Annotated in this window: 46 protein-coding genes and 1 pseudogene; 32 read left to right on the forward strand and 15 right to left on the reverse strand. The window is 41.2% G+C overall.

Translation table 11 applies throughout. From position 1 onward, the window contains the following. Window positions 1-352: pseudogene (locus tag QZZ55_RS02865) on the forward strand (hypothetical protein); the annotation flags it as partial. Window positions 353-419: 67 nt separating this feature from the next. Here QZZ55_RS02865 and QZZ55_RS02870 read toward each other — a convergent pair. Both QZZ55_RS02870 and QZZ55_RS02875 read right to left on the reverse strand, forming a co-directional pair. Further along, window positions 420-1076, reverse strand: coding sequence for a 3-oxoacid CoA-transferase subunit B (locus QZZ55_RS02870; RefSeq protein ID WP_028470864.1), 657 nt, complete (start codon window positions 1074-1076; stop codon window positions 420-422). 13 nt (window positions 1077-1089) lie between these two features. Continuing rightward, a complete protein-coding gene (locus tag QZZ55_RS02875; protein ID WP_293265109.1) occupies window positions 1090-1788 on the reverse strand; it encodes a CoA transferase subunit A in 699 nt (232 codons plus the stop codon). A 396-nt stretch (window positions 1789-2184) separates the two neighbouring features. On the opposite strand from QZZ55_RS02875, the gene QZZ55_RS02880 reads away from it, so the two are divergent. Continuing rightward, window positions 2185-2454 (forward strand): YiaA/YiaB family inner membrane protein, encoded by a 270-nt coding sequence (locus tag QZZ55_RS02880; RefSeq protein ID WP_293265111.1) that lies wholly within the window; start codon window positions 2185-2187, stop codon window positions 2452-2454. 12 nt (window positions 2455-2466) lie between these two features. Beyond that, window positions 2467-3171, forward strand: coding sequence for a PspA/IM30 family protein (locus tag QZZ55_RS02885; RefSeq protein ID WP_293265113.1), 705 nt, complete (start codon window positions 2467-2469; stop codon window positions 3169-3171). Window positions 3172-3361: 190 nt separating this feature from the next. Here QZZ55_RS02885 and QZZ55_RS02890 read toward each other — a convergent pair whose 3' ends face one another. Beyond that, entirely contained in the window at window positions 3362-4429 is a 1068-nt protein-coding gene (locus QZZ55_RS02890; RefSeq protein ID WP_293265115.1) for a sensor domain-containing diguanylate cyclase, read from the reverse strand. A gap of 675 nt (window positions 4430-5104) precedes the next feature. On the opposite strand from QZZ55_RS02890, the gene QZZ55_RS02895 reads away from it, so the two are divergent. Then, window positions 5105-5383 carry a peptidylprolyl isomerase gene (locus QZZ55_RS02895; RefSeq protein WP_293265117.1) on the forward strand — a complete coding sequence of 93 codons (279 nt, stop codon included), beginning with the start codon at window positions 5105-5107 and terminating at the stop codon, window positions 5381-5383. Between the two features lie 62 nt (window positions 5384-5445). On the opposite strand, the gene QZZ55_RS02900 is transcribed toward QZZ55_RS02895, so the two are convergent. Beyond that, window positions 5446-5943 (reverse strand): DUF523 domain-containing protein, encoded by a 498-nt coding sequence (locus tag QZZ55_RS02900; protein ID WP_293265119.1) that lies wholly within the window; start codon window positions 5941-5943, stop codon window positions 5446-5448. Between the two features lie 394 nt (window positions 5944-6337). Between QZZ55_RS02900 and QZZ55_RS02905 the strand changes: the two genes are divergently transcribed. Genes QZZ55_RS02905 through QZZ55_RS02925 form a run of 5 tightly spaced genes read left to right on the forward strand, consistent with a single transcriptional unit; the run spans window position 6338 to window position 10866 of the window. After that, the gene (locus QZZ55_RS02905; RefSeq protein WP_293265121.1) at window positions 6338-7483 is read left to right on the forward strand and encodes a CaiB/BaiF CoA-transferase family protein; all 1146 of its coding nucleotides are present in this window, start codon (window positions 6338-6340) and stop codon (window positions 7481-7483) included. Between the two features lie 54 nt (window positions 7484-7537). Beyond that, window positions 7538-9166 carry an AMP-binding protein gene (locus QZZ55_RS02910; protein WP_293265123.1) on the forward strand — a complete coding sequence of 543 codons (1629 nt, stop codon included), beginning with the start codon at window positions 7538-7540 and terminating at the stop codon, window positions 9164-9166. Window positions 9167-9199: 33 nt separating this feature from the next. Then, window positions 9200-9634, forward strand: coding sequence for a PaaI family thioesterase (locus QZZ55_RS02915; protein ID WP_293265125.1), 435 nt, complete (start codon window positions 9200-9202; stop codon window positions 9632-9634). A 16-nt stretch (window positions 9635-9650) separates the two neighbouring features. Beyond that, window positions 9651-10070, forward strand: coding sequence for a PaaI family thioesterase (locus QZZ55_RS02920; RefSeq protein ID WP_293265127.1), 420 nt, complete (start codon window positions 9651-9653; stop codon window positions 10068-10070). A gap of 1 nt (window position 10071) precedes the next feature. Continuing rightward, window positions 10072-10866 (forward strand): alpha/beta hydrolase, encoded by a 795-nt coding sequence (locus QZZ55_RS02925; RefSeq protein ID WP_293265129.1) that lies wholly within the window; start codon window positions 10072-10074, stop codon window positions 10864-10866. Window positions 10867-10891: 25 nt separating this feature from the next. On the opposite strand, the gene QZZ55_RS02930 is transcribed toward QZZ55_RS02925, so the two are convergent. Both QZZ55_RS02930 and QZZ55_RS02935 read right to left on the reverse strand, forming a co-directional pair. Then, on the reverse strand, window positions 10892-11506 hold the full coding sequence (locus QZZ55_RS02930) for a response regulator (protein ID WP_293265131.1): 615 nt from the start codon (window positions 11504-11506) through the stop codon (window positions 10892-10894). Then, window positions 11506-13026, reverse strand: coding sequence for a PAS domain-containing sensor histidine kinase (locus QZZ55_RS02935; RefSeq protein ID WP_293265133.1), 1521 nt, complete (start codon window positions 13024-13026; stop codon window positions 11506-11508). The genes QZZ55_RS02930 and QZZ55_RS02935 overlap by 1 nt, the downstream gene beginning before the upstream one ends. 193 nt (window positions 13027-13219) lie before the next feature. On the opposite strand from QZZ55_RS02935, the gene QZZ55_RS02940 reads away from it, so the two are divergent. Then, window positions 13220-14854: an acyl-CoA synthetase gene (locus QZZ55_RS02940; RefSeq protein ID WP_293265135.1), complete on the forward strand. Its 1635-nt coding sequence runs from the start codon at window positions 13220-13222 to the stop codon at window positions 14852-14854. A 150-nt stretch (window positions 14855-15004) separates the two neighbouring features. Next, a complete protein-coding gene (locus tag QZZ55_RS02945) occupies window positions 15005-16969 on the forward strand; it encodes a bifunctional diguanylate cyclase/phosphodiesterase (RefSeq protein WP_293265137.1) in 1965 nt (654 codons plus the stop codon). A gap of 3 nt (window positions 16970-16972) precedes the next feature. Here QZZ55_RS02945 and QZZ55_RS02950 read toward each other — a convergent pair whose 3' ends face one another. Further along, window positions 16973-17407 (reverse strand): MaoC family dehydratase, encoded by a 435-nt coding sequence (locus QZZ55_RS02950; protein WP_293265139.1) that lies wholly within the window; start codon window positions 17405-17407, stop codon window positions 16973-16975. Between the two features lie 172 nt (window positions 17408-17579). On the opposite strand from QZZ55_RS02950, the gene QZZ55_RS02955 reads away from it, so the two are divergent. The 4 genes from QZZ55_RS02955 to QZZ55_RS02970 all read left to right on the forward strand — a co-directional run bounded on the left by QZZ55_RS02955 (window position 17580) and on the right by QZZ55_RS02970 (window position 23551). Continuing rightward, window positions 17580-19373: an acyl-CoA dehydrogenase gene (locus QZZ55_RS02955; protein ID WP_293265141.1), complete on the forward strand. Its 1794-nt coding sequence runs from the start codon at window positions 17580-17582 to the stop codon at window positions 19371-19373. A 128-nt stretch (window positions 19374-19501) separates the two neighbouring features. Next, window positions 19502-20695: an enoyl-ACP reductase FabV gene (fabV, locus tag QZZ55_RS02960; protein WP_293265143.1), complete on the forward strand. Its 1194-nt coding sequence runs from the start codon at window positions 19502-19504 to the stop codon at window positions 20693-20695. Between the two features lie 108 nt (window positions 20696-20803). Then, the gene (locus tag QZZ55_RS02965) at window positions 20804-21241 is read left to right on the forward strand and encodes an META domain-containing protein (protein WP_293265145.1); all 438 of its coding nucleotides are present in this window, start codon (window positions 20804-20806) and stop codon (window positions 21239-21241) included. 87 nt (window positions 21242-21328) lie between these two features. Beyond that, window positions 21329-23551 (forward strand): YgiQ family radical SAM protein, encoded by a 2223-nt coding sequence (locus QZZ55_RS02970; protein ID WP_293265147.1) that lies wholly within the window; start codon window positions 21329-21331, stop codon window positions 23549-23551. A gap of 119 nt (window positions 23552-23670) precedes the next feature. Here the strand turns inward: QZZ55_RS02970 and QZZ55_RS02975 are convergent, their stop codons facing one another. Next, entirely contained in the window at window positions 23671-23955 is a 285-nt protein-coding gene (locus tag QZZ55_RS02975) for an HlyU family transcriptional regulator (protein ID WP_293265149.1), read from the reverse strand. A 152-nt stretch (window positions 23956-24107) separates the two neighbouring features. Between QZZ55_RS02975 and QZZ55_RS02980 the strand changes: the two genes are divergently transcribed. After that, window positions 24108-25814: a GGDEF domain-containing protein gene (locus QZZ55_RS02980; protein ID WP_293265151.1), complete on the forward strand. Its 1707-nt coding sequence runs from the start codon at window positions 24108-24110 to the stop codon at window positions 25812-25814. Here the strand turns inward: QZZ55_RS02980 and QZZ55_RS02985 are convergent. After that, window positions 25804-26259 (reverse strand): Lrp/AsnC family transcriptional regulator, encoded by a 456-nt coding sequence (locus QZZ55_RS02985; protein WP_293265153.1) that lies wholly within the window; start codon window positions 26257-26259, stop codon window positions 25804-25806. The two genes, QZZ55_RS02980 and QZZ55_RS02985, sit on opposite strands and share 11 nt — an antisense overlap. A gap of 134 nt (window positions 26260-26393) precedes the next feature. Here QZZ55_RS02985 and QZZ55_RS02990 point away from each other — a divergent pair, with 134 nt between their 5' ends. Next, window positions 26394-27317: a DMT family transporter gene (locus tag QZZ55_RS02990; RefSeq protein WP_293265155.1), complete on the forward strand. Its 924-nt coding sequence runs from the start codon at window positions 26394-26396 to the stop codon at window positions 27315-27317. A 67-nt stretch (window positions 27318-27384) separates the two neighbouring features. On the opposite strand, the gene QZZ55_RS02995 is transcribed toward QZZ55_RS02990, so the two are convergent. Next, window positions 27385-27753, reverse strand: coding sequence for a hypothetical protein (locus QZZ55_RS02995; protein WP_028468969.1), 369 nt, complete (start codon window positions 27751-27753; stop codon window positions 27385-27387). A 96-nt stretch (window positions 27754-27849) separates the two neighbouring features. Further along, a complete protein-coding gene (locus tag QZZ55_RS03000) occupies window positions 27850-28329 on the reverse strand; it encodes a MarR family winged helix-turn-helix transcriptional regulator (RefSeq protein WP_084629030.1) in 480 nt (159 codons plus the stop codon). A gap of 208 nt (window positions 28330-28537) precedes the next feature. Between QZZ55_RS03000 and QZZ55_RS03005 the strand changes: the two genes are divergently transcribed. Together QZZ55_RS03005 and fahA are read left to right on the forward strand one after the other, a co-directional pair. After that, window positions 28538-29080: a VOC family protein gene (locus QZZ55_RS03005; RefSeq protein ID WP_028468970.1), complete on the forward strand. Its 543-nt coding sequence runs from the start codon at window positions 28538-28540 to the stop codon at window positions 29078-29080. A 99-nt stretch (window positions 29081-29179) separates the two neighbouring features. After that, window positions 29180-30499, forward strand: a complete 1320-nt coding sequence (gene fahA / locus QZZ55_RS03010; RefSeq protein ID WP_293265164.1) for a fumarylacetoacetase — start codon at window positions 29180-29182, stop codon at window positions 30497-30499. A gap of 91 nt (window positions 30500-30590) precedes the next feature. Here the strand turns inward: fahA and QZZ55_RS03015 are convergent, their stop codons facing one another. Further along, window positions 30591-31025 carry a DUF3010 family protein gene (locus QZZ55_RS03015; protein WP_028468972.1) on the reverse strand — a complete coding sequence of 145 codons (435 nt, stop codon included), beginning with the start codon at window positions 31023-31025 and terminating at the stop codon, window positions 30591-30593. A 269-nt stretch (window positions 31026-31294) separates the two neighbouring features. On the opposite strand from QZZ55_RS03015, the gene QZZ55_RS03020 reads away from it, so the two are divergent. Both QZZ55_RS03020 and QZZ55_RS03025 read left to right on the forward strand, forming a co-directional pair. Beyond that, complete coding sequence (locus tag QZZ55_RS03020; protein WP_293265167.1) at window positions 31295-32032, forward strand: spermidine synthase; 738 nt, start codon at window positions 31295-31297, stop codon at window positions 32030-32032. Window positions 32033-32049: 17 nt separating this feature from the next. Then, window positions 32050-32736 (forward strand): DUF3047 domain-containing protein, encoded by a 687-nt coding sequence (locus QZZ55_RS03025; protein WP_293265169.1) that lies wholly within the window; start codon window positions 32050-32052, stop codon window positions 32734-32736. Window positions 32737-32804: 68 nt separating this feature from the next. On the opposite strand, the gene QZZ55_RS03030 is transcribed toward QZZ55_RS03025, so the two are convergent. Beyond that, window positions 32805-33224 carry a hypothetical protein gene (locus QZZ55_RS03030; RefSeq protein ID WP_293265171.1) on the reverse strand — a complete coding sequence of 140 codons (420 nt, stop codon included), beginning with the start codon at window positions 33222-33224 and terminating at the stop codon, window positions 32805-32807. Window positions 33225-33310: 86 nt separating this feature from the next. Further along, window positions 33311-34165, reverse strand: a complete 855-nt coding sequence (locus QZZ55_RS03035) for an SDR family oxidoreductase (RefSeq protein ID WP_293265230.1) — start codon at window positions 34163-34165, stop codon at window positions 33311-33313. Window positions 34166-34354: 189 nt separating this feature from the next. Here QZZ55_RS03035 and QZZ55_RS03040 point away from each other — a divergent pair, with 189 nt between their 5' ends. Genes QZZ55_RS03040 through QZZ55_RS03050 form a run of 3 tightly spaced genes read left to right on the forward strand, consistent with a single transcriptional unit; the run spans window position 34355 to window position 39475 of the window. After that, complete coding sequence (locus QZZ55_RS03040; RefSeq protein WP_293265173.1) at window positions 34355-35200, forward strand: hypothetical protein; 846 nt, start codon at window positions 34355-34357, stop codon at window positions 35198-35200. 45 nt (window positions 35201-35245) lie between these two features. Next, window positions 35246-36397, forward strand: coding sequence for an exonuclease SbcCD subunit D (locus QZZ55_RS03045; protein WP_293265175.1), 1152 nt, complete (start codon window positions 35246-35248; stop codon window positions 36395-36397). Window positions 36398-36400: 3 nt separating this feature from the next. Continuing rightward, on the forward strand, window positions 36401-39475 hold the full coding sequence (locus tag QZZ55_RS03050) for an SMC family ATPase (RefSeq protein WP_293265177.1): 3075 nt from the start codon (window positions 36401-36403) through the stop codon (window positions 39473-39475). Between the two features lie 20 nt (window positions 39476-39495). On the opposite strand, the gene gap is transcribed toward QZZ55_RS03050, so the two are convergent. Then, the gene (gene gap, locus QZZ55_RS03055) at window positions 39496-40500 is read right to left on the reverse strand and encodes a type I glyceraldehyde-3-phosphate dehydrogenase (protein WP_293265179.1); all 1005 of its coding nucleotides are present in this window, start codon (window positions 40498-40500) and stop codon (window positions 39496-39498) included. A gap of 157 nt (window positions 40501-40657) precedes the next feature. Between gap and QZZ55_RS03060 the strand changes: the two genes are divergently transcribed. The 8 genes from QZZ55_RS03060 to hpaH form a co-directional block, all read left to right on the forward strand. Then, entirely contained in the window at window positions 40658-41287 is a 630-nt protein-coding gene (locus tag QZZ55_RS03060) for a 3'-5' exonuclease (RefSeq protein ID WP_293265181.1), read from the forward strand. 77 nt (window positions 41288-41364) lie between these two features. Further along, window positions 41365-42177, forward strand: coding sequence for a DNA-binding protein (locus tag QZZ55_RS03065; RefSeq protein WP_293265183.1), 813 nt, complete (start codon window positions 41365-41367; stop codon window positions 42175-42177). Window positions 42178-42230: 53 nt separating this feature from the next. Beyond that, complete coding sequence (locus QZZ55_RS03070) at window positions 42231-42677, forward strand: hypothetical protein (RefSeq protein WP_293265185.1); 447 nt, start codon at window positions 42231-42233, stop codon at window positions 42675-42677. 76 nt (window positions 42678-42753) lie between these two features. Continuing rightward, on the forward strand, window positions 42754-43419 hold the full coding sequence (locus QZZ55_RS03075; RefSeq protein WP_293265187.1) for a response regulator transcription factor: 666 nt from the start codon (window positions 42754-42756) through the stop codon (window positions 43417-43419). Further along, window positions 43416-43694: a hypothetical protein gene (locus QZZ55_RS03080; RefSeq protein WP_293265216.1), complete on the forward strand. Its 279-nt coding sequence runs from the start codon at window positions 43416-43418 to the stop codon at window positions 43692-43694. Before QZZ55_RS03075 ends, QZZ55_RS03080 begins: the two co-directional genes overlap by 4 nt. A 51-nt stretch (window positions 43695-43745) precedes the next feature. After that, window positions 43746-44357 (forward strand): glutathione S-transferase family protein, encoded by a 612-nt coding sequence (locus tag QZZ55_RS03085; RefSeq protein ID WP_293265218.1) that lies wholly within the window; start codon window positions 43746-43748, stop codon window positions 44355-44357. A 258-nt stretch (window positions 44358-44615) separates the two neighbouring features. Then, window positions 44616-45899, forward strand: a complete 1284-nt coding sequence (locus tag QZZ55_RS03090) for an HD domain-containing phosphohydrolase (protein ID WP_293265220.1) — start codon at window positions 44616-44618, stop codon at window positions 45897-45899. Window positions 45900-46110: 211 nt separating this feature from the next. Further along, window positions 46111-46743, forward strand: a 633-nt coding sequence (gene hpaH / locus QZZ55_RS03095; protein WP_293265222.1) for a 2-oxo-hept-4-ene-1,7-dioate hydratase, incomplete at its 3' end; no start/stop codon positions are given.

The following is a 46743-nucleotide window of genomic DNA, read 5'->3' on the forward strand; positions in this document are numbered from 1 at the left end:
GGCTATGCTGGTTGGAGCTGAAGTCAAAGCAAGCCTTGATAAATGGGCTGAAGCATGGGCTAATCAAGATATTGCCGCGTATTTAGATTTTTATGTTCCCGGTTATAAATCTAAATATGACAATCATAAACAATGGGCTAAACAAAGAACGCGTCGTATAAAGAACGCAAAGCAGATACAAATAGTGCTTGATAATATAGAAGTTATTTCTAATGACGTCATTTATGTGCAAGTGAATTTCAGACAAAAATACAGCGCTTCAAATTACAGCGATATAAGCAATAAGTACATGGAGTTGGTTAAGGTTAAAGGTGGCTGGAAAATCATTAAAGAGATGAGTAAAGTTCTCTAAAAAAGCCCGAACTTGGCACATGCGAAGTTCGGGCAAAGCGCTATATCAGTAATTTAGGGCAGCGCTCTTAGAAAACCATTTCAGGGACATGATCAGGCACAATCATTTTCCCTTCAGTTTTTGAAACAATCTCTTCTACAGAAACACCAGGTGCTCTTTCTTTCAAGATAAAAGCACCGTCTTCAATTTCTATGTAAGCAAGATCGGTTAACACTTTCTTAATGCATCCTGCACCCGTTAAAGGTAGAGAGCACTTAGTTAAAAGTTTAGACTCCCCATGCTTTGATGCATGCGTCATGGTTACAATAATATTGTCAGCACCGGCGACTAAATCCATTGCTCCGCCCATGCCTTTAATGAGCTTACCCGGAATCATGTATGAGGCGATGTTGCCTGAAGTATCCACTTCAAATGCACCTAATACGGTTAAATCTACGTGCCCGCCACGGATCATGGCAAAAGACTCTGCTGAAGAAAATATTGATGCACCAGTAACAGTCGTGACTGTTTGTTTACCGGCATTGATCATATCGGCATCAATTTCGTCTTCTGTTGGGAATTGGCCCATTCCAAGGAGACCATTCTCAGACTGCAGCATAACTTCCATCCCCTCAGGAACGTAATTTGCTACGAGAGTAGGAATGCCTATACCCAAGTTTACATAAAAGCCGTCCTGCAGTTCGCGGGCGACACGGATTGCAATTTGTTCACGTGTTAATGCCATCTTTAAAACCCTCTTACGTACGGACAGTGCGTTGTTCAATGCGTTTTTCGAAAGTGCCTACTATGAGACGATCAACATAGATGCCCGGTGTGTGGATATGAGCAGGGTCTAATTCACCTGGCTCTACAATTTCTTCCACTTCCACTACAGTGATTTTCCCGGCAGTTGCGGCCATTGGGTTAAAGTTTTGGGCGGTATGGCGATAGACGACATTGCCGAATTTGTCTGCCTTCCAGCCTTTAACAATAGCGAAATCGCCGGTAATCGATTCTTCAAGAATATAGTTACGTCCGTTGAATTCACGAACATCTTTACCCTCAGCAACAGGTGTTCCATATCCAGTAGCGGTATAAAAAGCAGGGATACCAGCTCCACCAGCACGCATTTTTTCAGCGAGGGTACCTTGTGGTGTTAGTTCAACTTCTAACTCACCTGCTAATAACTGCTTCATGAATAAGGCATTTTCGCCAACGTAAGAGGAAACCATTTTTTTAACCTGACGATCTTCTAATAAGACTCCAAGGCCAAAGCCATCAACACCGCAGTTGTTGGAAACAATAGTTAAGTCTTTAGTGCCCATCTTTTTTACTTGAGCAATCAAGTTTTCAGGAATACCGCAAAGACCAAAACCACCAGCGATGACTGTCATGCCATCCTTGAGTCCTGCCATTGCTTCTTCGTAGCTGTTTACTACCTTATTAAAACCCGACATTGAACATCTCCATGCCTTGTAGCTTTTTGTTATTCGGCCTGTCTAATAGGTCGCCCTAGGGCAAAGACAGAAATTTAGTCTGTTGAGTGTCTAATACTACGTTATATAAATCCAATGAATTTAATGGAAGGATTGATGAAGATTTTTTATTAATAAGGTATTTTCTCTTTTGGAGATGTAGATAAGCGATGGAAGAAGAGTGTAAAAATAGTCATGCGAAAAATGTTGAAATGGCTAGCTGCCTAATATTAGGTATGGCGTAAATAAAAATTCTTACATTAGGTTTATCTATCTACCCCAAAGGTATTGCCTAATACACCTTTTCGGTTTCACCTTCTCGTTTAAAAGCAATTCGTTAATGCTTGGTGTTCTTATTTAATACACGGAGTTGTAACAATGAAAGATCATGAAATTCAAAGCATATCTGATGGCTGGTTGTTTTATGTAAAAGCCAGTTTTGCCATTGCTATTGTGGCTGTTGTTGCGGGTATCGTTTTAGTGCCCGGTAGCTTTTTAATTAAAGGCTATTTTGCATTAAGTTCATTATTTCTTATCAGCTCAACAATCACATTATCTAAAACGATGCGTGACCAGCACGAAGCTAAGCGACTTATTAATAAGGTTAGCGAAGCCAGAACTACCAAAATGATTAACGAAATGACGTAGTAAGGGAGCATCATGGGAATATTTAATAAATTGGCTACCCTGGCTAGGGGTGCTGCAAGAGAATCTGCCGAAGTATTACTCGACGCAAATGCAGTTCGTGTTTTTGAGCAAGAAATAGTTGATGTAGAGCAGTCAATTCTACAGCGTAAGCAAGCGATGAGTGAAGTTATAGTGGCTCATAGCCAAATTAATAGAGAAATAGAATCACTTAACAAGATTATTCTAAAGCGAGAAGATCAGGCTAAAGTATTGCTTGAGGATAATGCCGATAATGATTTACTAGATGAAATTGCGTCTGATATTCTCCAGTATGAAGAGATGTATAGTCATCTTGAAGAGCAGCGCAAGGGCATGGATAAACGTATCCAGATAATGAAAACTGCTTTGCGAAAAGCATTAAGTGAAGTAACTCAGTACCGTAGGGATTTACGTCTTGCGAAAGCGCAGCAAATTAGCCTTAGTGGTTTAGCTAAGGCAAATAATTTGCCGAAGCAACTCAGTGAACTAGAGTGTACTCGGCGACATGTTATGTCGCTACAGGTTGGCGATGACGACCAAGAAAATGCTTGGGTTGAGATGGAAAACTGTCTGGACCCTCATGGTCAAAATCAGCGATATCAAAAGCTCAATAAGGCAGACCATGATAGAAAGAAGGCATTGATATTACGTCGACTTGGAGGTAAAGAAAAAACACACGTAAAGCAACCATCAAGTTAATCTATACTCATCATTGTATTGATTTACACTTAATCTAGCAGATGCGCATTTTTGAAAGGTGTCTGCTGGTTTTATTTTAGATGCACAGTCTAGAATTAATTAAGCGTAATATCTAACGTTACCACCAATTAACAATCCTGCGAAAACACTAGCATTAGGCTTATGAGAAACTCCTTCATAGGGGGATGATTCAACATTGGTAGATAGTGCGGTTTTTACCGAGTTTTTTTGCTTCGTATAATGCTACGTCAGCTCGACTAAATATAGCTTGGGCATCATCACCCATTTTGTACTCTGTGACACCAATGCTTACAGTCACCAGAGTGTCTGTAGCCGAAAAAATATGCTTGTACACCTTTTCTCTTATTCGGTCTGCAAGATTAATCGCGCTTGTGTAGTCGGTAGAGGGTAAAATAAGGGCGAACTCATCGCCGCCATAGCGATAAGCGGAGTCATTTATACGAAGGCAATCTATTATCAATTTGCCGAATATAGCCAAGATACTGTTCCCTATTAAATGACCATGTGTGTCATTTAAAATTTTGAAGTTATCAAGATCAAGGAAGCAAAGTGAGAAGCTGTGGGAGTATCGTTTTGAGTTTTCTAAGGCCTCTTCAATTTTGTCTGCAAAGTGTCGAGAGTTTTTTAACCCAGTTAGCGCGTCAGTAATGCTTAGTTGTTGGTAGATGCGTTCTCGTTCTATCAGCTCTAATTCAGCTTTTTTACGTGCACTGATATTAGTCAGTGTTTCAATTGCTCCGATAATATTGCCTTTGCTATTAAGAAGGCTTGCTGCAGTAAAGTGCAACCATTCTCCCTGCTCGCCGCATTCAGGAAAAAAATCTTCTGCTTCATATGATTCGGGAATAAGCCCAGATGCCTTGTATTTTCCTCTATAGTGACGTTCGATTGCCTCATCATGACCACCTTCGACAATAAGGTCCGCTAGGCAGGGACGAGAGGTGCTGTAAAAAGGTTTCCATTGTTTAGTAGTACCAATCATATCTTCTCGCTTTAAACCAGACAAAGATTCAAGCGCTTTATTCCAGAACAAAATGATATGATCATTACTAATAACAAAGGTAGGAAATGCTATTCTATCTAAGACTTGTGCCAGAATCGTTGGGTCAATGTCGACAGCCCACTCGATAGGCTGTTTGCTGTTTAGTTCTTTGGCTTTTTGTTTTGGGAAACGTAAGATTTTTCGTAACCTAGATACTGCGCGATAAATATAAATAGTAAGTAATGGCTTTCCCATTCAGTAACTCCTCGATTATATTTTTTCTACTAAAAAGATAGCAAGATTGAAACTCTGGCATTATCTCGTTCGTCATTTTTTCATATTCGCACATAGTTAAAATTTCCTTGTTTTATCAGTGTGTAGGTATACAAAAAACACGTAGACCTTTTTAAAATATTCATTATGCAAGCGTATTTCTGCAAACCATCCTTAGGAAGTTACCATTGTGCAACCAGTAACTGCTTTGTAATATTGTCGACAATTAATTGGTTATTTGAAATTATATGCCAAAATATCCCTGTGTATACACTACTATTGTATATTATTGTTGACAGTTTAAGGGATGTCTTTTGTTGAATTCTATTTGCTCGCTGTGTCTCATTGACTTAATATTCCTTTTGTCCATTGCTTGTAGTCGTGAGTTCTAGCTTCAGGGAAGGGTAAGGTCATGATTTTTACTGTTAGATTTAGCGTTGATAGGTGAGCTTCACTTAATTAACAGTTAAAGGTTAGTGTTATGGAAGGTTAACTATCATAAATAAGAATGTTCTATCAAAATTAGTATTCAGGTAAGTAACTGGGAAGGAAAGAAGACCTGAGTGTATTTAATTTATTATAATGATTAAGATTTATAGAAATTTATTGTTATAAAAGTACAAAATATATTTTTTAGTAAGTTTTGGGAAAATAACAATGGCAAGAGCAGGCGCGCGTCATATTTTAGTGAAAACTAAAGAAGAAGCTGAGTTGTTAAAAAAAAAATTGGCTAAAGGGGCAGATTTTGCTTCTCTTGCGAAAAAGCACTCGATATGCAATTCAGCAAAAAAAGGAGGGGATTTGGGGGAGTTTTCACCTGGGGCTATGTTAAAAGCGTTTGATAATGTCGTGTTTAAGAAAGCGTTGTTAACAGTTCATGGCCCCTTGAAAACCAAATTTGGGTTTCATTTAATCGAAACAATTTATCGTGACTAGGGTGGTGTTTTGAGTGTTTAGACAAAAAGGCTAATAGTAGTACTGTTAGCCTTTAACGGGTTTTAGCGTTCTTCTGGGTGGATTTCTTCAGGATCATCTTGCATTTCAATAAACTGAATGAGCTGATCTATTTCTCGTTCATTAAAAACAGGAATACCATGACGCTGGAGTTCAAAGGCGGTAACGCCGCTGCCTGGGGTGATGGTTCCATTAAACTCCCCATTATAGATTTCTCGGTTTCCACACGATGGGCTTCGGCTTTTAAGTAAAGCGCAACATACGCCTTCTTCTTTCGCTTTATCTACTGCTAGTTCTGCACCATGCAAAAATTGAGGTGTGACATCTTCACCCTTTATATCAACCACCATAACGGGGTGTCGTGATGTTATTTCCGCGGGTAAGCGTGGGGTAGGTAAACCTCCGGCCATTTCTGGGCAAAAATGAACAATACGTCCTTCATTAAGCCATTCAGTGAGCTGCGGGTGTTCGAGCAAGCTGTGTTGGCCATCGTATCTAACTTTATGACCTAAAAAGCAGGCACTCACGAGTATTTTTTTCATTCTTATAAGTTCTCGAGTTTGTCTGCGCGCATTCTAACGACTCTAGCTTAGAGATCAACGTTATAAGTGTATTAAACTGCGCTTTATCAAAGAAAAGTATAATTCTCTATATTCTTTAGTATTAACAAGAATATATTTTACGCATGCCTCTGTTTTAAAAGGTTTTTATTATTTTCTTTACGTATACGTAAGGGAAAGTGTGAATAGTTCTTTACGTTTATATGATTTGACGATATAAAATTAGGGGTTAACACTTAAAGGAAGGTACTCATAATGCCTTACATTAGTGTAATTGACGTGGATATATATGCTGTTTACATCCATAAAAATAATAATGAATAGCCACGGATTCTTCTCGTGAGGTATTCACTGTCTTAGGATAGGGATTAGTTTGATGCAACCACTTGAAGGTTTAAAAGTACTCGATTTTTCAACGTTATTACCCGGGCCTTATGCCACGATGCTCATCGCTGATATGGGTGCTGATGTTCTCCGTGTTGAATCACCATCGCGTCCTGATTTAGTTCGGTTAATGGAGCCTCAAATTGGAGGGCAATCAGCCGCTTTTGAATACCTCAACAGAGGAAAACGTTCACTAGCGATTAACCTTAAAAAACCTGAAAGTTTGGATATCATTCATTCATTATTAGAAAATTATGACATTGTCGTTGAACAATTCCGTCCTGGTGTAATGTCCCGTTTAGGTTTGGGTTATGAAAGTCTTTCTAAAATAAACCCTCGTGTTATTTATTGTTCCATCACAGGGTATGGACAGTCAGGTCCCTACAAAGATCGAGCAGGGCATGACATTAATTATCTTGCACTGAGTGGTATTTCAGCATCTTCAGGTAAAAAGGACAGTGGACCGTTGTTGTCTGGTGTTCAAATTGCAGATGTGGCAGCAGGATCTCAGCCCGCTGTCATGGCAATTCTTGCAGCAGTCATTCAGCGCTCCTACAGTGGCAAGGGGCAATATATTGATATTGCTATGAGTGACCAGTGCATGGCACTACAGCCACTCATGATGCCGAGTGTAGTCAATGGAGATGCCCCCATAAATGCAGAAGGGCATTTTCTAAACGGTGCCGGCTTATACGATTACTATTTAACGTCGGATGATCGTTACATGGCTGTTGGTAGTTTAGAACCGCAATTTAGAAAAGTGCTGCTTGAGGTGGTAGGGCATCCGGAGTGGATGAAGGATGATGATGCTTACTTAAAAACACGCCTTGCTGAACTCTTCGCTAAAAAAACTCAATCTTATTGGAGTGAGTGTTTTATCAATGTTGATGCTTGTGTTGAACCTGTTTTAGCAATGGATGAAGCGATTGTGCACCCGCATGCTGTTGCACGAAAGCTTATTGTGAAAAATCCTTCAGGTGTTAAACAAATTAAGCCAACACCTCTGTTATCAGGAATGGTTACTGACGACGTTGAATCGGCTCCTTTATGCGGACAAAATAACGAAGAAATTCTTGAAAATTTAGGTTATAGCCGTGAGGAAATATCAGACTTTTCCGCTGCAGGACTATTTTCATGAACAGGTATTAGATACGCAAATACTCTTCAAAAGAACGATAATAAGAGAAGAATAATGAGAAGCAAAGACTACCAGTCTTTTTATGACAGCTTTACTCCAGCATTCATCGAAGAGAAGCTAATAGGCAATCTTGGAGATGGTTTTAATGTATGTGAAGAAGTATGTGACCGCTGGGCAGCTTCTGACCGTGTTGGGTTATTCTATGAAGGTCTAAATTCCTCTTCGAGCCAACATACGTATGAAGAGTTACAATCTGAATCAGCTAAGTTTGCTAACTTCTTACACGCTCAGGGTATTAGAAAAGGTGACCGAGTTGCTGCTCTGTTATCGAGAACGCCCGATTTAATGATCGTGATTCTGGGTACTTTACGCGCAGGCGCTGTGTACCAGCCTCTTTTTACAGAGTTTACCTCAGGTGCTATCGCTTATCGCCTAAGCACGGCGGATACCAAACTAATTGTTACCGATGCTAACAATCGAAGTAAATTAGATTCAGTCAAACATTGCCCTACAATTTTAATGACGGGAGCGGCAAGAGAAGGAGATATGTCATTTTCTGCTGAGCTTTCAAGGCAATCAGACATATTTGAGCCGGTGCGCATTAGTGCTCATGAGCCATTCTTACAAATGTTTACATCCGGAACTGTAGGTAAAGCTAAGGGCGTGGCCGTTCCTGCTCGCGCGATTCTATCTTTCTACGTGTATATGAAATATGCCATTGGCTTACGCTCCGACGATGCATATTGGAATGTGGCGGACCCTGGTTGGGCCTATGGATTGTATTATTCGGTTATTGGCCCATTGTTGCTCGGTAATGGTACTCATTTTAATGAAAACTTTGTTACCCCTGAATCTACTTTTAAAATGATCCGTAAATACGGGATTACAAATTTTTCTGCTTCCCCCACTATTTATCGAATGCTCATGGCTAATGACAGGACATTGGCTGAGCATGGGTGTTTAGAGCTTCGTGTAGCGAGTAGTGCGGGTGAGCCTCTTAATCCCGCATTGAATGCTTGGTCTAAGCGTCGTTTGGGATGTTCTGTAATGGATCACTATGGTCAGACCGAAACGGGTATGTCGTGTTGTAATTATATTGATATTAAGCAGCCTTGTTTTCGCACTGGATCAATGGGGTTCTCTTTGCCAGGGCACAGGATGGTAGTGTTAGATACGCATTATGAAGAAGTTAATAAGCATGAGTTTGGGCAGCTCGCAGTGGATGTTAAACAGTCTCCACTGTTCTTTTTCCAAGGGTATACATGGAATGAAAAACAGCCCTTTAAAGGGCGTTATTATTTGACGGGAGATGTTGCTGTTAGTCACGGAGATGGAAGCTACTCTTTCGTTGGGCGAGATGACGATATCATTACAACCGCTGGCTATCGTGTAGGGCCTACTAATATAGAAAGTTCATTGTTAGAGCATGAAGCGGTGGCCGAATCGGGTGTTATCGGCAAGCCAAATACTTCTTATGGTGCAATTATCAAGGCTTATGTCGTGCTTAAGCAACATTTTAAACCTTCCCTCGAATTGGAAAGAGACTTAAAGCAGATAGTTTGCGAGTGCTTATCATCTCACCACTTGCCCTGTGAAATTGAGTTTTTTAGCGAACTTCCTAAAACGGCAAGTGGAAAAATTCAGCGTTTCATACTGCGTAATCATGCACGCGATGAGATTTAATGTGAACTGTTGGTTACAAGTTAGGAGAACAGTATGAGTCCTTCATTTATTGAAGCCAAGCGAGTTTTTGACAGCGCCCCTTTCATCACATCATTGGGATGCCATCTAGATAAGTTAGATAAGGGCGTTTGTCACAGCCACATAGGACTAAATAAGATGCATCAGCAGCAGGATGGCTACGTGCATGCAGGAGTACAAGCAACATTAGCAGATCACACAGCAGGAACTGCCGCCGTTACTTTAATAGAAGAAGGGCAGCGAGTACTAACAGCTGAATTCAAAATAAATTTATTACGTGCAGCTCAGGGAGGGCAGCTAATTTGTCGTAGTAGTGTACTGAAGCCGGGAAGAATGTTGATTATTGCTGAGTCTGAAATATACACAAAGAAAGTAGGTAGTGGAGATGATGATAGCTCTCTAGTTTTAGTAGCCAAAGCTACAGTCACATTAGCTGTTACCAATAAATAAACAGCGGGGCCCTTTAATGACACAAGTAATGAATTTTGATGAGATGCAAGCCTTCTTAGCTGAACAGTTCCCACAAGGTGATCAGTATGGAGTACTGGAAAACTTAGGTGATGGTTGGGCAGAAATGCGCCTACCTATTGATGAGCAACACTTGCGTCCTGGAGGAACCGTGTCAGGTCCTGCAATGATGGCGTTAGCTGATGTGGCTATGTATGCCGCATTACTCAGTCGAATAGGGCCTGTTGCATTAGCCGTTACTATCAATTTGAATATTAATTTTCTACGTCGCCCAAAAGCTGACATGGACATTATAGCAAGAGCTGAAACATTAAAGGTCGGCAAACGACTTGGTGTAGGGGAAGTGTATATCACCTCTCGGGGTGAAAATGACCCGGTAGCACATGTCACCCTTACTTATTCAATTCCGGAGCAGTAACATGACAGTGTTTTGGAGTAACCAGTTATTGGAGATGGGTCACGGGGTAACGCTTTCAATCCGCCTTGGTAAGCATGTAGAGTCGCATTCAGACCGGCCAACGTTGATTCTTCTACATGAAGCGCTAGGTTGTATTGCCATGTGGAAAGATATTCCTGAGCAGCTTGCGGCTGAAACAGGATGTGATGTTGTCGTTTATGAGCGTCAAGGATATGGTCTATCTTCAACGATAACCTTGCCTAGAGATGATGACTACCTAGTTGAAGAGGGAGAGGTATGGTTACCTCGATTGGTCGATAAGTTAGAACTAAATTCCGTTATCCTCATCGGTCATAGTGATGGTGGATCTGTTGCTTTGATTGGTGCTGCTACCTTGGCGAGTAAAGTAAAAGGGGTAGTGACTGAAGCTGCACATATATATATAGATCATCTGACGACTGCGGGTATAAAAGAGGCTGTTGAGCGTTATAAAAATTCCAACTTGAAAGATAAGCTTGCAAGATACCATGGAGAGCGAACTGATCTACTGTTCCGAGCTTGGCATGAAACATGGTTAAGGAAACGTAAGTTTCCTATGAATTTTCGACCATGGTTGTCTCGTATAGAATGTCCTGCACTCATTATTCAGGGGCAGGATGATTGCTATGGTGTTCCGGAGCAAGTAAGTGATATTTGCAAAGGAATTGGGGCAAGGGCAGAGCCGCTTTTCTTGCCAAAGTGTGGTCATGTTCCACACTTTGAGGCAAGAGAAAGCATGATCTCTGCCGTTGTTGATTTTGTGAGTGACAATAGCTAAAAACTAACGCTCAAGTGGTAATGATCTAAGCAACATTAAGACGATTCGCCTGTTGAACAAGATCAGGTAAGCTTGATGCTCTCATCTTGCTCATTACTCGTGCCCGATGAACCTCAACAGTTTTCGGGCTAATGCCTAATGTCTCAGCAATTTCGCGATTAGATTTACCACTGACAACTAACGCCATGACCTCTTTCTCACGTTTGCTAAGAGAGTCATAATTTGTACGGGACTGAGTGAGGGCGATATTATCTTTAAACATCTCAGTAGCACGCTGTAGGCCAAGTTCAACAAGCCTTAATAATACTTCATCATCGAATGGCTTTTCGATGAAGTCTAGTGCCCCGTTTTTCATAGCATTGACAGCCATGGGTATATCACCGTGGCCACTAATGACGATAATCGGAAGTTTAATTCCTCGCTCAATCATAATTTGCTGGAGGGCTAATCCATTGATTTCAGGCATACGCACATCAAGGAGCATACAGCCCATATCGCCATCATATCGATTTAAGAAATCTTGAGCAGAATTAAATCCGATCACATGAAAATTATCGGATTCAAGTAACCACTTCATTGAATCTCTAAAGTCATTATCATCATCAACGATAAATACTGTACCACTTGCTCTTTGAGTCATTAACTTGTCCTTACCGGAACTTTAAAATGAAATTGAGTACCGTTTTTTCCATCACTTTCAGCCCATAGTTGTCCGCCATGAGTTTCAATAATTGTTTGTGAAATCGCCAAGCCCATTCCTAAACCTGTCGATTTAGACGTGATAAAAGGTTCAAAAAGTGTTTCTAGTCCCTGTTCTGAAATTCCGTTACCTTCATCTTTAACAGAAATATAAATATATCCATTTGTGTGCTTGGTTGTAATAATCACTGGTCGGTATGTTTTCTCACACTCGTTATAAGCTTCAATAGCATTACGTACTAAATTTAATAATACCTGTTCAATTTGAATTTTGTCAGCCAGAAGCTGCGGATCTTCAGGGTCTAATTCAAAATTAAAGGTAATATTATAGTCGCTTGCTTCTTGATTAAGGAAGCCAATTACATCGACACAAGAATCATTTACAAAGAATTCCACTCTTTGGAACTCTGTTCTTTTTACAAAGCTACGCATTCGTTTAACTATTTCTGCTGCGCGTTTTGCTTGTTTAGTGATCAGTTGCATTGAGTGTGCTATTTGAGGGAGATTCGATTCAGAAGAGCCTTCTTCAAGACGTCTTAAACTGCCTCTACAATAATTAAGAATCGCTGCCAGTGGCTGATTAATTTCATGGGCAAGCCCTGTTGCCATTTCACCCACAGAAAGTAAGCGAGACATATGGGCCATCTCAAGCTGCTGGCGTTTTGCGTTTTCTTCTGCGCGGCGCTTTAGCGTAATATCACGACCAATAATTGAGTAATATTCAACCTGCATGTTTTCCGTGCTATTTCGGTGTGCAATTACTTCTCGAATTTCGGCCGTTCTATTGTGGTTTTCAGGCATTTTTATAGGCACACTTCCGTACCAGGTGCCGTGTTGGGCTGCGTGGTTTAGAGCATCTTGAACCAATGTATTAAAAATATCATCTTCAAATATTTGGTCGAGATAGAAAACGACTAAATTTTCTTTTTCACTGCCAAGAGTCCTATAAGCAGACTCGTTTAAGTAGGTGAGTTGCATAGATTCATGATTGCAAAACATAATCAAATCGCTTGATGCCTCAACAACACGGGCCAAGCGGCGTATGGCTTTTTGAGCCATTTCTCGTTCGGTAACATCACGTGAAACACAGATAATTTCGACGGGAACGCCTTCATTATCGCGAATGGTTTTGCTCGTTGTTTCTAGCCATATATAGTGTCCTTCTTTATGCCGGTATCTGTAAGTATTGGTGTACATTCCTCGGCGATAGTGAACACTTTCTGCTCTTTTTAATAAATTATCGGCATCTTCTGGGTGGAAAAGATCATAGCCTTTCATGCCAATTATCTCTTCTACGGTGTAGCCTAAAACACCTTCTACAGCAGGATTTACATCAATATAAACCCATTCAGAAGTGGCTGTGTGTCGAGAGATCATGTCCGTAGATTGTTCTGCGAGTAAACGGTATCTATCAGCTTCTTCCCGATACTTTCTAAGGTCATGTGGGCTGCTTTCGTGCATATTTATCTCTTGGTTTGTATATGCTGCGTATATGACTGAATATAGTATGACTTTAGGCTAGGTTGTGTAATAAGGGAAATTGCGTATCATTAATCGATGATAGGGGTTTATGCTTATCTTTAGTTGAATTAATGCATTGATGAAGCGGTAAATTTTTAAGTGTATCTAACTCACAGAGAGTAAAGGGAAAATAATGTCAAACAATAACCACAATCCTTACATTATGGGTCTTGATAAGAATGAAGCTAATTATTCTGCATTGAGCCCTTTATCTTTCATACAGCGTTCTGCGAGTGTTTACCCAAACCATTTAGCTGTTGTTCACCAAGACACAAGGCGAACGTGGTCAGAGACTTATAAGCGTACCGTTAAACTAGCAAGCGCACTGACAAAAAATGGGATTAAGAAAGGCGAGACTGTTGCCTTTATGGCGCCTAATATCCCCGAACTTTTTGAAGCACATTTTGGTGTGCCAATGGCTGGCGCTGTTCTTAATGCATTAAACACCCGTCTGGACGCTGAAGCACTTGCCTTTATTCTCCAGCATGGCGAAGCCAAAATTATTTTTGTTGATCGTGAATTTTCCGAAGTGATCTCTCGTGCAGTAAAAATGATTCAGCATAAACCTGTCGTTATTGATATTGATGATTTGTATTATGAAGGTGGTGAGCTGATAGGCTCAATGGACTATGAAGCTTTTATTTCACAAGGTGACGAAAACTTTAACTGGTCTTTGCCTGAAGACGAATGGGATGCGATAACCTTAAATTATACTTCAGGCACAACGGGCAACCCTAAAGGTGTGGTTTATCATCATCGTGGCGCTTACTTAAATGCTGTCAGTAACCTGATTTCATGGAATATGGGTTCTCATCCTTCTTACCTGTGGACACTACCAATGTTCCATTGTAACGGGTGGTGCTTTCCTTGGGGGCTTGCTGCTTGTGCCGGTATTAGCGTTTGTCTACGGCATGTTCGCGCTGACGATATCTATGATGCTATTCGTAAAGATAAAGTTAATCACTTTTGCGGTGCGCCGATCGTTTTGAATATGCTGAATAATGCACCTGATGAAATGAAAGCAGATATTCATCATGAAGTTAAAGTAATGACAGCTGGGGCACCGCCTCCGGCATCTGTTATTCAAGGCATGGAAGAAATGGGCTTTAACGTGACTCATGTATATGGATTGACTGAAACTTATGGACCGTCAGTGGTTTGTGCGTGGCATGATGAGTGGGATGAAAAAACCATAGAAGAGAAATCTCGCCTGAAGTCACGACAGGGCGTTAAAGTGCCTATGCAGGAAGACTTAATGGTGGCTCACCCTGAAACACTTGAGCCAGTACCACAAGATGGTACCACCATTGGTGAGATATTCATGCGTGGAAACCTAGTGATGAAAGGCTATTTGAAAAACCCATCGACAACAGATGAGGCTTTTGAGGGTGGTTGGTTACACTCGGGTGACTTAGCGGTATGGCATGCTGATGGATATATTGATATTAAAGATCGCTCTAAAGATATCATTATTTCTGGTGGAGAGAACATCTCTAGTGTTGAGGTTGAAGACGTACTTTATCGTCACCGCTCTATCATGGAGGCGGCCGTTGTCGCGCAACAAGATGAGAAGTGGGGGGAAGTGCCGTGTGCTTTTGTAAAGGTTAAGGAAGGCGAAGAAATTACCGCCGAAGAAGTCATCGCTTTTTGTCGAGATAATATGGCGCGATTTAAAGCGCCAAAGAAAATTGTCTTTGGTGATCTTCCTAAAACATCAACGGGGAAAATTCAAAAGTTCTTATTACGGGATCAAGCAAACGAGAAGTAATTCTCGGTAGTTTTAAAAAACGACCTTCGGGTCGTTTTTTTTGGCTTATAATTAGATATTGATAGAGCGGATTACTCATTTTTAATGGTATAGCATGTCTGCGGCTATCTCTTTTTTGCAATAATTTGTTTAATTCTGAGGGTGTATTCCTTGCTAACTGAAGATTCACTTGTCGCCTTAAAATCATTACAGAACCCAATTTGGGTATATGATATTGAGTGTTTCAGGATTCGCTGGGCAAACGACCAAGCATTGATTTTTTGGGAAGCTGAGACTGAAAAAGAGCTATACAAGCGTGATTTTCAGAAAAATATGTCCGAAGCGATATATGCACTACTGAGCAATAATTTAATTGAATATGGTCGTGGGCATGAACATACTCAATGGTGGACGTTGTTTCCAAACAACAAGCGAAAAGAGATCTACTGTCATTACTCTGGCGTCAAATTAAATGATGGCCGTATTGCCATGTTGGCTCAAGTGGTTGTTACTCGTGAGTTACTTGAAACGGAACTGTCACTGCACTTATCAACTACAACTGTTTCTCTATGGGATGATAAAGGCTGTCTTAAAAGCGTCAATCCAATGTTTACTGATTTGTATGGGGAGTCACTTAAACATTTTCATGAGCTATTTTTTTCTGTTCGACAGGCAGATGAAATTTGGAAAGAAACGTTTGAAAGTGGAGAGTATGAGGCGGAGCTTTTCTTGCCAACGCCATTCGGTGAACAGTGGCATTACCTTAACCTAAGGGTCAACCAAGGTGCCCATGGAAGTGTGTTGGTGGTTCGACAGTTTGATATTACAGAGCGTAAACAGCGTGAATTACACCATAAGCACCTAGCGCTAGTTGATCCGCTTACACAATTAAAAAACAGGTACGGAATTCTCCAGCAGCTGGAAGGTTTCGCTGAGAAAGGCCTGTCCTTCAGCTTGTTCTTTATCGATTTAGATAACTTTAAAACAATCAACGATTACTATGGCCATGATCAAGGAGATAAATTACTAAGAGCATTATCCGATCGGCTACAGTTTCGCTTTTCTAGTGCGTTAAGCATTGCCAGACTTGGCGGCGATGAATTTTTATTAGTTGAAGCTGGCGATGTTGAATTAGAGCTTGTTGCTAACAAACTTATTTCGGCTATATCTGAATCATTTAATTTAGAAGAGCTTGGTGATATACGAGTCACTGCCAGTATAGGCATCGCTAGTTTTCCTGCGGATGGGGAAAGTGTCGATGCAATTTTGAGGCATGCTGATGCAGCGATGTATGAAGCGAAAGAAAGCGGGAAAAGTACCTTTGTTTACTTCAACCAAAAGTTATCAAATGGTATTCAACGTCGCCATCAGATGCGGCAGCTTCTTGAAAAAGCAATCGCTCATCATGAGTTTCGGGTCATCTATCAGCCTGTAATAAATACAGAAATGGGAAAAGTGGCAGGTATTGAGGCGTTACTGCAATGGGATAGTCCTGAGCTTGGTATTATCAAGCCTTCAGAGTATATGCCGGTAGCGGAAGAAAATGGCATGACCGGCTTGCTTGAATGTTATCTGTTGGATCAGTCTTGTGAGCAGTTAGGAAGTTGGATTGAAGTGTCTGATTATAAGAACAATTCATTGTTTTTAGTGATAAGTGTTTCTATACGACAGCTGAGTTGTCATGAGTTTATTTCATCTGTTAGCACATTATTAAGTGACCAAGGTATTGATCCTACTACTGTAATGTTACAAGTGAGTGGAGCTCAATCTTTAGATAATAAATTGGTGACTCAAGGCTTAGTACAGTTACGAAAATTGGGGCTTAAGATCATGCTTTCAGACTTTTGTGCGCAAAGTTCATCATTAGCATTTCTATATCGCTTACCTATTACACATGTAAAGCTTGATAAGAAAACTGTCGGGGCGTTAGAACAAGGGGCTCTGCCTGTTATTCAGGCCATAATCGATATGGCACAAAAGATGAATATAGATGTTGTTGCATCAGGGGTATCGGACCAAACGCAGAGTGACTTATTAAAAGAGAATGGATGTTATTTATGCCAAGGGACGGTGTTCTCAGAGAGTGATGAGGCCAAAAATAGAGAAATATCTGGCCTCAGGCGTGTTCAATTCTGAGAGTTAAACAGCTTCTTTACGATCGACCATAAAAGTGGCAGATCCTGTCGCGACAAGTTTTTCACCAACATGAACGTCAGTCTTTGCTGTCACGCGGCGGCGCTTCTGGTCAATTTCAGTAATCGTTAGTGTTGCTTTGGCAGTGTCACCAATAAATACAGGTGCACGGAATTTTATTTGTTGGTCAATATAAATTGCACCAGGACCCGGTAAGCGCGTGCCCGCAACTGTTGAAATAAGGGCTGCACTGAACATTCCGTGGACGATTCTTTTTTCAAAAGGCGTTGTTTTTGCGTATTCGTCATTAATGTGGATAGGGTTGTTATCGCCTGATATGCCTGCAAACATGTATACGTCTGATTCAGAAATGGTTTTAGCATAAAAGTCGCTCATACCTACTTCTAGGTCTTCTAGATAATAACCGTGAAGGTCCTGCATTTTTCATCTCCAAAATAGTTGTTGAGTAAAAATATCCCTCTAATCCAAAGTATTAGGGGAAATTATTAGTGATTTAAAATTCTATGATAGAATAAGTGAATTCCCTGATCGGAGCGAGTAGTACGCTTCAATTAAATGGTCTCCTAACTTGGCTACAGAGAGAAGATGAGATATGGCTGATTATAAAGCTCCGGTAAAAGACATGCAGTTTATTCTGGAAAATATTTCCCGCATGCCTCAATTAGCACAACTTGCTACTTTTGAAGATGCGACTCCTGATATGGTTAGCGCTATTCTTGAAGAAGCGGGTAGGGTGTCAGCAGAAGTTATAGCACCCACAAATACGGTAGGAGATGAGCAGGGTGTTAAGCTTGAAGACGGTACGGTAAAAATTCCTGATGGTTTTGCGCAAGCGTACCAGCAATACGCTGAGGGCGGCTGGGGGTCTTTACAATTTGATCCTGAATACGGTGGACAAGGTTTGCCTTATTCTTTATCTACATCAGTTATGGAGATGTGGCAGTCCGCTAATATGTCTTGGGGTTTGTGTCCGCTATTAAGCCAAGGCGCTGTAGAAGCTTTGTATTTAAATGGTAGCGATGAACTAAAGAATTTGTATCTTCCAAAAATGATTAGCGGTGAATGGACAGGCACTATGAATCTGACTGAACCAGGTGCCGGTTCGGATTTATCTGCAATACGTAGCAAAGCAATTCCAGAAGGTGATCACTATCTAATAAGTGGCCAGAAAATCTTCATCACATGGGGCGACCATGAGATGGCGGATAACATTATTCATTTAGTATTAGCTCGCCTTCCTGATGCTCCCGCAGGTGTTCGTGGCATTTCGTTATTCTTAGTTCCTAAGTTTTTAGTAAATGAGAATGGCGACTTGGGCAAACGTAACGATGTCGAAGCTGCTTCTTTGGAGCATAAACTGGGTATCCATGCTAGCCCGACATGTGTCATGGCGTTTGGAGAAAATACGGGTGCCATAGGCTATTTAATAGGTGAAGCCGGGAAGGGCCTTGCTTGCATGTTCACCATGATGAATAACGCACGCTTAGCGGTTGGTTTACAAGGTGTCGCTATTTCTGAACGTGCTTACCAGCAAGCACTTTGGTATGCAGGTGATCGAACACAAGGTAAAGCTGTGGGCTTCCAAGAAGACGGGCCTATTTTACGCCATGCGGATATTCGTCGTATGTTAATGACTATGAAATCATTTACTGAAGCGGGTCGCTCATTGGCATATGATGCATGTGCTAGTCTAGATTTTTCTCATGCACTTGAAGATAAATCAATAGCAGCGAAAGAGAAGGCACGTGCAGCATATTTGACACCTATCGTTAAAGGCTGGTGCACTGAAGTGGCTCAAGAAGTAACTTCATTGGGTGTGCAAGTCCATGGAGGGATGGGCTTTATAGAAGAAACAGGAGCGGCGCAGCATTTTCGTGATGCACGTATCTTGCCTATCTATGAAGGGACTAACAGCATTCAGGCTTTAGATCTTGTCGGACGAAAAACATTATCTGACCACGGATCTGCTGCAGAGTCTGTTATGGATGAGATATCAGCAACGCTGGTAGAAGCGCGTGAATCAGCACGTTTTAGAGACAGTGCTGAAAAAATCCAATGTGCTTTAGATGTCGTAAAAACGGTTACGAAGCAGTTACTGTCTGACTCTGCAGATGACAAGTACTTCTCGGGAGCCGTCGCATATAACTACATGATGATGATGGGTACATTATGTGGCGGATGGCAGTTGTTGCGTGGTGGCTTAGCAGCTGAAAGCAAACAGGGGCAAGGTGAAAGTGACCCTTACCTTGAAGCTAAACAACTTACCGCTTTGTTCTATATGGACCAAGTATTGCCACGATACGTAAGTTATTCATCAATGGTTACCACGGGTAGTAAAGCAATTATGGCCTTTACAGATGAGCATTTAGAATCGGCCTTTAGCTAATTGAAAATGCTTTTATAGAACAAAGCAAACACCCGCTAGTGCGGGTGTTTTGCTATCCAATACTGCCGAAATCGGGTAAGGTGTCGCATAGAATATTTCCAATAAATTGAAAGGGATTATTGCCAGTCATGATCATTACACCAAAGATCCGTGGTTTCATTTGTACTACGTCTCACCCTACGGGTTGTGCTCAGAATGTGCGAGAGCAGATTGAGTTTGTTAAGCAGAAAGGCCAGATAGAAAATGGGCCTAAACGCGTTTTGGTAGTTGGGTCGTCCAGTGGTTATGGATTATCTTCTCGTATTGAAGCAGCATTTGGTTCAGGCGCTGCAACGATTGGTGTTTTCTTCGAGAAGCCAGCAACAGAGAAAAAAACAGGGACAGCAGGTTGGTATAACGCTGCAGCCTTTGAGCAACAAGCTATCGAAGCAGGCTTATACTCAAAAAGCATTAATGGTGATGCGTTCTCTCATGATGCCAAAAAGAAAACAATTGAGTTGATTAAAGAAGATTTGGGTCAAATCGATCTCATTGTTTACTCATTAGCTTCACCTGTTCGTAAAATGCCAGAAACTGGCGAAGTAGTGCGCTCAGTGCTTAAACCTATTGGTGAGTCGTATAAATCCACCGCTATTGATACGAATAAAGACATCATTATCAATGCAGAGATTGAGCCTGCTAGCGAAGAAGAGATAGCCAATACCGTCACCGTTATGGGCGGCGAAGATTGGGAGCTATGGGTTCATGCGTTAAATGATGCCGGTGTGTTAGCTGATGGTTGTAAAACCGTTGCCTATAGCTACATTGGTACTGAAATTACGTGGCCCATTTATTGGGATGGCGCACTTGGTAAGGCAAAACAAGACCTTGATCGTGCGGCGGGAGAGTTAAACACGCTATTGTCTGCTAATGGCGGACAAGCAAATGTCGGTGTTCTTAAGTCTGTAGTTACTCAGGCCAGTTCAGCTATCCCGGTCATGCCTTTGTACCTATCAATGGTTTTTAAAATCATGAAGGAGAAAGGGCTTCATGAAGGGTGCATGGATCAAGTCGACCGTCTGTTCCGGACAGGACTGTATGGCGATTCTGGTGCAATAGATGATAACAACCGCTTCCGTATGGATGATTGGGAGCTACGTGACGATGTACAAAACCCTTGTATGAACCTTTGGGAACAAGTAACAACAGAGAATCTATTTGATTTAACAGATTATGCTGATTATAAAAAAGAATTTCTGAAACTATTTGGATTTTCAGTTAAAGGCGTCGATTATGACGCCGATATTAGTTCTGTAGTTGATTTTAACGTTATTGATTTGTAATAGTTTTCATCATCAAATAAACCCTGCCTAGTGCAGGGTTTTTTATTGCGATTAAAAAAAAATAGGCTATATTGTTTATGCGTAACTCATAAGGATAGGGTTAATAAAATGCTAAGGATTATAGGTTTAATTGTTGTTTCTTTTATCTGTGCAGGGTGCCAAAGTAACCCTTCAGTTCCAATTGGTAATGTATCAGTGACGGGAGATCCAATCGCTTCTCTGAAAGCGACGTCATGGTCTGTTAAAACCGTTGCCGGACGAGGCCTCATGGAGTATCTGACATTGACGCTGACGTTTGATAACGAGGTAGAGCTCACCGGTTTTTCAGGCTGTAATTGGTTTAAAGGTCATTACAAAATCACGAGCTCTCAACTTGAGGTAGAGGCGTTATCTTCTACAAAAAAATACTGTTCCAAAGTAATAATGTACCAGGAACATTTATTATTAAAAGAACTGTCTAAGCCACTTACGTTGTCTCAGAAAAATAATAAAGTGATCCAATTAATAAATAATAAGGGCAAAGTAACGAGTTTGATGATGCAATAATTTCATCTAGAATATTTTATATTACTAGGCTGGCTGTTAGATTTCTGGGATAATTGTGGGTTAACCCAACAAGATTTCTATTATTCCATGATAAGAACAGCTCCCGACCTTTTTTCACATACTCCCTATTGGGCCGAGTGTTTCGGTTCCGCTCCTTTTTTCCCAACTACCCGCCAAGAAATGGAAACACTAGGCTGGGATAGCTGTGATGTGATTTTAATCACAGGTGATGCCTATGTTGACCATCCCAGTTTTGGCATGGCCGTTATGGGGCGGGTTTTGGAGGCACAAGGCTTTCGCGTTGGTATTATTGCTCAGCCTGATTGGCGCTCAACTCATGACTTTAATGAACTTGGTCGTCCTAATCTGTATTTTGGGGTGACGGCTGGGAACATGGACTCAATGATCAACCGTTATACGGCTGATTTGCGTGTACGTCACGATGATGCTTACACACCAAGCGGTGCTGAAGGAAAACGGCCTGACCGAGCTGTCATTGTTTATTCTCAACGCTGTCGTGAATTGTACAAAGATGTTCCTCTTGTTATTGGCGGAATTGAAGCCAGTTTGCGTCGTATTGCTCAATATGATTATTGGAGTAATAAAGTTCGCCGCTCTGTGCTGGTCGATTCTGGTGCTGATATTCTTCTCTATGGTAATGCCGAACGTGCCATCGTGGATTTAACTCATCGCCTTGCTGCCGGTGAGCCAATACAAGATATAAATAATTTACGTGGTACGGTTGTCGTGCGTGAATTTGTTCCTGAAGGTTACATTGAAGTCGACTCGACTCGTGTTGATTGGCCAGGACATATAGATGATTTCCAGAACCCGTATGAATATATTGCTGAACCATCAAAATGCGCCTCAGATAAAGCGAAAAGTGACCCGCAAGAAGTCATGCCCCTGAGGATTATTCCTGAGCCTCTTAAAGGCAAGCAAAGGCTAGACAGTAATAAAACTTATATCCGTTTACCATCATTAGAAAAAGTTACTAAAGACCCAGTGTTGTACGCACATGCGTCTAGAATTTTGCATTTAGAATCTAATCCTCACAATGCAAAAGCATTAGTGCAGCGAGATGGAAAGCGAGAAATTTGGGCTAATCCGCCGCCAATTCCGCTTGAGACCTCTGAGATGGATGCGGTTTTTGGGTTGCCTTATCAGCGTATTCCGCATCCAAAATATGGCGACCAAAAAATACCGGCATATGACATGATTCGGTTCTCGATTAATATCATGCGTGGCTGCTTTGGCGGTTGCACTTTTTGTTCAATTACGGAGCATGAAGGGCGTGTGATTCAAAGTCGGTCACAAGAATCGGTTATTAAAGAAATTGAGGATATACGCGACAGAGTACCAGGTTTTACCGGTATGATTTCAGACTTGGGTGGCCCTACCTCTAATATGTACCACCTTAACTGTAATGATGCTGAGATACAGGCATCGTGTCGTAAGTTGTCATGCGTTTATCCTGTGATCTGTAAAAACCTGAAAACGGATCATAGCGAAACAACACAGCTATACCGTAAAGCACGAGCACTCAAAGGCGTTCATACGGTGGCTATTGCTTCAGGTCTTCGATATGACCTGGCTGTAGAAGACCCAGAATATGTAAAAGAACTCGTAACTCATCATGTTGGCGGCTATCTAAAAATTGCACCGGAGCATAGTGAAGAGGGGACGCTTACAAAAATGATGAAACCGGGCATGGGCACTTATGACCGGTTCAAGAAGATGTTCGATAAATACTCGAAAGAAGCCGGTAAAAAGCAGTATCTGATCCCATATTTCATAGCCGCTCATCCGGGTTGTGAAGATGAAGATATGTTGAATCTTGCTTTGTGGCTAAAAGAGCATCAGTTTAGAGTAGATCAGGTTCAGACTTTTTATCCATCCCCCATGGCATTAGCTACGGCCATGTACCACTCTGGTCGCAACCCATTGAAAAAAGTGAGTTATAAGAGTGAGAAACTCTACATACCTCGCGAGCTTGAACAGCGAAGATCTCAAAAGTCATTGTTACGTTATCATGATGCAGATAACTGGCCACGCCTGCGTGAAGTGTTAGAAAAAATGGGTCGTGGGGACTTAATAGGTAATGCTGATTGGCAGCTAGTACCTGCAGAAGAAAAAGTACGTAATTTGCGTGCTAGTGGGGCCCATAAGAAAGCCGCGTTAGCGAAGAAAGATGCTGTAACAATGAAACAGAAGCTTTCAAACCGTCCAACGGCTACTGCGCGTAAAAAAGCTGCAGGGAAAACAAACAAGAAAGTTAATAAGCAGCGCAGTGTTAAAAAAGGAGGGTAAGCAATTCATCTAAGAGGGTTGTGATAGACAGCCCTCCTTGTTGTTATGAATTTTCATCGATACTGTATGAGCGCGTAAATTCAACATATTAAAAATACACGGATGTATTTTTAATAAATCTAATTAAAAATATTATCTCCTTGTTGGTCAATCATTAGCTTTGCTTTACGAAACGTTTCTTTTACACAAAGTTCAGACGTTGGCAGAACATCAGCTCGAATAAAGGTGTGCTTTTTATCTTCCCCTTTTTCTATGAAGCCACTGATGCGAAATTGTGCGCCTTCTGCTGCTGGTGAAGCAGATAACAGGTAGCCTTTGTACTCTTCTTGTGATGTTGTTGTAGGTGAGGTTACTGGATCACTTTCTGCAGTAAAGATGCCCAGTAGTGATTTTAACAAGCCCATTACTGCTCCTATTAAGAATTGGTAGTGCTATTTAAAAGATAACTCTACCAGAAATGCAAAGCGAACAAAGTAAAATAGTAGTGCAATTTTTTCTCTCTGCTATGCTGATAAGTACAATTGGCTTTGTTCATGTAATATTAAGGATGATGAGCGTGTATCAATTTATAACTTTTAAGATTAGCCGCCAAGTAGCTAGTGTAGTTACAGTTATGGTTTTGTTTTTCCCCCTTGGGCTGCAGGCGAAAGCGAAAGCAGAGCTAACTACTGTAACTCTTCAGTTGCATTGGAACCACCAATTTCAATTCGCAGGGTATTATGCAGCGTTGGAAAAAGGTTTTTATAAAGATGTAGGGCTAAGCGTTAATATAAAAGATGGAGGGTATGATAGTAGTGGGCATGCGGTTGTTCCTGAAGCCGAAGTGCTATTTGATAGGGCTCAGTTTGGCTCTACTCGCACTGATTTGTTAATAAACCATGGGCAAGGCCTTCCATTTGTTGTTTTAGCAAACATCATGCAACACTCCCCATACACCTTTTTAACCACTGACCAATATGATTTGAAGCGTTTAGAAAGCATCGGTACCACACGTCCTATTTCACTTAATTTACCAGGTGAGGGAAATCAGCGGACAGATGTTGAGGCTATTGCTGCATTAAAAGTGGCAGGTATAAATTTAAAAGGACTCAATAATCATTTTCCTACCTGGGAATTGAATGATCTTTTAACAGGCAAAACTCAACTCATTCCAGCCTATAGTACTGACGAATCCTATTTCGTTAAAAAAGCTGGACATATCCCTGTTCATATTGAGCCTAGATCCTATGGGGTAGATTTTTATGGCGACTTATTATTTACGCGCCAAAACATGTTGGATAATCACCCCGAAACGGTACAAAAATTTCGTGCCGCCAGTTTAAAGGGGTGGAAATATGCAATGGAGAATACCGAAGAAATTGCTGAGCTCATTGTGGCCAAATACAAAACAAGAAATAACTTTTATGATAAAAACTTCCTTATTTATGAAGCAGAGCAAATAAAAAAACTAATGAATCCTGATGTAATTGAAATTGGATATATCAACAAAGAGCGCTGGGGGAAAATAGCAGATACATATCGTTCTTTAGGATTAATCGACCAATATGACCTGGATAAATTTCTCTATAAACAGTTCGAAAGTGAGGATTTATGGACAGTGTATAAGCACTGGATTCAGCTGCTTATTATTCCATTTGTAATAGCTGTGGGTGTTAGTTGGTATCTATTTTCTTTAACCACCAAGCTACAAAAAGAGATTGCTAAGCGCCGAATAGCTGAGAAAAGCCTGAAAATACAAGCTGAACTAGATAGCTTAACGGGTATTAGCAATCGCTATGTGTTTCAGCAAAGCTTGGAAAAAGAATTTGATCGAGCCCGTCGATATCATCAGCCATTCTCATTAATGATTATGGATATTGATCTATTTAAAGAGGTAAATGACAAGTACGGACACCAAGCTGGAGATGAGGTTTTACGTTCCCTCGCGAGTGTTACTCAAGGCTTACTACGCAATACCGATTTATTTGCACGTTATGGTGGAGAAGAATTTGTTGTGTTGTTGCCCAATACGTCTTTGAAGGAAACGCTGAACCTAGCTAAGCGCATTCTATATGCAAATCGACATAATGCTGTTCTATTTAATGGTTTAAGCATCCGTTACACGATTAGCATTGGTGTCACTGAGATTCTAGATACAGATAAGGTAGTGGAAGATCTCTTTAAGCGTAGCGATGATTTACTTTATGATGCCAAAGATGCTGGGCGAGACTGTATAAGATTGAGCAATGAGAAAAAAGAAAAACTAGAAGCTGTTAGTACTTAATCGGTAATGATGTTGACGTTTTAACGGCACGAATAGCGAAATTGCTTTGTATGTCTTTAACAATAGGAAGGCGCTGGAGTGTTTTAAGCCACGCTTCGTAATTCAACAAGTCTGATACCACTACTTCAAGACGATAATCAGATGCGCCAGAAACAACAAAGCAACTGATGACATTATCCATCGCTAAAATGGCGCACTCAAACTGCACGCTAGCCTCATCACGATGATTATCAAGGCTGACATCAACAAAAACAGTCATACCTAACCCGACTCGTTGGCGATCAAGTGCAGCATAGTAGCCTGTAATGACACCATCCTCTTCAAGTTTTTTCACTCTTCTTAGACAAGGTGAAGGCGACAGGTCAATTTTATCCGCGAGATCTACATTACTGAGACGACCATCTTCTTGAAGCAGTGAGACAATTTTTCGATCTGATTTATCCATTATTGAAATGTTCTTTAAGTTTGGTGGGTGATATTGATATTTTATGCTAATTATTGATTAATTCAAGGTGTAAATAGCAAGGACATGCGGGGTATGAAGTATGGATAATAGCGCTTTATATCAGAGAGATTATCATGACTGCAATAGTGCTTAAACGTCTGTCAGGGCTGTCGCCTACTCATGCAGGAATTATCGCCGCATTTGTGACAATTCTTATCTGGGCTAGCTGGTTGATCTCTATGAGACTCGGGAGCCAGTCTCAGCTATCCACAATTGATTTAGCAATACTGCGCTTTGGTGTAACAGGCCTGATCTTGCTGCCTGTTTTTTTAAAGGCTTGGTCTCGTATTCGTACTACGCCTAAGCGTTACCTCATTGGGATTATGGCGGGTGCAGGTTTACCATTTTTTTACTTATCATCATTGGGTATGCGATATGCGCCAGTGGCGGATGCAGGATTACTCATTACAGGTACCTTTCCATTATTCGTGACTTTTGCTGCAGTAATTTTCTATCGAGAAAAGTTGACACAACAGCGTGCCTTGGGCCTTTCTTCAATCGTAGTAGGGATAGCAACTATTTTAGTAATGACCGCTATTAGTACCGGGTCGGAACATTGGCGGGGAGATATATTCTTTCTATGTGCAAGCTTATCATGGGCGATATTTACCGTTAGCTTAAAACTGTCAAAATTGCGCCCTTGGGATGCGGCTGCTTGGCTTTGTGTGTCATCATCAAGCGTTTTGCTCGCAGGTGTGACGTTTGGTGTCTGGGATGTTACGTTTATGCATGCACCGATAGAGCAAACGGCTTATCAGGTCGTGGTACAGGTTCTATGTGTCGGGCTTATAACAGGTTTTAGTTATGGATTTGCTGTTCGCCAGTTGGGAGCAGAGAATACGTCTGCAATTGGTGCATTTACGCCTGTTTTGGCGGTACTTGGCGGGTTGTATCTATTAGGAGAACCCATTCAGTTGGTGGCTTGGGTTGGACTCGGCTTTATTACGTGCGGTGTGTTGTTGGCAAGTGGTATTCGATTTAAAAGTAATTTGGTGTGAGTTTTTCTTGCAGGTTGATTGTGTGAGTATCATCAATCTGCAAGAAAAAGCGAAGACTACTGACTCGTTAATTATGGCTTGATAAGAAATGGGCTACAATGAGCTGCGAAGGTGATAAGTCTTCTTTATCAGCCTGGGCTGTTAGTAGATCATGTGCTTCTTGGGTTAGCTTAAGAGTATGATTAGCCTTATGTGCTTTGGTGTTGTCTAAAGATGTCGCTAGTTTATTTTCATATTCTTTGTCTAGCCACTCTTCACACCACTCTCTTACCTCTTTTAAATTACGTGAGCATTTACGCCATGCTTTAAGTGCTTTGAGGTGCTTTTTCGATGCCTTAGAAGACGCGTCTTGGTCGAAAGGAAATTTATCATCCTTGCTCAGCTGTACATCAATCCATTGAATGACAGTGGTTAAATCACTTTTCTTGATCTTCATCTGTTAGGACTCATAGTCAGGATGTTGAAATACGAGCGCATTGTCACAAAAAAACACCCGTCATAATATTAAACTTTTATGAAACTTCACAAAAAGTCAGCCGAGCTGTTTGAGAGTTTCGGCTTGTTGAGCTATGCGATCAACAAACTGGCTAAAGAGCTCTTGTTCATCAACAGACAGGGCTGATAATAAATAACCTTCTCGCGCAGTCACAAGTGGCACTATCTGTAGGTATGTCTGTTTACCTTGCTCTGATAGGCAGACACTAGAGAAACGTCGATCTTCCTTGTTAACATTCTGTGTTAATAGCGCTGCTTTTTTAAGGTTAGAGATGGCGCGGCTAACCTGCATTTTTTCCATGCTGGTAAATTGAGCAATCTCTTTAGCCGACATCTGTGATTTTTCACCTAATGCTGCAACAACTCGCCACTCTTGTGGCGTTAAATTAAAACGCCCTGAGTAGAGTTGAGCAATGACTTCGCTAACAGACGCGTTGAGCATGGCTAGTCGGTAGGGGAAAAAGTCGCTTAGTCGTAAAGCGTTGGATGGTTCTGTAACCGTATTTGAGGAAGTCATACGTTTTCTACAATAATGGATAAAACAGAGTTATATCTTATGGTGTAATGAGTAAAAATACAATTTCCTGATAGGAATCAATCGATAAATTGTTTTTAAATTCTTTAGTAACAATAGGTTATGGAAATATTATGAATTTTGACATTGGTAACCAATGTTACTAATATGGTGTCCATACCAACAACAATAGTTAGCCGAGGGCATATTAATGATTAAACTTGAACAGATCCATCACGTCGCTTACCGCTGTAACGATGCAAAAGAAACGGTTGAGTTCTATCAGAATATGCTCAATATGGAGTTTTTAGTTGCTATTGCAGAAGACCTTGTGCCTTCTACAAAAGAACCTGATCCATACATGCACCTTTTCATGGATGCAGGTAACGGCAATATCTTGGCGTTCTTTGAATTGCCAACTAAGCCAAAAATGGACCGTGATCGCATGACACCTGAATGGGTCCAACACATTGCTTTTCGTGTAGAAAGCGAAGAAGCTTTGATGGAAGCGAAAGCAGAACTAGAAGGTAAAGGTCTTGATGTATTAGGCCCAACTAATCACGGCATTATCAAGTCTATCTACTTCTTTGATCCAAATGGTCATCGTCTTGAGCTTACCTGCTTAACAGGTACTGACGACCAGATGAAGCAGTTGAAAGAAGTAGCACCGCTAATGTTGGAAGAATGGTCACGGACTAAAAAAGCACCTAAGCATGCTGCTTGGATGCATGAAGAAGAGTTTTCTTCAAAATAAATCTATGATCTTGTGTTTGAATTAGTAAACGAAAGCCAGTAACTGGCTTTCGTTTTTGTTGTTTCTGGGTAGATAGAATAAGAGTAGAGAACTAATACTATGAGCAATGTTAATACGTTGAATGAAACCCATGACCTTGCATTGAAAAGCTGGGTTGGTAGTGCGAATCAAACGAATAGCGACTTTCCTATTCAGAACCTACCCTTTGCTATTTTCCGTCGTTCAGGCTCAAGCGAGGAATTTCGTGGCGGTGTAGCGATTGGTGATCAAGTTGTTGATCTGGCAGCGGTGGATGAAAAGGCACTCTTCTTAGGTGAAGCAGCAACAGCAGCGAAAGCGTGTTCACAACCAACACTTAATAATTTTATGGGCATGGGTGTGGCATATGCATCCGCTTTACGTTTAGCGTTATCACGTGCGCTAAGAGAAGGTGCAGACAAATCTTTAGAAAGCTGTTTAATTGCACAGTCGGATGTTGAGTTCGATTTACCAGCAACCATTGGCGACTACACTGATTTTTATACCTCTGTTCATCATGCTACCAGCGTCGGTAAATTGTTCCGTCCAGACAACCCATTACTGCCAAACTACAAATGGGTACCGATTGGCTATCATGGTCGCTCATCATCAATTGGTGTTTCAGGCCAAACATTCCATCGTCCAGTAGGGCAGACGAAAGCCCCTGATGCTGAAGCTCCTTCATTAGGCCCATGTAAGCGTTTGGATTATGAGCTTGAGCTAGGTATTTATATCGGCCAAGGGAATGAAATGGGTGATGCTATTAAGTTGGATGATAGTGATAATCACGTCTTTGGTTTTTGTTTGTTCAATGATTGGTCTGCGCGTGATATTCAAGCATGGGAATATCAACCATTAGGTCCATTCTTAGCGAAAAATTTTGCATCAACGGTTTCTCCATGGATCGTTACACTAGAAGCGATGGCACCGTTTAGAACTCCTTGGACGCGTGATGCTGCTGATCCTCAACCACTTCCATACCTTGAATCTGGTGCAAACCGTGAGCAGGGTGCGTTTGATATTAAATTAGAAGTATTGATTCAGACAGAAAAAATGCGTGTCGAAAATCAACAAGATAAGTCAGTTTCTTTATCTAATTTCTCGTATTCGTATTGGACTGTTGCGCAAATGGTTGCTCACCATACAGTGAATGGTTGTAATCTAAAACCGGGTGACTTCTTGGGAAGCGGCACACAGTCAGGCCCTGATTATGAAGAGTCAGGATCACTACTTGAGTTATCTCGTGGTGGTAAAGAATCTATCGACTTGGGTAATGGTGAAAGCCGTACTTTCTTAAACGATGGCGATACCGTTGTGCTTAAAGGTTGGTGCCAAAAAGAAGGTGCTGCACGTATCGGTTTTGGTGAAGTGAGAAGTACTGTGTTGCCTGCAAAAATATAAATAACGTGTAAGCGTTTAAAGAATAACGCCTCAAGTGAGCTTTGTCTCTTGAGGCGTTTTTGTATCTGAAGTGAAAAGTGTTGGTGCTCGATCAGGCGAACATTTCTCGTTGCTGATACGCATACGCTGTATTAAAAGCCACTTGTTGGAATTCTTTCAAACCGGTTTCCTTAAATGGAATACCCAGAGGGTTGCGCTTCAAAACTTCTTTGATTTCAGAAGCAGGCAAGATGATAACATCAAGATCATCAACCAGCTGAAGTGTCGCTTCCATCTTAAATGCGAGGCCGCCTCCAGAAAACTTACCTTTCAAAGGAGCCTGGTTGATAATTACTTTTTCCACTTTATAGTCGGTCATCAGTTTATTAAAGCTAAACTGAAAGTCTTTCAAATTCTGTCGATCATTGCTATCCAATAATGTAATGCGACTTGTTCTGCAATCAGGGATATCAAATAGTCCGTCAGATAATGATAAAAGACAGATAATAGCTTCATTATTTTTTAACTCAACACCACAGACTCTCATGACAAACCCCCGCATATTTGGACGATGCGCATTATAGCGTTAAAGCTCTCCGTTACACTAAGAGTGCTTTATATATTGAGTGAATATTTTCACTTTTGAGTATTTTATCGTAAATATGTACCCGGTTTTGATCATGAAAAGTGTGTTTTATAAGAATGCTGTACTAATTGTGTTTCGTGTAGATGATATGAATCGTGTTTAAGTGTGCTTGCGGAGCTACTCGCGGCAGGGAATAATGGGCTTTTTCTGTTTTTAATCGGATAACATCTATGAGCGTTGTATTTGAAGAGCTGGACTATCAGGAAACTCCATTGGGTGTGATTAGTCTGAGACGTCGGTCCGAGCCAAGGCTCAACAATAAAATTCTCTATGAAATAAAACTGGATGATGAGTTCTTGATGTCTAGTTTGTTTACGGAGGCAGAAATTCAGCTCTCTAACATTTGCCTAGCAGCTTTAGAAGGAAAAGAGCTTGATGTGGTTGTCGGTGGTTTAGGGTTAGGTTATACCGCTAAAGCAGCTCTTGAGCATGATAGTGTGCGCTCTCTTAAGGTAGTTGATGTTATGGCGCCGGTTATCGACTGGCATCAGCGTGGTTTGGTACCTCTGGGTAGCGAGTTAGCAGCAGATCCACGATGTACATTAATACATGCAGATTTTTTTGATGTCGCTACATCGAAAACAAAAGGTTTTGATGGAATAGCTTACCCTGAAGATGCACCTCATCCACAAGTAGATGCCGTGCTATTAGATATAGATCATTCGCCTAGTTATTGGCTAAATCCGGGCAACAGTGCATTCTACACCGAGCAGGGGTTACGTGATCTATCTGACAAAATTGTTTCGGGCGGCATTTTTGGATTATGGTCTGATGAGCCTCCTGCGGCAGATTTTATAGCACTTCTTGATCGTATATTTGAATCTTCTGAGTCTCACGTTGTCAGTTTCCCTAATCCGTATTTACAAGAAGACTCAACAAATACGGTTTATCTGGCTCGAAAAGCGTAAACAACAAAGGCTATGTGATGACTAAATATCCGTTGAATAATCTTTCCTTTATAAAGCAGCGGTCTTGCAGGGCGTTAGCTTCAATAGCCCTCGTTGCTTTATCACAGGTAACACACGTCTATGCAGCGGATATTAGTTACTCAGCAACAGATATTATTGACTGGAAGCATAAAAGCTTTTCAGGAGACACTGATTACAGCGTTGTTTATGACGAGAAAATTAAGCAAAAAGTGATTCTAGCGAAAAGTAGCCAAACAGCGTCGGGGCTTTTTTATGAAAAGAAAATTGATCTTAATAAAACCCCTTTTTTAAATTGGTCATGGCGTGTCGAAAAATTTCCTGCTGTTAGCGATGAAAAAGTAAAAGCGGGTGATGATTTTGCCGCACGCATTTATATTGTTGTGCAGGATGGCTGGACATTTCTGAGTACTAAAGCGATTAGCTATGTTTGGTCAAAACAATCGCAAACAAATGATGTGTGGCCAAACCCATTTACTAACGGCAGCGCTATGATGCTTGCTGTAAGGGGAAGTGAAGATGGAAACGGCTGGGTAACAGAAAAGCGCAATATAAAAGAGGATCTGCAAAAACTCTTTGGTAAAGAGATCCGTTATATCGATGCCATTGCTATCATGACAGACACGGATAATTCTAAGAGCTCTGCTACGAGCTACTACTCGAATATTCGACTGACCGAAGAGTAATATTAAAATATGTCTAAACTGAGTAGTTTAAAAGGTTAAGTGTGCTCCCTGCGCTTAATACATGATTTTTACTCTCTTTCTATATAAATTCGTCTGCCAGTTGGCGGGTTGATCAAAAATAATAGATCTCCAGCATATATTGACCTTTCTTTGATCTCCGCTAAATCGTTTTGAGAGAGCTTTTCGCTTTCTCGAACTGTTAACTTATATGAATCAATGTCTTTTTCTAATCTGCAAGGAACATCACTTCCGCATACCAACTTAGCAGCGATATTCATATAATTTTTAGAGGGTGCCTGCGAGTGTCCCCAATAAAAGCTACCAATAAATCCGCTCCAAAGAATATTACAAAGCGTAACAAACAAAATAGAAAGGAGCGAGCAGGTCAAGGTGTTTTTGATATTACTAACTTTTCCTTTCCAAAGACCCATGAGAACTATAAAAAAAGCGCTAAAAACAACAGCTGCTGCAATATAAATGTAATGCATGATTGAAGTCCTTTTCAGTATAGGCTTTTATCGTTTTGCAACGATCTAATAGCTAAGCTAGGTCTATGGCTACTCATTAGTAATTATTATTTATTCTCTCCCTCTGAAGCTTTGCGCAGTATCGCATCCAACATATTGGCGGACAGTAGCCTTCTTAAATAAGCAAAAAGATACGTAGGAAAGGTGACGTAATAGCGTGCTTTTGGCCTTTTCGCTTCTAGTGCGTGAACAACTCTTTTTAATACGGCCTCTGGACCTAGTGTGAAGGGGTCTTTTTTGCTTGAATCAGGCTGGGCTGCTAAACGCTTTTCTACTACCTCATAGGTTGCTTGGTGAGCACTACCTTGGGTGTTTATGTTTTCTTTAAATTTTGTATATGCATTTTTTCTAAAGTCGCTGGTGATTGGTCCGGGCTCAATGAGTGATACATGTATGCCAGTGCCATGAAGCTCTTGTCTTAATGTGTCGGTGAGGCCTTCTAATGCAAACTTACTGGCATTGTACGCACCTCGATACTTCATGGTTATTAGCCCTAACACCGAGCTATTTTGAATAAAGCGTCCATAGCCTTGGCGGCGCATAACAGGGATAAGTAGATTGGTAAGTTCTAACCAGCCAAAAAGATTGGTTTCAAATTGCTGACGAAGCACGGCACGGGATAAATCTTCAACGGCACCTGGTTGGCCGTATGCTCCGTTATTAAATAACGCAAAAAGTGTGTTATCCGTTTTCTCCAATAGCCATTCAACAGCTTTATGAATTGACTCGCTGTCATCAAGGTCGAGCTGGCAAGCCTGTAGGCCCAGCTCTTTTAAGTGGGTAACATCTGAAGGCTTACGCGCCGAAGCAAAAACCTGATATCCACGGGTTTTTAAACCCAAAGCAACCTCTAACCCAATACCAGTAGAACAGCCCGTAATGAAAATAGATGTGTTAGCGATCACAGTTAAAACCATCAAATTTAAAAGAGACCACACTAGCATAGAGAAAGTATTTAGTACGTTGTAAACGCATATTATTTATCCGCTTTTTGTTATCCTAACGTTTTGGATGTTGGCTATATGTGTTTTTATCTTTAGTGTTAAGTCGATGCATATTGTTATTCTTGTTATAGATTATTTGGAGCATAAATGCGTTTTATTCCCCAGGCTCTCGTTTCAATCATTGTTGCCTTTTCTTTCGTTACATTAACGTATGCCGGTGCTTCATATGAAGGGCCGGAGTCCGTACCTATTTTCCACCCTTTGTGCCTAAAAGAGCTAAAAGCATATGAGGAAGAGGGTGGTGCTTTTGATATGTATTTATGTTCCGAAAAATACAAAGATAATGCCGTTAAGCAAACACCTAGCGGAGGGTACTATGCTCGGCGTCCAGTAGATGAGTCGGGCAATAAGCAAGGGTATGTAGTGTTTCAGCCTGTCGGGACGCTGGATAACGCTATGGAGTTACTGTTAGTACATGATAAGCAAGACCAAAAAGGGGCTGATGCTTCTGTTTATGTCATCGGTCGGATTCCGCATTTAGGCCCAAATATGCGTGATTTTATCACCAGTATTGGAGAAAACGGAGACCGTTGCAACGGTGGGATTCAGTCAGCTAGGCTGGTATCAGAAGCAATTTTAGAAGTAGATATTAATGTAAATCCAGCAACACTGATGTCCCTTGATAAGCTTACTTCAATTAAAAACCCCAATAAGAGTACTAATATTCAGAGCTTAAGCCTTAAGCCAAAAAACAAATTGGATGATAGACCAACAACATGTATTGGCACCGTAACAAAGTCTTATGATTTGTTAAACGACAAAGAAAGTTACGCGTGGGTGCATTTTATCAAAGAGAATACGCGCGTTGCACTGGACCCTTATCAGCAATGTTTTGATGCACTTGTTGCTGATTTCGTTAAACCGCCACAAACTATTAACATGCAAGATTTTGAACTATTCTCTCGTCTGTTTGATAGCGAGTGCTCAAATTAATTTAAAACCAAACCTTTTTAAAACAATGGATTAACGAGTACTCTTGTGAAAATACTGCATACATCGGATTGGCATATTGGACGACAGTTTCATAACGTTTCTTTGCTTGAAGATCAGCGACATGTGCTTGATCAAATTGTTAATATCACCCGTCAGCAAAACGTTGATGTGCTGCTAATAGCAGGTGATATCTATGACCGCTCGGTTCCTCCGTCACAAGCAGTGGCTTTATTAGATAATGTAATAAGCAGCATCAATCAGTTAAAAATCCCCGTAATCATGATTAGTGGCAATCATGATGGTGCGGCACGTTTAAGTTTTGCGTCTTCTCAGTTGGCTCAAGCCGGGGTGCATATATTGGCTGACCTTGAGCAAATATCCCGGCCCGTTACGTTGAAAGATAAACATGGTGACGTGGTTTTTTTCGGTGTTCCTTATGCTGATCCTGTTTCAGTGAGGCATGTTCTAGGTGTTGAGGCGAGTACACATGATGAAGCAATGGCGCAGGCCATTGCCTCGTTAAAACCGAGTATGCCAAAAGACACGCGTACAGTATTACTCAGCCACTGCTTTATCGATGGAGGCGAGGAGTCAGAATCAGAGCGTCCATTGTCTATAGGCGGTGCTGAGCGCGTTTCTTATAAGCACTTCGCACCTTTTGATTATGTTGCATTAGGTCATCTACACGGGCGCCAATATAAAGGTGCAAACACCATTCGTTACTCTGGCTCAATTCTTAAGTACTCTTTTTCTGAGGAGAAACAAATCAAATCGGTAACGCTTGTTGATATGGGAGAACAAGGTGTTGATGAAGTAACTCAAGTTCCGTTGCTGCCTCTCAGGGATATGCGGACCATCACGGGTGAGTTGACTGGCATTCTTGAACAGGGGCGTCACGACCTTAAAAAAGATGATTATTTGCAAATACGTCTAACGGATAAGCATGCGATACTGGATGTGATGGGTAAATTGCGCGCTGTTTATCCTAATGTGCTGCATATAGAACGTCCTGGTTTAATGGCTGCTAATCCGCAGCAAAGTGCACGTCGTGAGCAGCTCAAAAAAGGCGAATTTTCTATGTTTAGTGATTTTTTTGAGCAGGTCAATGGAGAGCCGTTGACCAAAGAACAGCAAAGCTATGTTTCGCAAACTCTCAGTGATCTGCATGAAAAAGATCTGCTTCAAAAGGTGTTGTAACCGATGCATCCATTAACTTTACAGATGTGCGCTTTTGGTCCTTTTGCTGCAGAAGAGTATATAGACTTTTCCCGCTTGGGAGATAAGCCACTTTTCTTAATTAATGGTCCAACAGGATCAGGAAAAACCACCTTACTCGATGCCATCTGCTTTGCCTTATACGGAAAAACCACGGGGGATGAGCGCGAAGGTACGCAAATGCGTTCTGACTTAGCGCAGCCAAGCCTTTTAACGGAAGTGACTTTTACCTTTGAGTTAACCGGTAAACGCTATCGGATTAGGCGTGTTCCTGAGCAGCCTAGACCAAAAGCCAGAGGGGATGGTTTTACTCAACAGTCTGGCGAAGCCCAGTTGTGGTTATTGGCAGATGATGGTTCACCAGAAAAGCTAATAGTGAGCAATAAAGTAACGGAAGCAACGCGTGAGATTGAGCATCTATTGGGCATGAATGCTGACCAGTTTCGACAGGTTATGGTGTTACCGCAAGGCAAATTTCGTCAGTTGTTAACGGCGGATTCAAAAGATAGAGAGCACATTTTTAGTCAGTTGTTTCAGACGCAAATTTATAAACGCCTAGAAGATGAATTAAAAAACCGTTCTGCTGAAGTGCGACGTGAAGTTGAGTTACTCAATAAACAGAAAGCGACACTGCTGGGTCAAACAGAGCTAGAAAGCCTTGAAGCACTGTCAGAAAAGCTTCAGCATCTGTCGGATGAAGATCAAAAACTTAAACAAGTTTACGATCATCAACTTGAAGCGCGTGTAAAGACGCTACGCGAAAAAGATCAGGCAGTAGAACTGATGTCGCGCTTTACGCAATTGGACAGTTTGATTGCTGAGCAGCATGTGTTGGCACAGCAGCAAGAAGCTATTGATCAACAATCTATTCAGTTGCAACGCCATAGTGGGGCGCAGCAAATTGCGCCTGATTTTGAGCGTTATGAGTCCTCTACAGCAATACATGTAAAACATGCTGAGCGTTTTAAAATAGAAACAGAAAAGCTCAAGCAGTTTGAGCAGTCTTTGCAGGTAATATCAGTTGAGTATGCACAGTTACCCTCGTTGAAGCATCAGCTGGATGCTCATAAGGCGCAGCGGCAGATTTTATTGGGTTTCCAGTCTCGCGTTCAGAAACTACAAAGCTTAAAAAATAACCATGCTGTTGCTATTAATGTTTCATCAAAAGCAGAGGCTGCACTAGTGCTTGCGAAGCAGCTGCAAGCTGCTAATCAAAAGAATATTGACGAAACTGAGCAATCCATTGCGCAATTAAGGTTGTCTATACAACAGTCCGATGGGCTTTCACTTACGCTACAAAGTTACTCTCATCAGTTAGAGAAAAAGAAGAAAGTCGAGCAACTACAACGCCAAAAAATCACGCTTGAAACAACCCTTCATACTTCTAGGCAAAAAGGCGGAGCACTAAAGGCATTAGCCGATGAGAAGGAAAAGATAGCAAACACGGTCGAGCGAGATTGGCATTTAGCGCAAGCCGCTATTTTGGCGATGACATTGGATGATGAAGCCCCTTGTCCTGTTTGCGGTAGTATTGAACATCCTTCACCTGCGTATTCAGAAGTGTCACCACCGACTCAAGCCATGGTCGAGCAGGTAAGAAAGCAATTTCAGGAAGCGAGTGATTTACTCAATATTGAGCGAGAAAATTATCGCTCAATCAAAACAGAAATTACTCGCTTATCTCTAGAAATTTCTGATATCGACAAAGAACTAAATCAAGTGTTAGGTGAGGCATCGCATTCATCGTTGCAAAAGATGCAGTCGCACTTTTCTGTGCTTAAAAAGCGCTGTGATGATTTTCAAACTCAGCAAGATATTTTGAGAAAAGCTGAACAGACATTAAGCGGCCTTAAAAATGCGCAGTTGCCGTTATTAAGCTCAATGGACGAGGCGCAGAACGCTTGGAACGCAGCCAGCCAGCTTGTAGCGCAAGAGCTCAAAGCTTACCAAATTGCAGAACAAGAATTGCCTGAAGCATACCGTTCATTCGATGTGTTAGATGCTGCCATCACGCAGCAGCAAGATACCATTAATAGCTGTGAACAGCAGTTGAACCGCTTACAAACACGTTATGACACGGCAAAAGAGCAACATGACTCTGCGGGTGCAGCCTTAGGCGTTCTTCAAGAGAATGTAGGACAAAGCCAGCAAACTCTAGAGGCAGCCAAAACTCAATGGCAAGCAAGCTTATTGGGGAGTGCATTTGAGAGTGTAGAAGAGTTCAAGGAGTTACTCCTAGATGTGGCTGTAAAAGACAGTCTTGTGCTGCGTATTGAAGGCTATAAAAAAGCTGTGCAACACAACTTGGGCGCACTGCAAAGCCAGCAGCAGGCATTAGGAGATTCCATTCGGCCTGATTTACAGCCGTACTTAGATAAAATTGCTGTTGCACAAGAGACATTGCTTGCAGCTGAGCGGCAGTGGCGTTTGATACATGATCAGCTAACGCTCCTACAAAGCACGCAACAGAGGATAGCGGCACTAGATAAAGATGGTTGTGCACTTGAAGCGCAATATGCGGTAGTAGGAACCCTAAGCGATGTGGCTAACGGACAAACAGGTAATAAGGTGAGTTTACAGCGCTTTGTGCTAAGCGTGCTGCTGGATGATGTGTTGATTGAAGCGAGCCATCGCTTGGCCCTCATGAGTAAAGGCCGCTATCGCTTACTACGTAAAGAGGATCGTGCAAAGGGTAATAAGGCATCGGGGTTGGATCTAGAAGTAGAGGATGCTTACAGCGGAAGAGTCCGCGCAGTAGCAACGCTCTCTGGTGGTGAGAGCTTCATGGCAGCTTTATCACTAGCGTTAGGGTTATCTGATGTAGTGCAGGCCTATGCTGGCGGAATCCGTTTAGACACACTCTTTATTGATGAAGGTTTTGGTAGTCTTGATCCTGAGTCGCTGGATTTGGCAATTCGCACACTGACTGATTTACAAAAAAGTGGGCGAATGATCGGTATCATTTCCCACGTTGCTGAGCTTAAAGAACAAATACCTGCCCGTATTGATATCAAGGCCTCAGAGTTAGGTAGCAAAATTGTTTGGCGTGATGCTGTTTAGCTAATGCCCACTCACTAAAGTTAAACGCGACTCATAGCGCGTGCTGTATCCAGCATGCGGTTTGAGAATCCCCATTCGTTATCGTACCAAGCAAATACCTTGATGAGCCCATCACTGACGATGCTTTGTGTGCTATCAAAAATACATGAAGCTGGGTTGTGATTAAAATCTACCGAAACTAATGGAAGCTCGTTGTAAGCAAGAACACCTTGTAAGTTATCCAGACTGGCATGCTGCATTAAATTATTGATCTCATCGAGGCTGGTGTTTTTGGAAGGTGTAAAGCTGAGATCTATCAAAGAAACGTTTGCCGTAGGCACGCGCACGGCTAAGCCTGATAGTTTCCCTGCTAATTCAGGCAGTACCAAACTAACCGCTTCTGCAGCACCTGTTCTGGTTGGAATCATTGATAACGCAGCCGCTCTGGCTCTGTAAATATCATTGGTGTAAACGTCTGATAGGTGTTGATCATTTGTGTATGAGTGGATTGTTGTCATGATCCCTTGTTGGATACCGATATGCTGGTTAAGCACTTGCGCCATCGGCGCCAGACAGTTTGTAGTGCAAGAAGCATTAGATACGATCAAGTGCTCCGCTGTGAGTATTTCGTGGTTTACACCATAAACAATGGTTGCGTCTGCATCTTTACCTGGCGCAGAAATAAGTACTTTTTTAGCGCCTTGTTTTAAGTGTATTGCAGCATCTTCCCTCGTGGTAAAGCGGCCTGTGCACTCAAAAACAATATCAATATCTAAATCTCCCCAATTTAAATTACTAGGGTCGCTCTCTTTTAATATGAGGATTTCATCGTTATCAATAAACATCTTGTTATCAGAGGCGGTAACAGAGTAACCAAAGTGCCCATGTACAGAGTCGTACTCTGTTAGCAAGGCGCTGGCGCTGGCATCACCTAAGTCATTGATCGCGATAATTGATAAGTGCTCCTTGTGTTCTCCTTCATACAAGGCGCGCATGATATTTCTGCCGATGCGCCCGTAACCATTAATCGCTATTCGAATAGTCATATCGATACTCCTTAAATGTGTAAACACTGTTCAAAGCATAGGCTAGTTTTAGAAGAGGCGTAAACAGGAAGTTATAAAAGAATAAATCCTATAGTATTAATCAGTTACTATGGTTGTTTGTATAAAACCACTATCAGAATTAATTTGAGGTTGCTCAATGGCAAACGAAATAGAAGCACCGACAAAAGCTGAAATGGCTCTTTTAGAACCCTTTGATGGGCTGACGTTAGAGCAGATTAAAGTACCTCAAACAAAAGAGGAATTTGCCGCGGCTGCTAGCGATCTCGCTTGCTGTCAATTTATAGGATTTGACACAGAATCTCGTCCAACGTTCCAAAAGGGAGAGGCATCTCTTGGCCCCCATATTGTTCAGCTTTCGACATTAGAAACTGCCTATATATTTCAATTAAGCAAGATTGAAAGCCACAGGCATATTGCAGATTTGGTTGAATCTAAGCAGATTGTAAAAGTAGGTTTTGGTCTAAAGTCAGATAAAAGTCATTTACGTCGTAAATTGGGTATAAATCCGGGTGCAATTTTAGATATGGACAAGGTATTTAGGCAGAAGGGCTACCGTAAAGAGTTAGGCGTAAAAGCCGCTGTCGCCCTTGTTTTTAATCAACGCTTTCAAAAATCAAAGTCGGTTACCATGTCTAACTGGGCTGCCCGCGAATTAAAGAGTAATCAATTAATATATGCTGCAAATGATGCTTATGCCGCGGTAAAACTCCTTAGCGTGATAAATAAATCCTCTACGTTAACCGGTTTACCAGTGACAGATTTATGATCGAATCAGGTTTAGGGTGATAAAAATAGGTGGTGCAGATATGATGCGTACTAAACAATACGTATTGTGTACTATTTATGCCTAAAAAATCAGATACTCGAGAGAAAGTTTTTTCAGCGGCAGACACGTTACTCCGAGAAGGGGTTCGGCCAACGCAACAGAATGTGAGAGATCGTATTGGTAGTGGGAGCATTACCACAATTAATTCTGCACTCAATGCGTGGTGGTCTACGTTAACAGATAGAATGAATCGAAAAGATCAGCACCCGGAGTTACCTGAGCCTGTTATTGGAGCAGCAAACAAATTATGGGATCAGGCATTGGCTTATGCTCATCACTCTTTTAAAAAAGAGAGAGAGGAAGTTGAGGCTATATTATTGAGCCGTAAAGCTGAAAGCTCTGAGCAGTTCGACCAATTAAGAGCAACTGCCGATCAATTACAGCAACAAAATGCTCTGTTGCGTGCTAATAACGACACCCTTCATGAGCAATGTATGGAGGTTAAACAAAAGTTATTAGCATCTGAAACACTACTGATTCGAGCAACTTCAGAGCGAGATGAAACGAATAGAATAAATAAACAATTGGAAATCATTCAGCGCGATACTCCTGTACCATCATCGCTAGCAGAGAATAATCAATTGTTAGATGCGCGTGTGGAAATAAAAGTAAATCTTTTAAAAATAAAAGACTTAGAGAGCTTAGTTCACGTAAAAAATAGAGAATGTAACGAGCTAGCACAACAGCTTTTGAAACAAGAAAGGGCTGCCGTGCAACAACAGCATCGTTTAGAGTTAGTGTTGGCTCAGCAAGATGCTCGTTATGATGAAGCGTTAAAAGCACTAACTGATTGCAAAAATGAGCTATCTCTGGCAAAAAGTAAGTCTTAATTATCAATTTCTTATGAACGGATCTTGTCGGATAAAAACTTTCAGGAAAGCCAATGGATACTGATTTATTATTAGAAGCTGATAACGAAACCATAAGAGCGACACTTTTATCCTGCTCCGAAGGGGATGCTGTTAATTGTCTATCTGAAGAAGTGTTTGCACAAGCAAAGTTATTATTGGTTAAAGAAAAGATCACCGGAATTAGTATTCAGTTGGTTGGAGATGATGGTTATGTTATTCGCCAAGTTACAGGTAAGCGAAGAAGTGAACTAGGGACCGAAGAATTTAATGATAGACAATTGGCGGTCATTAAAGCGCTAGAAAAAGTATTGCGTCATTGCCAGCAAGAGGGCATTAAATTAGTTGGATACAGTGATGAGTTGGTTGCATATCCGGCTGGATGTAATGACCCCAGTCAAGCGTCTATTTATGCTTTAGACATTGACAGTAGTGAGGCGTATACAGGCGCGGACTCTAATTCAGAATTGATGAAAATCTAAACAATGTTATATTAGTTTCTCCTATACTGATGTTAGTTTTCTATCAGCAAATAATAAGTATACGTAAATAGGTTTTATGAAAACAGCAAAGGTTTTACTCGTTGACGACCATGATATTGTGCGAGCAGGATTCAAACAGTTGCTTGATTCTCATCCGCAAATTGAAATCATAGCGCAAGCTAATAACAGCCAAGAAGCCTTTGAAGTCTATAAAAAAACATCTCCAGATGTAGTTATTATGGACCTATCAATGCCAAGTGACTCTGAGTCTCATGAATCAGCGGGTGCTCAGGGAGGGATTGAAGCAATACAGCGTATTATAGCGCTGGACGCCTTGGCGAAAGTCATTGTGCTGACGGTATGGGAATCAAACCCTTACCCTAAGAGTTTGGTAAAAGCAGGTGTTAAGGGCTATCTAACGAAGCGATGTGCGCCCGAAGAATTGGTTCAGGCCGTATTAGACGTTTACTTAGGTGGGAACCATTTTTCAGAAAGCATTAAAGCCATTCTTAATGATGGTGATGATGAAGAAGTCAGCCCAGTTAACTTATTAACAAAACGAGAGTTTGAAATATTTACTTTTTTGGCTGAGGGTTATACAGCGACACAAATTGCTGAATCTATATTTCTTAGTCATAAAACGGTGCACGCCCATCGCGCTAATATTATGCGTAAATTATCGTTGAGTAATAACTCTGAAATTGTCCATCTTGCAATACGACACGGTGTAGTTAGACCTTGATAAATAAAGAAGATATTAATCCCCTGGTTGATTCCGAATTCTTTTGGTATAGCCTTATTGAGGGTGACCAGATTGTTTTGGATGCTGATTACTACGAAGAGGGTAAGCTGATTCTACGTAAAGGGTTTGCTTATGAAGTGCTTGCTAAAACTGAACGTGATGTGAGTGATATTGCATTTATTGTTCAGTCTGATGTAACAGATAAACTTATTAGTGTGCATCCATTTCTCGTGGGTAACTATTTAATTAGCCCAGTAAAGTACCGGTTGAATTAAACCGTTTTATACTTTTAAAATATGATGACCCAACACCGACAGGAAAAAATAATGATAACAATTTATGGAAGCCCAAAATCAAGCGCAGGCCGTTGTTTCTGGTGCTTGGAGGAGTCCGGAGTATCTTATGAAACAAAATCTATTGATTTTAAAGCCGGTGAGCATCAATCTGAAGCGTTTTTAAAGATCAATCGAAATGGTAAAGTTCCTGCATTGCAAGATGGCGATTTTACTATTTGGGAATCTCTCGCCATTAGCAATTATATTGCAGATACCTATAAGCCTGAGCTTTTAGGGGTAACAGCGCAAGAACGAGGTTTGGTAAGTCAGTGGAGCATTTGGTCTGTCGCCGATTTACAAGTTCCAATGATTGATGCCTTTATTCAGTTAGTTTTTGTACCAGAACCTCATCGCAATACCGATGTTATTGCAAAAGCGTTTGAGAAATTGCCGGTAATGCTAGGCAGCTTAGATGCGGAGCTAGAGGGTAAAGATTTTTTAGTAGCGGATCGATTTACTCTAGCAGACTTGAACGTTTCTTTTGTTGTAGGTATTTGTGACGACATCAAGTTTGATTTATCGGCGTATAGCAATATCAATCAATGGCGCGTGCGCATATCAGAACGAAAGGGCACGCAACGTTATAAGGCACTTTGTAAGTAGCTGTATATGATTTCTGTATAAAGGCTTGGTGTTTTTACCGAGCCTTTTTTATATCACCGATAGTCAAAATATCTGCAAGCCGTTTCTTTCTGTTTCTTTTTTCATTTGATGTGTTCATAGCTTGAATTTCACCTTCCAGTACATATCATGCAAATACTTGTACCTGAACTAAACTACTCACTAAACATAAGAGATACTCTAGCTATAAAGCCCGAGATTACAGGGCATGTTCATCCAATAGCATCAAGAGAGGGAACAATGAAGTATAAGGATAATAGCGTGCTTCTTGTTGATGATGATCAAGCGATATTAGATGCAATGGAAACGTTGCTGAGCCCATTAGGCTGTAGAGTATTTTTGACAACATCACCTATTCAAGCACTAGAAATGCTTCAAATACAGCCCGTTGATATTGTTATTAGTGATATACATTTACCTGAGATGGAGGGGGAGTGCTTTTTAGAGAAGGTATCAGAGACCTTCCCTGAAATTGAAAGAATTGTCATGTCTGGTCATTCTGAAACGCAAGCTACTATCGATGCGATTAATCGAGGTAAGGTCAGCCGGTTTATGTTGAAACCTTGGGATGACGATCAAGTAATAAAAGTTGTTAGTGATAGTTTTGAATTGGCTACGATGAAAGCTGAGAATAAAAGACTACAGGAAGAAACTGAGCGTAAGAATACCGAGTTGGTAGCACTTAACGACTCTCTGGAAGCTAAAGTCCAAGACAGAACGCAGCAGCTAAAACTCACCAATGATCGACTTAAGGGAAGTTACCGCTCGGTTGTTAGAATGTTTTCGACATTAACAGCACGGCGAATGGGCGTTAAGGTATCTGGCCTTAATTTACAGCTTAATCAGTTGCTTATCGGGATCGCGAAGAGTTCAGGTATTGAAGGCGTCGAGTTGAAACAACTTTATTATGCTTGGCAGCTCAGGAATATTGGTAAGCTTAGTTTCTCTGATCAATTAATTAAAGCACCTTATCTACAAATGAGCCCTAAGCAGCAGAGAGAGTTTCATCAGCACCCTATATTAGCTCAAGCGGCATGTATGATGGTCCAACCTCTCTACCAATCGGGAAAACTAATCCTTCAATATAAAGAATATATGGACGGTAGTGGTTATCCCAGAGGGTTATCTGCCGAGAAGATAGACATTCGTGCTCAAGTTATTTGTGTTATGAACGACTACGTTGAATTAACGACGGGGTTGTTTGATGAGCGGCACTACAGCACTACAGAAGCGATTGGATACCTTCAAGATACGGCCCCTGAACGTTACAATCAGGAGATTGTGGTTGCACTACAAGAACTGATTAAGCTATTCGCTCAAAAAGGAAAATCTATCTCTGATAGCTGTATTCAAAGCATTGACCTTAAAACGGATATGAAACTTAGTCGAGACTTAATAAGCGAGTCAGGGATTTTACTACTCAGTGCAGAACAAGCACTCGATGAGACTGCCATTGAGCGTATTCGGGAAATGGAATTTAACTTAAATGAAACGTTTTCAATTTACGTATCAACACATGTTTAATACCCACAAATTATAGCCTGCACGTATAACTCAAAAAATCTCGTGGTGAACAATCTTATAACAGAATTAAAATATAACTGGAAATTACTTAATATATTAATTATATTAACTTAACATGTTATCTAATTCTTGCTTATGTAGATGAAATACATATGCCAACAAAAAAACAAAGCTTCAAAAATTATAGCTTTGCAATGATGGAAGGGCTGCCATGCTAACTCCCCAACAGATTCAAAATGCAGCAGATCGTCTTTATGACGCGGAAAAACAGCGTCAACAGATCCCTGCACTGACGCTTGAGTATCCTGATATGACCATGGACGATTCTTATAAAATCCAGAAAGCATGGGTGGATCGTAAGATAATTGAAGGTGCCTCTATCAAAGGCTATAAAATTGGACTGACATCTCGAGCCATGCAAATGGCCGTCAATATTGACCAGCCAGACTACGGTGTATTGCTTGATGAAATGTTTTTTGAAGATGGCGCGCAGATAAAAGCAGCTGACTTTTTAGATCCTCGTATTGAAGTGGAATTAGCCTTTGTCCTCAAAGACCGTTTAGAAGGCGACAATGTCACGATTTTTGACGTACTCAATGCGACTGATTACGTGGTTCCTGCTATCGAGTTAATCGCTGCGCGGTGCTATCGAACTGATCCTGATACGGGTTACACCCGTAAAGTACTGGATACCATTTCCGACAATGCGGCTAATGCCGGCATTATTCTTGGCGGGCGCCCGGTTAAACCTATGGATATCGATCTGCGTTGGGCGGGTGCTTTATTGTATTTGAATGGCCAAATTGAAGAGACAGGTATTGCGGCTGGCGTATTGGGCCACCCT

This window comes from Neptunomonas sp., assembly GCF_016744175.1.
GTDB lineage: Bacteria > Pseudomonadota > Gammaproteobacteria > Pseudomonadales > Balneatricaceae > Neptunomonas.

Bases quoted from the DNA above. Each gene is read 5' to 3' on its own strand.
- QZZ55_RS02870 (WP_028470864.1), bottom strand. From the start codon at position 1,076: ATGGCATTAACACGTGAACAAATTGCAATCCGTGTCGCCCGCGAACTG.
- QZZ55_RS02875 (WP_293265109.1), bottom strand. From the start codon at position 1,788: ATGTCGGGTTTTAATAAGGTAGTAAACAGCTACGAAGAAGCAATGGCA.
- QZZ55_RS02880 (WP_293265111.1), top strand. From the start codon at position 2,185: ATGAAAGATCATGAAATTCAAAGCATATCTGATGGCTGGTTGTTTTAT.
- QZZ55_RS02885 (WP_293265113.1), top strand. From the start codon at position 2,467: ATGGGAATATTTAATAAATTGGCTACCCTGGCTAGGGGTGCTGCAAGA.
- QZZ55_RS02890 (WP_293265115.1), bottom strand. From the start codon at position 4,429: ATGGGAAAGCCATTACTTACTATTTATATTTATCGCGCAGTATCTAGG.
- QZZ55_RS02895 (WP_293265117.1), top strand. From the start codon at position 5,105: ATGGCAAGAGCAGGCGCGCGTCATATTTTAGTGAAAACTAAAGAAGAA.
- QZZ55_RS02900 (WP_293265119.1), bottom strand. From the start codon at position 5,943: ATGAAAAAAATACTCGTGAGTGCCTGCTTTTTAGGTCATAAAGTTAGA.
- QZZ55_RS02905 (WP_293265121.1), top strand. From the start codon at position 6,338: ATGCAACCACTTGAAGGTTTAAAAGTACTCGATTTTTCAACGTTATTA.
- QZZ55_RS02910 (WP_293265123.1), top strand. From the start codon at position 7,538: ATGAGAAGCAAAGACTACCAGTCTTTTTATGACAGCTTTACTCCAGCA.
- QZZ55_RS02915 (WP_293265125.1), top strand. From the start codon at position 9,200: ATGAGTCCTTCATTTATTGAAGCCAAGCGAGTTTTTGACAGCGCCCCT.
- QZZ55_RS02920 (WP_293265127.1), top strand. From the start codon at position 9,651: ATGACACAAGTAATGAATTTTGATGAGATGCAAGCCTTCTTAGCTGAA.
- QZZ55_RS02925 (WP_293265129.1), top strand. From the start codon at position 10,072: ATGACAGTGTTTTGGAGTAACCAGTTATTGGAGATGGGTCACGGGGTA.
- QZZ55_RS02930 (WP_293265131.1), bottom strand. From the start codon at position 11,506: ATGACTCAAAGAGCAAGTGGTACAGTATTTATCGTTGATGATGATAAT.
- QZZ55_RS02935 (WP_293265133.1), bottom strand. From the start codon at position 13,026: ATGCACGAAAGCAGCCCACATGACCTTAGAAAGTATCGGGAAGAAGCT.
- QZZ55_RS02940 (WP_293265135.1), top strand. From the start codon at position 13,220: ATGTCAAACAATAACCACAATCCTTACATTATGGGTCTTGATAAGAAT.
- QZZ55_RS02950 (WP_293265139.1), bottom strand. From the start codon at position 17,407: ATGCAGGACCTTCACGGTTATTATCTAGAAGACCTAGAAGTAGGTATG.
- QZZ55_RS02955 (WP_293265141.1), top strand. From the start codon at position 17,580: ATGGCTGATTATAAAGCTCCGGTAAAAGACATGCAGTTTATTCTGGAA.
- fabV (WP_293265143.1), top strand. From the start codon at position 19,502: ATGATCATTACACCAAAGATCCGTGGTTTCATTTGTACTACGTCTCAC.
- QZZ55_RS02965 (WP_293265145.1), top strand. From the start codon at position 20,804: ATGCTAAGGATTATAGGTTTAATTGTTGTTTCTTTTATCTGTGCAGGG.
- QZZ55_RS02970 (WP_293265147.1), top strand. From the start codon at position 21,329: ATGATAAGAACAGCTCCCGACCTTTTTTCACATACTCCCTATTGGGCC.
- QZZ55_RS02975 (WP_293265149.1), bottom strand. From the start codon at position 23,955: ATGGGCTTGTTAAAATCACTACTGGGCATCTTTACTGCAGAAAGTGAT.
- QZZ55_RS02985 (WP_293265153.1), bottom strand. From the start codon at position 26,259: ATGGATAAATCAGATCGAAAAATTGTCTCACTGCTTCAAGAAGATGGT.
- QZZ55_RS02990 (WP_293265155.1), top strand. From the start codon at position 26,394: ATGACTGCAATAGTGCTTAAACGTCTGTCAGGGCTGTCGCCTACTCAT.
- QZZ55_RS02995 (WP_028468969.1), bottom strand. From the start codon at position 27,753: ATGAAGATCAAGAAAAGTGATTTAACCACTGTCATTCAATGGATTGAT.
- QZZ55_RS03000 (WP_084629030.1), bottom strand. From the start codon at position 28,329: ATGACTTCCTCAAATACGGTTACAGAACCATCCAACGCTTTACGACTA.
- QZZ55_RS03005 (WP_028468970.1), top strand. From the start codon at position 28,538: ATGATTAAACTTGAACAGATCCATCACGTCGCTTACCGCTGTAACGAT.
- fahA (WP_293265164.1), top strand. From the start codon at position 29,180: ATGAGCAATGTTAATACGTTGAATGAAACCCATGACCTTGCATTGAAA.
- QZZ55_RS03015 (WP_028468972.1), bottom strand. From the start codon at position 31,025: ATGAGAGTCTGTGGTGTTGAGTTAAAAAATAATGAAGCTATTATCTGT.
- QZZ55_RS03020 (WP_293265167.1), top strand. From the start codon at position 31,295: ATGAGCGTTGTATTTGAAGAGCTGGACTATCAGGAAACTCCATTGGGT.
- QZZ55_RS03025 (WP_293265169.1), top strand. From the start codon at position 32,050: ATGACTAAATATCCGTTGAATAATCTTTCCTTTATAAAGCAGCGGTCT.
- QZZ55_RS03030 (WP_293265171.1), bottom strand. From the start codon at position 33,224: ATGCATTACATTTATATTGCAGCAGCTGTTGTTTTTAGCGCTTTTTTT.
- QZZ55_RS03040 (WP_293265173.1), top strand. From the start codon at position 34,355: ATGCGTTTTATTCCCCAGGCTCTCGTTTCAATCATTGTTGCCTTTTCT.
- QZZ55_RS03050 (WP_293265177.1), top strand. From the start codon at position 36,401: ATGCATCCATTAACTTTACAGATGTGCGCTTTTGGTCCTTTTGCTGCA.
- gap (WP_293265179.1), bottom strand. From the start codon at position 40,500: ATGACTATTCGAATAGCGATTAATGGTTACGGGCGCATCGGCAGAAAT.
- QZZ55_RS03060 (WP_293265181.1), top strand. From the start codon at position 40,658: ATGGCAAACGAAATAGAAGCACCGACAAAAGCTGAAATGGCTCTTTTA.
- QZZ55_RS03065 (WP_293265183.1), top strand. From the start codon at position 41,365: ATGCCTAAAAAATCAGATACTCGAGAGAAAGTTTTTTCAGCGGCAGAC.
- QZZ55_RS03070 (WP_293265185.1), top strand. From the start codon at position 42,231: ATGGATACTGATTTATTATTAGAAGCTGATAACGAAACCATAAGAGCG.
- QZZ55_RS03075 (WP_293265187.1), top strand. From the start codon at position 42,754: ATGAAAACAGCAAAGGTTTTACTCGTTGACGACCATGATATTGTGCGA.
- QZZ55_RS03085 (WP_293265218.1), top strand. From the start codon at position 43,746: ATGATAACAATTTATGGAAGCCCAAAATCAAGCGCAGGCCGTTGTTTC.
- QZZ55_RS03090 (WP_293265220.1), top strand. From the start codon at position 44,616: ATGAAGTATAAGGATAATAGCGTGCTTCTTGTTGATGATGATCAAGCG.